The organism is Sporolactobacillus inulinus (assembly GCF_006539285.1).
GTDB classification, from domain to species: Bacteria; Bacillota; Bacilli; order Bacillales; family Sporolactobacillaceae; genus Sporolactobacillus; species Sporolactobacillus inulinus.
In genome coordinates this window covers 1-46,497 of the sequence record NZ_BJMS01000017.1, presented here as the reverse complement: position 1 = coordinate 46,497, position 46,497 = coordinate 1, and the positions used below count along the sequence as shown (strand labels likewise).

Genomic DNA, 46,497 nt, shown 5'->3' with positions numbered 1-46,497 from the left:
CTTTTTGCCCGGAACGGCTCACTGAGCGATGCGGGCAACCGCCTTCGTGATTTTTTCCTTAATTGTTCCATCGAGAATCTTTGGAATATCTTCGAGCTGCAGCTCATGCGTGATTAGTGTTTCTACATCAATTCGATTTGTCATGATCTGTATCGCATCCTGCATGGCATGAGGATTAATAAATGCACCTTTTATCGTTAATTCCTTAAAAAAGACATCATAAGCGTTTATTTGGATCGAAGCTTCGGGATCAGCGACGCCGAACATCAATACCTGTCCACCGCGGCGTGCCAAGGCGATCGCGCGTTCCTGAGTTGCTGTAACACCGACACATTCAATCACCAGATCATAGGTTTCTCCATGTTCCTCCTTCTCTGGATTAAACACGTCATCGGCACCAATTTGCTTGAGCAGCTCAACCTTTTTCGGATTCCGGCCGCTGACGGCAACCTTCTTAAGTCCCATACTTGCCAGGATTGCCGTGAAGATCTGTCCCATAAAGCCATCGCCAACGACGCAAGCGGTATAATGGGGCCTGATCATTAACTCATGAATGCCGTGAACCGCACAGCTGACCGGTTCCACCATTGCAGCAGCTCTTAATGAGAGGCTGTCTGGAATCGGATAGACGTTTGTTTCCGGTACGTTCACGAATTCGGCCATACCGCCGTCTCGTGTGACGCCGACTGCTTGATTGTTTTCGCAAAGCTGAGGACGGCCTTCATGGCAGAAATGGCATAATCCACATGGGATATTGGGGTCGATCGCAACGCGGTCACCGACGTTTAAAGTGCTGTGAACCTCTGATCCAAGTTCGGCAATAACTCCGGAAACTTCATGTCCGAGAACAACCGGCATGTTGGCATCGCCTGAACCGGGAAGCCCCTTGTACAAATGTTTGTCTGTGCCGCAAACACCAACATAGCTGACTTTTACTTTAATTTCATGATTTTTTAATAGAGCTGCAGGACGATCCTGTATTTCCATATGTTCCTTTTTAGTTAAAACAAGTGCTTTCATAGTAAAAAAACTCCTTTCCTATTAGGCACGCACGATGCGAATTTGGGCGTAAAATAGACTATTAATTACCCTTTTAACAGGACTAATCCTGTCTATCCTCCGATTTTTTTCTGCGGTTCTGCTCTTTCTTCAGAAGGAGCAATTGGGCAAATGAAGTTCTAAGCACCCGGCGCGCCTGTGTGGCTGTTTGACGTACCTGTCTGGTCTTCTGTTCGAGCTCTTGATCTGAAAAATGCGAGAGTTTTTTTTGTATTTCAACCGTGTGAATATAACTGCCCTTAACCAAATTGTAAGTTGATTTTCCGGCAACATCGATGCCGTGTCCAATTTTTTTGCCGGATGGCTCTTTGCTGAAATCGACAAGTTGATTGACCATTTTTTCACTGACATGCTGATCCCAAAAGGTAATTAGCGGTCCGGCAAAGAACGAAATAATAATTGTTGCGAGGCCAATCGGTCCGCCCATGATCAATGCGCCGATCATAAAAGCGATATCCTGTACGATACGGCAATAGAGATAGCGGATATTCAGCCGCGTTGATGCAATCGGGGCGAGTGCATCGTAAGGAGCGACACCGAGGTCTGCGGTCATGTAGAGTGATGTACCGAGTGTAAAGACCAGCAAACCAAGTATACCGTTTATGATCGATGTCAGCAGGGTTGGCTGATAGTGGAACATGGTCGAATACAGAGTTGAGAACCAATCGATCAGGAAACCGGCAAGCACCATATTAAAAACGGTTCCGATTCCGATCTTTTTTCGATCAAGGAGAAGGACAAAGATGATGATCACAATATTCGCCAGCAGTTGATAGACGCCCAAGCTTAAATGCAGTTTGTCTGATATGCCAAGATTAATTGCAGTAAATGGATCAAGCCCGACATTGCCGACTTTGCATAGTGTCGCACCCAGTGCGAGGATGGCTACGCCGACGAGAGAAACTAAAGATCTAATGATGCGTTCAAAAAACTGATGCGGATGCGTTTCTTCTTCAATCACAAAATTTCCTCCAATTTTTTTTGCTCTATGCTGTTGTCAAAAGCTAAAACGATTCGATGTCTCATCGATTCCGCAGTTCCTACGGATCAATGAGTGACAATTATGAAATTTATTTCCGAGCGGTAGTTCTCTATTAATTCTTTCAATAACTCATTCTTTTGTCAAGGACATCGTTAGCCGAGCGGCACGGGTAAGGGCGAATAAACACGCGTGAAAAGTTTTTTTCATTGACCTTGGTTCCCGGTTCTATTCGATAGAATGTGCTTTTTGACCACACCTCATCCGAGATAAAAATATGAGAAAAATTTCACAAAAATATTGTGATGAGAATATTATGTAATCGCATACAAAACGATCAGCCAGGAGGAATAAACGATGAGAATAGTGATTGCTGGGGCCGGCGCAATGGGGAGCCGTTTTGGATTAATGCTGTACAATGCGGGGAACGATGTCATTTTGATTGATAAATGGCGCGACCATGTTGAAGCAATTAAAAAAAACGGATTAAGCGCGAACATCAATGGCCAACGGAGTACAACACGAATGCCCATTTTCTATCCTGATGAAATAGCGTCAAACAGCAAGCCGGCCGATCTAATCATCATGTTTACAAAGGCCATTCAGCTGGAAGACATGCTTCAATCCATTAAACCGCTTTTGGGATTGGAAACGATGGTCCTTTGTTTGCTCAATGGCTTGGGGCATGAGGATACGCTCGCGCGTTATGTGCCCCAAAAAAACATCCTGCTCGGTATTACGATGTGGACGGCGGGATTGGAAGGACCGGGAAAGGTAAAGCTATTTGGAACCGGGGAAGTAGAATTACAAAATATTGATGCTGAGGGAGAAAAGAACGCCAAAAAAATTGTTGCCGAATTGAGAAATGCCGGTCTAAACGGGGTTTACAGCAGCAATGTGAAGTATTCTGTTTGGCGAAAAGCGTGTGTGAATGGGACATTGAACAGCACGTGTACGATTTTGAACGCAAACATTAGCGAACTTGGCGCGACAACCGAAGCTATTCCGATTCTTAAAGCCATTATCAGTGAATTTACTGCAGTTGCGGCAAAAGAGCATGTCATTCTCGATCAAAAGGAAATTTTGCAGCATGTGGTTGAGACTTTTGATCCGAACGGGATTGGCCTTCACTATCCATCCATGCATCAGGATCTGATCAAAAATAATCGTTTGACAGAAATTGATTATATTAATGGCGCTGTTGCCAGAAAAGGCGAGGATTACGGCGTACCGACACCTTATTGTGCCTTATTGACAGAATTGATTCATGCGAAGGAACAAATCCTTAAAGCGAAGTAGCTGAAGCCCATGATTCATAAAGGGGGAATTGATGATGACGGAATATGAAGAACGGCTTACCACGAAAGTTTTTATAAATAAAGTATTATCGGGAACAGCGTTAGGGATCATTGTCGGTCTGATCCCTAACGCGGTACTTTGTGCGATTCTTAATTTGTTTGGCGATAATAGCATCGCACTTTTTATTTCCCACGCGGTTGTTGTTTTTCAAGTCGCGACGCCGCTGCTTATCGGTGCGTTAATCGCTGTGCAATTCAAATTCAGTCCGATGAATATGGCGGTTGTTGCTGGTGCGGCTTATGTGGGATCAGGTGTCACGCAGTTCTCACCGGCCATTACCAACAATGCGACTCATGCGGTGGGCGGCTATCTAAGCACCGGGACCGGAGATCTGATTAATACAATGATTACGGCAGCGATCGCAGTGCTTATGGTGCTTTGGATCGGGAATAAATTCGGGTCGGTGAGCATCGTGCTTTCACCGATTGTTATTGGCGGGGGTGCCGGTATTATTGGCTTGATTCTGCTGCCTTACGTTTCCTACATTACGACATCATTGGGCAGAATCATTAATGCCTTTACAACACTTCAACCCATTTTGATGAGCATCTTGATTGCCTGCTCATTTGCGATTCTCATTATTTCGCCAATCTCGACCGTTGCAATTGGAATGGCAATTCAACTGAATGGTGTATCCGCGGGTGCTGCAGCCATGGGTGTTGCTGTAACGACGATCGTTCTGGTTATTCATTCGTGGCGAGTGAATAAATCCGGAGTGACCCTGGCAATTGCGTTAGGGGCAATGAAAATGATGATGCCGAATTTGTTCCGACATCCGATTATCCTGCTTCCTATTCTAACCACTGCCGTTGTCAGCGCCGTCCCAGTTGCAGTGTTCGGAGTATCCGGTGTTCCCTCATCCGCCGGGTTCGGTCTCGTCGGCCTGGTAGGCCCACTTGCCTCGATTACCGCCGGCCTTAATCTCTGGCTTGCCGTCGTCGTTTGGTTCATCATCCCGATCATTGCCGGCCTTCTCGTACAGTTTGTGTTTGAAAAACTATTGCACCTATATAAAAAAGAAAAAGTATTCCATTATCTCGGATGATGTAGCGATAAAAGTGCAGCTGTGCGGCGCCCTAAGATGCGGGCGATACGAATCACCACAACCAAGCATGACTGTTATTAAATAGAATACGTTTATAGGGTGTCTCAAGGGTCGATCACGATGAGACACCCTTCGCTTATCCCTTTTTGGGACAGTCCCTTTTTGATTATGTGCCAATGATGCAACGTGATTTCATCTCTTAATCAGAATACAAAACAAATATGAGACATATATCTATTAATGTGATATACTTGAATGACTGATAGGGGCGGTTGTATGGTGTTTTTTTTAAAACGCTCCGTTGAAAACGCTCTCTTTACTGGCGCGGATCAGCACTATTTTAGGGGTAAAGGAGAAACCAATGGACACAAACTATTTGGATTTGCTCGCTGAAAAGTATGATCGTGAAGAAAAAGTTGTGACCGAGCTGATAAACCTTGAGGCGATATTGAATTTGCCTAAGGGAACAGAGCATTTCGTCAGTGACTTGCACGGAGAATATGACGCGTTTCAACAGGTACTTCGGAACGGTTCCGGCAACGTGAAACAGAAAATCAGTGATTTATTTAAAAATTGGACGCAAGACGAAACGGATGATTTTGCTACCCTCGTTTATTACCCGGAGGAAAAGCTTCAACTTGTACGAAAGACGCTTCATCAAGATTCCTTCAATACCTGGCTTAAGACAACGATTGAACGAATGGTTAAACTGACCGCGTTTGCGTCCACGAAATATACAAGATCCAAGGTGCGCAAAGCGCTGCCAAAGCATTTTGTCTACATTATCGAGGAACTCCTCTACAAAACGGACGAATTCTCTAATAAAAAAGAGTATTACTCCAAAATTATTAATCGGATTATTTCATTAGGTCAGGCAAGTAAATTGATCATCGGACTTGCGTATACCATACAGCGACTGGTTGTCGATCATCTCCATGTTGTCGGCGACATTTATGATCGCGGACCATACCCGGATCGAATTATGGATACGCTGATGCACTACCACTCTGCGGATATTCAGTGGGGCAATCATGACGTGCTTTGGATGGGGGCTTATGCAGGTTCAAAAGTATGTCTTGCCAACTTGATTCGGATTTGTGCCCGTTATAATAACCTTGATATTATTGAGGATGTCTATGGAATCAACCTGATCCCTTTGCTCAATCTTGCGGATAAGTATTACCATGATCGGCAATCATTTCAGCCAAAAGTCATGCGTGAGGACCAACTCTCGGAAGAAGAACGGCTGCAAATCACGAAGATTCATCAAGCGATTGCAATCATTCAATTTAAATTAGAAATGCAAATTATGAAACGTCGTCCGGAGTTTCAGATGGAGCATCGAATGCTTCTCGAACACGTCGATTTTGAAAAGCAAACCATTGACCTGAATGGGAAGCGCTACCCACTCAAGGATACCTGCTTTGCAACAGTCGATCCAATTGATCCGGGCAGGCTGCTTGACGAGGAGACGCAGGTGATCAATAGACTGCTCTATGCGATGCAGCATTCTGAAAAGCTGGCGAGGCATATGAACTTTTTAGTCACTAAAGGGAGCCTCTATCTGAACTATAATGGGAATCTGCTCATTCACGGCTGCATTCCGCTTAATGAAGATGGGAGTATGCGGCAGATGACGGTTCAAGGAAAGCATCTGTCCGGCAAACAGCTGCTTGATGCATTTGAACACTTCGTACGTGAAAGTTTCGCAAAGCCTCAGGAAACGGATGATTTTGCAACGGATATGTTCTGGTACCTATGGACCGGTGAGAACTCATCACTGTTTGGCAAGAAGGAAATGACAACTTTTGAACGTTACTTCATTGAAGATAAATCAACTCATGTGGAGCAAAAAAATCCTTACTATACGTTACGTGAACAGGAACATGTCTGCCGAAACATTTTGCGTGAATTTGGTCTTGATCCTGATGAAGGGCACATCATCAACGGGCATACTCCGGTTGAAGAACGGAACGGAGAAAATCCAATTAAAGCAAACGGCAAAATGATTGTTATTGATGGCGGCTTTTCTAAAGCATATCAGCCAAAAACCGGGATAGCTGGGTACACACTGCTTTACAATTCCTATGGGATGCAACTCGTCGCGCATAAACATTTTCATTCAAAAGAAGACGTTCTGATTAACGGAACCGATGTGCTTTCGGTACGGCGGCTGGTTGATCGAAAATTGAGACGGAAAAAGGTTCGAGAAACCAATGTTGGTCGTGAACTGATGAAGCAAATTGCTGTGCTGGACCAATTACTCTTTTATAAATATCAAAAAAAGGCGCGCATTCAAACGGACCGTTCCAATGAACGTTTCTTGGTTTAAACGAAAAGTCCAAACAAGGCTCGATGGTCTTGTTTGGACTTTTTTTTACACTGAAACGAGTGTACGTGGTTCGGTAGAACGCCGCGTCCTGCGGCTCACCGAACACTAGGCCGTCCATGGCCGTCGCAACCAAGAATCAAAGCGGAGGTGCTCTGGCGCCCGCGGCAAGCGAGCAATCGGAGCTACACAAAAACCAGGATGGTTTAAGTACCAAGCACAGCCTAGTTTTTCTTAATCAGCAGTTTATTGCTGGATTAATGATATTTGATTGATCCGCCATTTACTGGAAGTTCAGCCCCATTGATATAAGACGCTTGATCTGACGCCAGAAAGAGAACCGCATGAGCAATCTCTTCGGGTCGGCCAATTTCGCCGCGCGGGATCTGTCGGACATTTTTGGCAAAATGCTGCACCGCTTTCTCGCCGTCCATAGAGAACTTCTCAGCCAGCATGTCGATCATACCTCCGGGCTGTTCCCACATATGTGTCCGCGTTGGTCCGGGCGAAACGCAATTAACGCGTACACCGTCTCCGCCAAACTCATAGGCGAGTGCACTGGTCAAATTAATCACGCCGGCTTTGCTGACACTGTAGTCAATCGCAAATTCATCGGGAACATGACCACTTTCTGATGCGATTGAAATGATCGATGAGTGCTCTTGGTTTCTTAAGTAGGGCAGAGCGGCACGTGTGGTCCGGATCATGGAATACAAATTTGTCTGCAAGGTTTTATCCCAGTCTTCATCCGTCAATTTTAGAAAACTGTCTTTATAGTTAGCGATACCGACATTATTAACTAAAATATCGATACGTCCGAAATGATCGACCGCTTCTTTGACGAGTGATTCTGCTCCCTCTCTTGTACTGAGATCGGCGGTTACGAGATGAAGTTTATCGGCGGGTGCAAGATCTTTTAAATGATCAGTAGTCAAATCACCGCCCGCTACTTTTACGCCTTCCTTTAAAAAAGACTTGGTGATTGCAAGCCCCATACCATTGCCGGCACCGGTAATCAGGGCAACCTTATTTTGTAAGCCTAAATTCAAAAAAATCCCTCCTTACTCCTTTTGTTCCCTAGTTAAGGTGATGCCAAACATGACTGAGACGGAATCCATGGATTGGGTGAGTCTCAAAGTGAAATGCTGCGCTTTTTAAATTGTTTTGCAATGATCACGATGGCGCATATGGCAACGGCAATGATGAAAAGGATCAGCAGCGCAGCGTGAAGGAAGAAGGCTTCCGGGAGAATCGTAATAATCGGATCGGTCTCTGGATCAAATACCCAGTAATCATTTCTAAAGAAGAGTTTATGGAACAGGATGAATGTCCCGTTAAAATCGATGGCAAACAGCGTAAGCGGGAGGAGTGTAAACACAACGAGCAGCATTGCGGTTGGTTTTAAAAAGCTGAAATCCCGGCGCTTGCTTTTTCGCCGAATTCCGATGACACTGATCATCGCTGAAACAACCAGCAGAAGTTCAATGTCTGTAAAAATACGTTTCACATCCTGAAAATGAATACTGCCCGCACGCGAATAATCGAACGAAGGAAGATGAAACGTCTGCGGTAGCGGGTTGATGAGATACTGGATCGTATAGTTGTAATTTTCCACGATCCGATCATAGCTGAAGCCGGATTGACCTACTAGATTCAGATGCTGCACATCAAAATAATAAAGCGGCGTAAAACCAAGTGCAACAAGTATAGCAAAACAGATGACAAAGACGGCAATACTGACAGCCAGTCCAAACTGGCCGAGGCGATAGGTTGAAAAGAACAATCCATGACACATCCTTAAGCTTATCGTTGACCGCTAATTTCGTATACGCTCATTATCACCTATCGGACAAGGAAATTCAAAAAGAAAGGATTCGTGACGAAACATAGGACCTGAGTGGATTCAACGCTCATGATGGTTTTGAAAATGATGTTTTTTCTTAGCGAGGAAGCTGTGCAGCGGTTATAATGAAGAAGAACGAAATGGCGGGAGATCTATTATGAAAGCGAGTGATCCTTTTATGGACAATTTTATTTTTCACAACCCAACCAAGCTCATCTTCGGCAAAGGGCAGCTTGATCAATTGAAAACCGAGGTCGCGAAATACGGCAAACGCGTTTTGCTGGTCTATGGCGGCGGGAGTATTAAGCGCACCGGGCTGTATGACCAAGTGCTTGAACGGCTTAAGGCAATAAATGCCGAGGTCTATGAACTTTCAGGCGTTGAACCTAATCCGCGATTGACAACGGTAAAAAAAGGTGTTGCGCTTTGCAATGAACATGCGATTGACTTTTTGCTCGCCGTGGGAGGAGGGAGCGTAATCGACTGTACCAAGGCGATTGCCGTCGGCGCGAAGTTTGACGGTGATCCTTGGGCGTTTATTACTCGTCAAGAGACAGCAAAGGACGCACTTCCATTTGGCACGGTGCTCACGCTTGCTGCGACCGGATCGGAGATGAACCCAAACTCTGTAATCACAAATTGGGAAACTCATGAGAAATACGGATGGAGTTGTCCATTTTCATACCCTGCATTCTCTATCCTTGATCCCAGCTTCACGTTCTCCGTACCGAAAAATCAAACCATCTACGGTATGGTAGATATGATGGCTCATGTCTTTGAACATTATTTTCATCCGGCAGAACATACCCCCCTTCAAGACCGTCTGTGTGAGTCGATTTTGCTAACGGTCATTGAGGCTGCTCCGAAGCTTGTTCATGATCTTGAAAACTATGAGCTTCGCGAAACGATTCTCTATTGCGGTACAATGGCTTTGAATGGGATGGTTTCCATGGGCTTTGAAGGTGACTGGGCAAGTCATAATCTAGAGCATGCAGTATCCGCGGTGTATGATATTCCACATGGCGGTGGCTTAGCAATTCTGTTCCCAAATTGGATGAAGCATAATCTAGACGTTAATGTCGCTCGATTTAAGCAACTGGCCGAGCGTGTTTTCCATGTCGATCCTGCGGGCAAATCGGATCGTGAGGTTGCCCTTGAAGGAATCCGTGCGCTTCGTGAATTCTGGACCAGCATTGGCGCACCAAGCAGACTGGCTGACTATTCGATTGACGACAGCAAGCTTGATCTTCTCGCTGACCGTGCGATAGCACGAGGCGCTTTCGGTCAATTTAAGGTACTGGGCAGGCAGGATGCACTTGCCATTTATCAAGCTTCACTTTGATGCTACAGAAAAATCCGCCTGTCTCTGAGGAGCGGCGGATTTTTTTGCCCTTTGATGGGCGATGAAATGAATCAATAAACATAAGCAGCACCAATAATGATAAGCAAAATGAACAAAACGATCAGCAATGCGAAGCCGTTGCCATATCCGCCATATACAGCGCCCATGAGCCGACACCTCCTCATCACGAGATACTTTATTTATATGAAACGATCGGTATCTGCGCTTGAGTGTTTGCCTAAGTCCTACTCGTGATGTGTTTGTTGCTTTTCGATCAGATAAGGGGCGTTGTTGCGCGGTGAGTTGACATCGCGTGATACTTCGTAGCAGTCCATCTGCTCTGAATCATACGGACGAAGAAGATCACGCAGCGTTTTTGAATCGCTGGAGGCATTGAGCCAGCGTGCTTCATCTTCATGATTTAAGATCACCGGCATTCGGTTATGGATCGGCTGCATGATTGTGTTTGCCTTAGTCGTAATAATGGTACAGCTGTGAATCAATTGCTGGTCTTTGGTTCTCCAGGAATCCCATAACCCGGCCATTGCAAAAAGCGATCCGGATTTCATAACAAATCGAAAGGGCACTTTTTCCTTAGGCATGTGATGCGTCCATTCATAAAAAGAATCAGCAACAATAAGGCAGCGCTTTCTGCGGAATGCGTTGCGGAAGCTTGGTTTTTCCGCGATGCTTTCCGCGCGGGCATTGATTAATTTCCAGCCGATTTTCTCGTCCTTGGCCCAAGACGGAATTAAGCCCCAGCGGAGGAAGCCCATTCGATTTCCATCCGAACTTTTCACAACGGCAACAATATTCTGACCCGGTGCAACATTATAATTGGGCTGATAGAGCGCTTCTCCCGATGCATGCTCAATCTGAAAGCGATAAATCAAATGCTCAAAAGGAGCGATTAGCGTAAATCGTCCGCACAACGTATGATCCCTCCTGTCCTTGACGTTCCTCATAAAGTATAGCAGATCTGAACACAGATTCTAACAAGTAGTCAAATGTCCTGACGGCTGCTGAATCGAACATCGACAATATTCTGCGACGGGAGGTTTTGAGCGATACCAGAGGGATTGGAAATGCGTACCTTCTGAACACACGAATCAATGGAGACGGTGCAGTTCTTCAATGTATGGATTTTCCCATCATGATAATAGTCAAGATCGATGGGCAGCTTTCTGCTTGATGCATCATGAATCATGCGTTCAAGTTCCTCAAGTTTTTGCTCATCTAACTGCGGTTTTGCAATTCTATCCGCATGACGTGCCATTTCTCTGAGTACGGCAACGTGTTCAGGGAGCATCATTCGGCTTGACTCCCAGCGCATATTTGATCCCTTTGTCAATTTGTTGTGTTTCAACCGAACCCCTCCTTATTTTCTAAGGAATAGTATACACGAATATACGTTCTTATGTGTGCATTTATCAATAGGCTTTCCGGATCCAAAGTTTTCCATAGGTATAAAGTGGGCTATAATTAAGAAAAAGAAACAGGGAGGCAAGAATATGGAACCATATAAAGCATCATTAAAAAAGTTTGCCAAATTGGCGATAAAAATTGGCGTTAATCTGCAGCCGGGGCAAGGCTTGTTCCTGACGTCTCCAATTGAAGCAGCAGGTTTTGCAAATCTTGTTGCTGAGGAGGCCTACCAAGCGGGTGCAAAAGACGTCACGATGCGATGGGGTGACGATGAAACGGAAAGATTGCGTTTGCAGCGAGCACCTGAGGAAGCGTTAAAGCAAATTCCAAATTGGAAATTTGCGGCGCAAAATGCAGCAGTCAAAGATAACTATGCAGTTTTACATATTTACGGACCAAACCCGGATTTGTTGGATACGATCGACGATGCGCGTGTCGGTGCCTATATGAGGGCGTCCAGTAACGGACTGAAGCCGTATATGGAATCCATTATGAAAGATGAAACGCAATGGTCGATTGTCGCATACCCGACAAAAGCGTGGGCGAAAAAAATCTTCCCGGACAAAAATACAGAAGAAGCGCAAACGCTGCTAATGGAAGAAATTCTGCGGATCAGCAGAGTCAGCGGCAATGAGGATCCGATTGAAGCATGGAACAAACATAATGAAGCAATGCATAAAGCCAGTGAATTTATGAACCGCATGAATTTTAAACAATTAATTTATTCTGCTCCGGGCACGGATCTGACGATTGATTTGCCACAAGGGCATATTTGGAGCGGTGGTTCAGGACCTTCGACAAGCGGTATTATGTTCAACGCCAATATTCCTACAGAAGAGGTATTTACGATGCCGCATAAACGTGGTGTAAACGGCACCGTTTCCAGTACCAAACCATTGAATGCCGACGGCCGCATCATTGACGGTTTCTCGCTCACTTTTAAGGATGGGGAAGTCGTTGATTTCACAGCTGAAAAAGGTGCGGATGCGTTGCGGCATCTGCTTGAGTCTGATCCGAATGCGCGTCGGCTCGGCGAAGTGGCATTGGTTCCGCACCATTCACCGGTGTCCGAATCGGGACTCGTTTTCTATAACACGCTCTTTGATGAGAATGCATCGTGCCATTTGGCATTGGGGAAAGCATATCCAACCTGTATTAAAGGCGGTAATGACCTTGATGAAGCCGGACTAGATCAGGCGGGGGTAAACGATAGTTTAATTCATGAAGATTTTATGGTTGGTTCTGGAGAACTGGATATTGATGGAATCACTCAAGACGGCAGGCGAGTGCCCGTATTCCGCAAGGGTGCTTGGGCATTCTCATTTGATTGAGCCAATTTGAGGGAGCTTTTCGCACCTAAATTGCGAAGCCTGCGAGAAACTGATATTCTTAAAATAAAGTTTTGGAAGCGGGACGAACGATGAAAAAAAGAGGCGGATCGATTGGCGGCAGTGGCAATGTGGTGCCGATTCCTCATTTGGAAGAACGCTTACTGAGCAAAGCCATGCTGCTGGTTGAAGAGAAAAAATATAAGGAAGCTTGTCAGTTGTTTGGCAAGCTGTTGGAATTGAATGCACGGGATGTTCGTGCGCTTTATGGGTGGGCCGTTTGCTCCATTGAATTGGGGGATTACTCTGAAGCGGAAAAAGCCGTGGTGCAGCTGCTTGAAGCAGATACACCTTATTTTTACGAGGTGTTTCGGCTTTATCTCACCATTCTTATTGAGCGCAAGGACTACACGAGCGCGATCCGTGAAATCTTGAGGATTCGTAAGAAGAAAGGATTACCCATCGAATTCAAAGAGTTTTTAGTTCACATGCAGAAATTCTGTCAGATTCGTTTGCATGAACCTTCGTGGAGCGATGTTGGTTTGGATGAAGCCGATAGAACGGATCAAGCGACTGAACCTGATGCGGACACGGAGCACCAAGAACAGTCCATTGATTGGCCGGCATTGGAGAAGGCGGACACAGTTAGCCAAATGCTGCTCCTCAATAACTTAGCCGATCAATTAAGGACAACTCATCTTCCGGAAATCCAGCGTTTTCTGCTCGATGATCAGCAGCCTATGGAGCTCAAGACGATGCTGCTTTGTGCGGTTAAGGAAGGTCATCTCGCTCAGAGAGTGGCTGTGCAGAAATTTGGTGAAATTTACGATGCACAGCTGGATCACACGGATTTTTTGAATAAAAAGTTTGCGGATCGAATCGAAGCGGTGATTCGCCGAACGATGGAATCGGAAAATCCGACATTGACCACGTCAGCAGTTGAAATGGAACGCATGTTTACCATGAATGTTTATCCGAAACCGATTGTACCGGAGCAACCTGAAGTTTGGGCGGCAATCTTCTGCTTACGGGCTATGGGCAGTGAATCGGAACAGGAAAAAAAAGAAGTTCTCGGGTACTTTGATGTAAATGAGGATGATTTTCGCGTGGCGAGGAGCATGCTGCATCGTGTAGAGGCATACGACATTTGGTCTTAGCGTATTGAAACAGGTGGTTATGTCGATAATTTGCAACAAATGTGTTTTTCATAGGAAACGGTTATGTTATAATAACATGGTTTGCAATTGCGTTGCTAAAGGAGTCGTCGAGTCATCAGCCTCGAACTGGCGGAAAAATGGATCAGTTTGCACGCCATTCAGGCAGAAAACCAAGATGCAGAATAGCATGAAGATAGATGTTGGAGGTAAAAGCGAATGACTGTAGATGCAAAATGGGAAAAAAAAGAAGGTAATGTAGGCACGCTGACGTTCTCAGTTGATGCCGAAAGTTTTAATCAAGCCCTTGATAAAGCCTTTAAAAAGGTTGCTAAAAAGGTCAATGTGCCTGGTTTCCGCAAGGGTCGTGTGCCGCGTGTTCTTTTTGAACAGCGTTTCGGTGTAGAAAGTCTGTATGAAGATGCAATTGATTTTGTTCTTCCGAGTGCGTATTCTGATGCAATCGATCAAACCGGTATTGAACCTGTGGACAAGCCACAAGTAGACATCGAAGAAATTGGTAAAGGCAAAAAACTGGTACTCAAGGCAGATGTAACGGTTAAGCCGGAAGTTAAACTCGGTGACTATAAAGGTCTTGAAGTCGAAGAGAAGAGCACGGAAGTTACCGATGAAGATGTCGCTCACGAAATCAAACATCTTCAGGAACGCTATGCTGAACTCGTTGTTAAAGAAGACGGAGAAATCGAAAAAGGTGATACTGCAGTTATCGATTTTGACGGCTATGTCGATGATAAGCCGTTTGAAGGCGGAAAAGCTGAAAATTATTCACTTGAAATTGGATCCGGCTCCTTTATTCCTGGGTTTGAAGATCAGCTCATCGGCGTGAAAGTCGGAGCTGAAAAAGACGTGGTTGTAACCTTCCCGGAAGACTACCATGCTGAAGAATTAAAGGGCAAGGAAGCAACGTTTAAGATAAAGGTTCATGAAATCAAGCAGAAACAGCTTCCTGAACTTGATGATGAATTCGCCAAGGACGTTGATGACGATGTTGAAACGTTCGCTGAATTACAAGAAAAAATCAAGAATCATCAGAAAGAACATCGTGAAGCTGATGCTGAAAACAGCAAGCGCGACAGCGTTGTGCAGCAAGCAGCCGCAAATGCAGAAATTGACGTTCCTGAAGTGATGATCACTAATGAACAGGACAATATGGTGAAAGAATTTGAACAGCGTCTTAAAGGACAAGGCATGACTCTGGAAATGTATTCTTCACTGACAGGCACCGACGAAAATGCATTGCGCGATCAGATGAAGGAAGATGCTGAAAAACGCGTGCGTGCGAATCTGACACTTGAAGCAATTGCTAAAGCTGAATCCATTGAGGCTTCTGATGAAGAAGTTGAAGAAGAACTGAAAAAAATGGCGGATCAGTACAAGATCGGTGCAGATCAGATCAAAGCTGCAATGGGCGGAACCGACTTCATTAAAGGTGATTTGAAACTGCGCAAAGCGGTTGATTTCCTTGTGGAAAACAGCAAGCCAAAAGCTGCCGAAGCTAAATAAAGTGTGACATAAATGAACTTTTTTGGCGGACGGTCTCGTCTGCCAATTATTTATATCTAAAGAAGGCGAAGAAAAATAAATAATTTTTCTTTGCAATACATAGTGTACTCAGTAAGGCATATAGCTTATCGGGAGCATGTATTTATGTTACAATGCCTACATAGTTAGTTGCCGAGTAGAACATCCGCTGCTGATCCAGAAACATCCGTTCCTATTCCTGGCTTCATCAATAACGATCAGTCTATGATGGGACAATGCCGGCAAATCATTTACATTTATGCAGGTATTTTGTGATAAAATGCAGCATGGTTTTCCAGATGCAAAGCTTTCCAATCCTCGTTCGATTTATAGGAAAAAGGGAAAGCTATAATGTAGCGAATGCATGGGATGAATAAGAGTCAATACAAAATTGACCAAGATTTCGCTCTTCTGAAACGTTGATGAGGAAAGCAGAACAGGGGTGAAAAAATGTTTAAATTCAATGAAGAAAAAGGACAGTTAAAATGCTCATTTTGCGGTAAAACCCAAGATCAGGTGCGTAAACTTGTGGCCGGACCGGGCGTTTACATTTGTGATGAGTGTATTGAGTTATGTACGGAAATTGTAGAAGAAGAATTAGGTACCGATGAAGAAATCGAATTTAAAGATATCCCGAAGCCGCAGGAAATTTGCTCGATCCTGGAAGATTATGTTATTGGGCAAAAGGATGCAAAGAAGAGCCTGTCCGTGGCTGTATATAATCACTACAAGCGGATTAACAGCAAACAGAAACCGGATGATGTTGAGCTTTCCAAGAGCAACATTATGATGATTGGGCCGACCGGTAGTGGCAAAACCCTGCTTGCTCAAACGCTGGCGCGAATCCTGAATGTTCCGTTTGCCATTGCTGACGCTACCTCGCTAACCGAAGCTGGTTATGTTGGCGAAGATGTTGAGAACATTTTACTCAAGCTGATTCAGGCGGCCGATTATGATGTTGAAAAAGCCGAAAAAGGGATTATCTATATTGATGAAATTGATAAGATTGCCCGCAAATCGGAAAATCCGTCGATTACACGTGATGTATCCGGGGAAGGCGTGCAGCAGGCATTGCTGAAAATCCTTGAAGGAACGGTAGCAAGTGTGCCGCCACAGGGAGGACGCAAGCACCCGCATCAGGAATTTATTCAAATTGATACGACCAACATTCTGTTCATCTGTGGCGGTGCCTTCGATGGGATTGAACAAATCATTAAGCGTCGATTGGGCAAAAAGGTCATCGGCTTTGGTGCCGGCAGCAAAGCACAGGACATGCATCGTGACGACGCACTGAAAAATGTTCTTCCTGAAGATTTGCTGAAGTTTGGTTTGATTCCCGAATTTATCGGTCGTCTTCCGGTCATCAGTACGCTGAAACAGTTGGATGAACACACACTCGTTGAAATTCTAACCAAACCGAAGAACGCGCTCGTTAAGCAGTACAAGAAACTGCTTGAACTTGACGATGTCGATCTTGAATTCGACGAAGAAGCGCTCGAAGCAATTGCGAAACTTGCGATCGAACGGAAAACCGGTGCCCGCGGGCTGCGTTCTATCATTGAAGGCATGATGCTTGATGTGATGTATGAATTGCCGTCCCGCGAAGATATTGATAAATGTATCATTACAAAGGAAACGGTTGAAGGCAAGGCACGTCCAACCCTGATTCTGGACGACGGAACCGAAGTCAGTGTTGAAAAGCCAAAAGAAAGTGCATAAGCTTTCGCTGTTTAGAAGAAACGTCTTCATCCGGGGACGTTTCTTTTTTGCAGGTAAAGAAACATTCATGACCCGCTTGGGGAGTGCTGGACACCACTTGAATGAAAATGCCATTGAGATAAAGCGTCTAACTTGTATTTACGTACAAAGTATAAGATTTGGTCTTGCTGGTATGATGATTCGCGGCGCACATCCTGTGCCCAACGCGAAAGCCACCGCATCTTGCGGTAGTAAGGACTGGGCGTGGCCCGGTTTTTTTTCTTGCTTTTCAGGTTTGGTGTTTAACTCACTTTTTGATTGGAAATAATAGCCTCTAGAAGCAGTGCCACGAAAACAGGAGCCTGAATGTGGCCGCAATGGGAGGCAGAGCGAATGAGTTGGATGATCTTGCTTATTTTCACACAGATTTTTTTCGGTGTGATCATTGGGCTGTATTTTTTCAGTCTGCTGCGCAATCAGCGGGTTCAGAAAATATCTATAGATAAGGAATCAAAGAAAGAAATGGCCGAATTAAACCGAATGCGGAGCAGATCGTTGTCCGAGCCACTTTCCGAACGAATTCGGCCAAGAAGCTTAGACGATGTGGTGGGGCAGCAGGATGGGATCGTCGCACTTCGCGCAGCGCTTTGCGGAAAAAACCCGCAACATGTGCTCATCTATGGGCCGCCGGGGGTTGGAAAAACAGCAGCAGCACGCCTTATTCTTGAAGAGGCAAAACGCAATTTGGAATCTCCTTTTAGGCCTTCCGCACCATTCGTTGAGCTTGATGGAGCAACGGCACGTTTTGACGAGCGAGGCATTGCCGACCCGCTGATTGGATCGGTTCATGATCCGATTTATCAAGGAGCAGGTGCGATGGGACAGGCAGGAATTCCGCAACCTAAGGAAGGTGCGGTCACCAAAGCGCATGGTGGAGTATTGTTTATTGATGAGATTGGCGAGCTGCATCCCATTCAATTGAATAAATTGTTGAAAGTGTTGGAAGATCGTAAGGTGTTTTTGGAAAGTGCCTATTATAACGAAGAGAATCATCAGATTCCTGCATACATTCATGACATCTTTAAAAACGGGCTACCTGCTGATTTCCGTCTAATCGGCGCGACCACGCGACGCCCTGAAGAAATTCCGCCTGCAATTCGTTCACGATGTCTGGAAATTTTCTTCAATGACTTGACACGCAGCGATCTTAAAAAAATTGCAAAACGAGCTGCACGCAAATTAAATCTCAATATTTCCGATGAGTGTTTGGCAAAAATTGCTGAATATGCGAAAAGTGGACGTGAAGCCGTAAACATCATGCAGATTGCCGCAGGCGCTGCATCAGAGAAAAAGGAAAAAGATGCAGCGATTCATATGGATGAAATCGAATGGGTCGTACGTTCCAGCAGATTAGTACCGAAACCAAATCGTAAGGTCCCGGCTGCTCCTGAAATTGGATTGGTCAATGGTCTCGCCGTTTATGGACCAGGACTTGGCACGTTGATGGAAGTGGAAGCGTCTGCTGTGAAGAGCCGTCATGAAGGTAGCTTGATGATCACGGGTATTGCTGAAGAAGAATCGATGGGCAATTCATCGCGAACAATTACACGAAAGAGTATGGCACGCGCATCCGTGGAAAATGTATTGACTGTACTGAACCGAATGGGTCTAGCCGCATACCGCTACCATATTCATGTAAACTTCCCGGGAGGAGCACTTGTTGACGGACCGTCAGCCGGGATTTCCATGGCTGTAGCGATCAGCTCGGCAATTATGCGTCGAAAAGTGTATCCAGACATTGCAATGACTGGGGAACTGGGGCTTCACGGCCAAGTCAAACCGATTGGCGGTGTGATGGCAAAGGTAGAAGCAGCAGTTGAAGCGGGCGCGAAACGGATCATTATTCCTACAGAGAATATGCAGGAGACGCTTAAGCATTTTGATCAGGCAGAGATCATCCCGGTTGAAGCGCTGCATCAAGTCCTTGAGCTCTGCCTGTGCCCTGCAGAAGCGGATGCAAGTACCAAGCAGCTTAGAGCAGGTTCTGAACTCTCGTTTAACCGTTCGCTATCTGCACGACCGGCAAATGCAACAATTGAAAAACAAGGATAAAAGGTTCATCGGATTCCGGGTGCTGCATCAATCAGCGACCGGAATTGTTTTTTTTTCGATAAGGGGAGTAATCCTTACCAGAACAAGTAAAAGGGTGTAACCAACCATGCAGAGGCGCGCTTCTCGGACCGCATAGGGTTGTGTTCTGTTGATGCGCGTGCTTGGAGCGTTGTAAAAAGAGAGAAGCCGTAAGCCTGACGCTGATTGGACAGTATCGCGTCAGTTAAGATAGAATGTGTATACATGAGCAGATGCCGGACTTGCGCATAGCGAGTCGATCTGAGGAGAGAGATGAACATGAAAATAACACAAGCAGACTATGTGATCAGTGCCGTTGGTCCAGCGCAATATCCATCGGAAGGTTTTCCGGAGATTGCGCTTTCCGGCCGATCAAACGTTGGAAAATCGTCCTTTATCAATACAATGCTAAATCGCCGCAATCTTGTGCGTACCTCTGAGAAACCAGGCAAAACGCAGAAATTGAACTACTTTATAGTTAACCGATCGTTTTATTTTGTGGATGTACCTGGGTACGGGTATGCAAAGGTATCGAAAAAAGACAGAGAAGCCTGGGGACGAATGCTCGAAAAATACTTCGCCGAACGTCAGGAGCTCAGTGCCGTCGTCCACTTAGTCGACCTACGCCATCCGCCGTCCAAACAAGATATTCAGATGCACGAATTTCTTACTTATTATGGACATCCGGTCGTTACGATTGCGACAAAAGCGGACAAGATTCCAAAGAGCAAATTTCAGAAGCACAAACAAATCATTCGGCGCGATTTAGGGCTTAAAACAGACGACCCTCTAATTCTTTTCTCATCATTTAACGGAATGGGGAAGGAAGAGGCATGGCGTGCGATTGAATCCTTTTTGAACTAAAATAGATACAGAATAAGGCAAGCGATACATACACATGTGAAGAACATGTGTGAGGGGGAGTTAGATAGTATGAATTTCAGTAAATCGATTGCGGCTTATGAAGAAGCAAAACCGTTAATGCCTGGCGGTGTCAGTAGCCCTGTCCGCTCTTTTCCATCGGTAGATCTCAGTCCTATTTTTATGGATCATGGGAAAGCTTCGAAGATCTATGATGTTGATGGAAATGAATATATTGATTACGTGTTAAGCTGGGGGCCGCTCATTCTTGGCCATGCTGATGAAAAAGTTGTTGCTTTTATTAAAGAAACTGCTGAAAAAGGGACAAGCTTTGGGGCGCCAACAGTGCTTGAGAGCAAACTGGCAAAGTTGGTTATTGAGCGTGTTCCATCGATTGATAAGGTACGCTTTGTCAACTCAGGAACAGAAGCGACCATGAGTGCGATCCGTCTGGCACGTGGATATACCGGGCGGGATAAAATTTTGAAGTTTGAAGGCAGCTATCATGGCAGTGCGGATTCACTCTTAATTAAAGCGGGCTCGGGAGTGGCGACACTTGGACTTCCGGACAGCCCGGGTGTTCCGGCAGAACTTGCCAAGGATACCCTAACCGTGCCTTATAATGATGCGGAACGGGTCGCTGAAATCTTCAAACAATATGGTCATGACATCGCTTGCGTGATTGTTGAACCGGTCGCCGGCAATATGGGCGTTGTCCCACCAATTGACGGATTCCTGCAGTCTCTGCGGCAGATTACAAAAGAATATGGTGCGCTGTTGATCTTTGATGAAGTCATGACCGGATTCCGTGTTGCATACCATTGCGCCCAAGGTTATTTCGGGGTGACTCCGGACTTGACGACGCTTGGCAAAGTAATCGGTGGCGGGCTTCCGGTCGGCGCCTATGGGGGACGATTGGATATCATGAGCCAAGTAGCCCCTGAAGGCCCTGTATATCAGGCGGGAACGCTATCTGGAAATCCGCTTGCTATGGCCGCCGGTTATATGACGCTGAGCCAACTGACCCCCGAGGATTATCCGCAATTCCGTGAAAAAACAGATCGCTTGGCCAAAGGGTATAGGAAAGCAGCGGAAAAATACGGCATTCCGCTTACTGTTAATCAAGCGGGGGCCATGATGGGGATCTTTTTTACAGATCAGCCGGTGATTAATTATCTAAGATCGAAGTCATCGAATCTGGATCATTTTAAGACCTATTTTGCGCAGATGATCGAGCAAGGCGTGTCCTTGCCGCCGTCGCAGTTTGAAGGGGTTTTCTTATCAACCAAACATTCAATGGAAGATATAGACAAAACGATTCAAGCAGCGGAACATGCGTTTCAATTCATTGCGGAACATGAATAAGGACTGGATCGGAATGCCGAGTTCCGATCTTTTTTTCATAACCAAGAACCAAGTAGTGTGTAGGGAGTCGCTCGCTCGTAAATAATTTTCGTGATGTCGTGAAAGACTAACTTTGAGATTAAGATTGGTTCGAAGGTGGTCGGAAACGATGCATTTTGTACAAGTAGCTGTGGAACTGATTGTCGGTTTTGTCTCTTTGTTCCTAATGACGAAGATATTGGGAAAGGCAACATTGGCACAAGTCACGGCTTTCGATTTTATTTCAGCGATCGTACTTGGTGAATTAGTTGGAAACGCGCTTTACGATAAGAAGATTGGCATTGGATCGATTGTTTTCGCGGTTGCACTTTGGGGACTGATGATCTACGCCGTTGAATGGTCGACCCAGAAGTTCCGCGGAACGAGGAAACTCTTTGAAGGGAAGCCAACAATCGTCATTCGCAATGGACATATGGATCGAGAAGCGATGAGAAAGGAAAAGCTGGACATCAATATGCTGCAAAATCTGCTTCGACATAAAGATGTCTTTTCCATTCGCGAAGTTGCCTTTGCCATTTTGGAAACGGACGGATCCATTAGTGTAAAACAAAAGTCGCAATATGCGACGCCGACGATGGAGGACCTTCAGAAGCAGCAAAAACCGGTGAATTTGCCGATAACAATCATTGAAGACGGAGAAGTGGATTGGGACAATTTAAAAGAAGCTGGATTGAACGAAGAGTGGCTGCTGAAAAATCTTCGCAGGCATCATATTCGCAGTTACAAAGATGTCTATTATTGCGAATGGAAAAAAGATGAGGGCATTTTTATCGAGAAAATGAATGAAAATGAGAGAAGATGAGGTTATCCCAAAGCCCAAGGCTAAAGAGATAGCCTTTTTTCTCTTGCTGTTAAAGGGAGAAGCGGCATTTTACCACGCGTAGGCGCGAGACGCTTGCGGTACCATCGTCGGTGACGAGACCATAGTATAAATTAGTCCACCTCCCGCCCATTTCGCATAATTCATTTTTTGATGCATAGAACAGTATTAAGAATGGATGAGAGGGTGGAAGGAATGTCTCAATCGTCGAATGATCGATTACAGTTTTCAATAAATGAATCGGTATGGCTCAGAGATGATGCACCAGCTGAAGAAATACTATCAATGGCTCTGGAACCGGATATTACGGTTGAAGAGAATTGGAATGACGTGACCATCAAAGGCTTTCTTCGATTGACCGGAGAATATAAGCCTGCAGATGCGGCAAACGCGGCAAACGTTTCGGAACAACATGCAGCCCCGTTCCGCACCATAGATGAAATCATGGATACGGGTAATGGAACTGATAAGTTAGAACATCGTTTTCCAATTGATATCACCATTCCTTCGGATCGCGTCCCGAATCTGGAAGATTTATTCGTGGTTATTGATTCATTTGACTATGAACTGTCCGAGCACCGCCATATCCAGCTGCAGGCCGACATTTCAATCACCGGTCTGGCCAACAAGCAGCCTGTGACGAGTCGAACGGAAAAGCCAAAAGCTGCGGCTCCCGTCCAGAAGCCTAAGGTAAAGCCTGCAGAACCCGTTAAAGCGCCTGAACCAGTGCAAAAGCCGGCAGCAAAAGCAGAGCCGGAACAGAAGTCTGAAAAGAAAGCAGAAAAACCGTTGAAACCGGAAAAGAGTGCAGCGAAAAAAACACCAGCAAAAGCAGCGGATCAAAAATCCGAGTTCAAAAAGGAGCCGGCTAAAAAAGCGGCTGCCAAAAAAGAGGCTGCCAAAAAAGAAACCGCCAACCAAGGACCCGCAAAAAAAGCGGCTGCCAATAAGGATACGCAGCCAGCCAAAGCAGAGAAGAAGCCTGCAAAAAAAACAGAAGCCCCGGCTTCAAAGACAAAGCGCGGATCCGATGATGTATTCCAAAGTGGCAGCGATTTGAGCGCTGATTTTGACGAAATGCCAACCGATCGTTTGAGCGATGAAGCGGCGGAAACCTTTCAGTACGATGCATTTCGAAAACCGGATGATGATCCGAGTGATACCGGCACACCGGCAATTGCCTTTAAACGAATGGATCCGCAAGCTCAAGAAGCCACGGAAGCGGCGCGTTCAGAAGCTCCAGCACCATCTGCGCCATCTGCGCCATCAACGCCATCAACGCCGTCAGCGCCTCCGCTTGGATCGGAACTGGCGGCACCGCCGGAGGATACTCAAGAAAAGCCGGCGATTAAAGAAAGCGCCCAACAAAAAGATGCGCCTGAAGGCAAAGAGAAGGCAGCACCGGATCCAACGAGCCTCTATTTGACGAAAGTGCTTGCTGGTGATGAGGAAGAACAAAAGACGCGTATGAAAATTTGCATTGTGCAAACGGGCGATTCAATTGAAACGATTTCTGAACGCTATCACGTACCGGTAACGTCGCTCTTGCGCAAAAACGCACGAACAACCGGAGACATTGAACCGGGTGAACTTCTTTATATTCCCAAAAGTTCAAAGGCTGTAAAAGATGAATCCTGATCTTGCGGCTGTTCTGTCCGCTCTTCAGGCGAATTATGGCTTTCGACAGTTGAACGTTGCATGTGAGCAGCCATTGCTTATTGATACGGAACGCGGGATTAAGAGAATTCGACTATGGACAGATGAAGCCTTGCTCCACTTACATTTAAAGTGGCGGAACCACGTAAAAAATGAACATTTTTTTGTTGATCGGATGTATGTGACTCGGGCAGGGCTTCCGTCGGTACGGTTCGGTAATTTTTCAATGACGTGCCATGACGCCCCAATGGAGCCGCTTGCGCTGAACAATAACGAACAGCAGTGGGCAGCTTTTTTAACGGATCTTAGCCGAACGAGCCGGGACCAGCCTGTTGACGAATCGAAGACAGAAATGCAGATTCAAGTTCATACACTCTTTGAACAAGCAAAACAGATGCACGAGCTGGATCCGGAAATTTGGGGGATTGTTTCTGCTTGTTATTCGTCCGCATGTACGCGGGCTGCAGAGGCGGACCGTTTGCGTGAGCAGCATCAATACAGACGGTCCGCTTTTTTATTGCCTGCAGATTTTTCACATGATTCGTGCAAAGCGCTCTTTGATACGCTGTTCTTTGAACTTGGGCAATCCGAACCGACGGATGGATGCGGCGTTTTGGCACGCTTTGTCTTAACGGACGCTTTGCAGGCGCAGCGCGGGCAATCGATGGGGAAGCTCCTTCAAGAATTAGCGTTAAAGGGATTCTTTGATCGGGAAAATGCAGATCTGATGCTTGCCGAATGGTTTGCTCCGGACGAGTGGATCCGTCTCTTGCAAGCGAGTTTACAGGGCGATGTACCTGTGGATCGATCCTCAGATGTGTTCAGGCGTGTCTGGGATCAGAAAATTAAGCTGATCCGTTTATTGGAGAACATTGGCGTTCAATCGGGGAGGGCAGGCGGAGGTGCACCAAGTGGATCAGAAGGACAGCAGCTGGATCAATCGAATACTCTTTTACTATGACCTTGTTCCGATCAACCTTGCCGCCGAGGGCAGCCTAACCCGAGTGGATACGTATTCCGGACGCTTTGCTTTGAAACGAAAAGTTTTAAATGACCGGCAAATGCGTGCACTTCAGACGGTTTACGCGCTCGCACGGCGATTGGTGATTGATGCGGTTTGTCCGCTTCCGACGAAATACGGCGATTTGATCATTCGCGACAGAGAGACCAGCTATTATTTAATGCCATGGTTTCAGGAAACCGTTGATGCATCGAACCTGCCGGAACGTTACCGCCATCTTTTTCATAAAGCGGCACAGCTGCATCGTCAGACGATGGAGAGAAAGCAGGAGTGCGCCGCGCTTTACCAAGCTATGGTTCGGGTACTGAGTCAGCGGCAAATGATTTGGGAGCATTTTCTCTACACTGCCGAGCATCATGTTTACCCATCGCCGTTCGAACAGACCGTCCTTCAAAGTGCGTTTATTTATCTTGAAAACATGCAGCGTGCACGTGAATTTTTCAGTCGTGATAAAGACGAAGAAGGAAAAAGTAAAGAAATGCGTCGCGCACTCTGTCACGGACGGCTCACGCCACTCCATTTGTTGATTGAAAATGAACGTAGCTGTCTGACCAACTTTGAAAACAGTGAGGACGGTTTTTTCATTGTGGAAACAGCTGCTTTATTTGAGCAGGCAGCGGTAATGCTTGAGCAGAAGCAAACGGATTGGCGCGCATTATATCAGTCGTATCAATCGGCTTGTCCGCTAGATGAAGAAGAACGGGGCTTTTTGCAGCATTTTCTTTTATTTCCCAGTGCTCACGCCAATTTGCTTATTCGTTACAGTCAATCGGAGACGGTCGATGAGCAATGGTTTGTCAGCCGGTGGACCCGTCTTTGTGAGACGCATCAATTCATGTATACAGCAATTACAAAAATGATGAAAGAAGAGCAAAAGAGGAAAGATGAACTGCGCAAACAAAAAGAAGCGGCAGAAAAGAAAGAGGCTGACGATTAATTCAGATCAGTTACAGCCAATGCTTTAAGAAACCGATATAAATAAAAAAGAGAAGGGCAGTCAGCATGACATCCAAAGTTGTCGGCAGAAAGATCGTACGAATAAGCTGAAACAAGGCAAGCGGAAGTACGATCACGCCTAAGCCTTCCCGGCATTTTTTAAAAAAAGGTTGCAAACGATTTTTCTTGAACACGCAGATCACTCCCATTGTTTCCCTGACCATTCTTTTGGCTATACTATAGTCTATGAGCGGTGTATGCTTCATGTGCGGCAATTTTTTATAAGCAAACGTTGACGAAGCCAGCCGTATGTATATATAATGAGTACAAAACACAACTACGATCTGTGTCAAAGTGAAAATGCTGAGACAGGGAGGAGTACATTTCTTTAAGCTAGAAGAGACGAGCAAGTCTCTGTAAGAGAGAGAAGCCGATGCGCTGAGAGACTTCTTTAGCCTGCGGAAATGGAAGTAGCCCTTGAGCAGTCTTTCTGAACGGTCGAACCGACTTATTAGGAAAGTTCCGGGAGTCCGTTATCGAATGAATGAGGCGCGTTTTTTGCGCGTAAATAAAGGTGGTACCGCGGAGCTTTCTTCGTCCTTGTGACGGAGAAAGCTCTTTTTGCGTTTTTAGCGCCTCATCCAAAACGGTTCAGATTATAGGTGGAAAAAGGGAGGGGTCAAGATGGAAAAAGAGTTGGCGACAAAGTACGATCCGAGCCAGACCGAAGAAAAGTGGTATAAAACCTGGCTGGAGAAGGATTATTTTAAAGCGGAGGGCGATCTGGAAAAGAAACCGTACGCGATCGTTATCCCGCCTCCAAATGTTACCGGAAAGCTTCACTTGGGGCATGCCTGGGATACAACGATGCAGGATCTCTTGATCCGTTTCAAACGGATGCAAGGCTACGACGCCCTTTATTTACCAGGCATGGATCATGCTGGCATTGCCACGCAGGCTAAGGTTGACGCGAAGCTGCGTGCGGAAGGCAAATCGCGTTATGATCTTGGACGCGAAAAATTTCTGGAAGTTGCCTGGGACTGGAAGAAAGAATATGCGTCCTTCATCAGGAAACAATGGGCGAAACTAGGGTTGTCACTGGATTATTCAAGAGAACGGTTTACGCTTGACGAAGGACTTTCCAAAGCTGTACGCAAGGTATTTGTCAGTCTCTATAAGAAAGGATTAATTTACCGAGGCGCATACATTATCAACTGGGATCCGGCTGCCCGTACCGCACTTTCCGATATTGAAGTTATTTATAAAGAAATCCCCGGCCATCTGTGGCATGTCAATTATCCGCTCGCAGACGGCTCCGGTTCCATCCAAATTGCGACGACGCGTCCGGAAACGATGCTTGGTGATACGGCGATTGCCGTACATCCCGATGATGAACGCTATAAAGCGATTGTCGGTAAAAAAGCGGTTGTTCCGCTGATTGGACGAGAAATTCCGATTGTTGCCGACAGCTATGTCGATCAGTCGTTCGGAACAGGAGCAGTAAAAATTACTCCAGCGCATGACCCGAATGACTTTGAGGTCGGCAACCGCCACCATTTGCCGCGTATCCTTGTCATTGATGAGACAGGGAAAATGAATGAAAATGCCGGCAAGTATCGAGGATTGGATCGCGAAGAATGCCGCAAGCAGATCGTTAAGGATTTGGAAACCTCCGGTGAACTTGCCTACGTTGAAGAACACGCGCATGCGGTCGGCCATTCGGAACGTACCGGCGTTGTTGTTGAGCCCATTTTGTCGACCCAATGGTTCGTCAAAATGAAGCCTCTCGCGGAAGCATCGCTGAACATGCAGGAAACGGATGATCGCGTGAACTTTGTCCCTGAACGCTTTGAAGGAACCTATCGCCGCTGGATGGAAAATATCCGTGACTGGTGCATCTCTCGTCAACTATGGTGGGGTCACCGCGTCCCGGCTTGGTACCACAAACAGACCGGCGAAGTTTATGTTGGCATGGAAGCGCCAAAGGACAGTGAAAACTGGAAACAGGATGAAGATGTTTTGGATACCTGGTTCAGTTCAGCACTGTGGCCGTTCTCAACGATGGGCTGGCCGGATGAAGACGCTTCGGATTTCAAACGCTACTTCCCGACCAATGCGCTCGTTACCGGATATGACATTATCTTTTTCTGGGTCGCACGGATGATGTTCCAATCCACAGAGTTTACCGGAAAAAGCCCATTCAAAGACGTGCTGATCCACGGACTCGTCCGAGATGAACAAGGACGCAAGATGAGCAAATCGCTTGGAAACGGAATCGATCCAATGGATGTCATTGCTAAATACGGCGCCGATGCGCTCCGTTATACGCTTGCTACCGGAACAACGCCGGGGCAGGATCTGACCTTCCAATGGTCAAAGGTGGAAGCAAACTGGAACTTTGCCAATAAGATCTGGAATGCGTCACGGTTTGTGATCATGAACCTTGAAGGTTTTACGTTCAGCGATATCGATCTGTCCGGTAAGAAATCTGTTGCCGACCGCTGGATTCTGCAGCGACTGAATGCGACGATCGAAAAAGTGACGACACTTTATGAAAGCTATGACTTCGGCGAAGCCGGCCACTATCTGTATCAATTCATCTGGGATGATTTCTGTGATTGGTACATCGAGATGGCGAAACTGCCGCTATATGGTGAAGATGAAGCGGCAAAAACGACAACCAAATCGGTACTCACTTATGTGCTTGATAAAATTTTGAAATTGCTGCACCCGATTATGCCGTTCATCACTGAAGAAATCTGGCAACACATTCCGCATGAAGGCGAAACGATCATGCACAGCGACTGGCCGACCGTTAATGCACAATGGAATGATGCTACTGCAGAACAAGAGATGACCGCGCTACAAAATGTTATTCGTTCTGTGCGCAACATTCGTTCGGAAATGAATGTCGCACCGAAAAAACCGGTTGAACTGCTCATTAAAACAAAATCGGAACAAGAAACAACCATCTTTGATGCAAATAAAGACTTTATTGAACGTTTCTGTAATCCGGAAACACTGGCGATTGGCACAGACATTCAGGCTCCGGAAAAAGCCGTATCTGCAGTCATTTCCGGTGCAGACATTTACCTTCCTTTGTCCGGTTTGATTAATATTGATGATGAAATCAGCCGATTGAAGAAGGAACTTGAAAAAATGAATGCCGAGGTCGAGCGAACCAAGAAAAAATTAAGCAATCCAAGATTCGTTGACAAAGCGCCGGAGCAAGTAGTGAACAAAGAACGTGAAAAACAAGCGGATTATATCGAAAAAAGGGATAAATTAGACGCACGAATTGCTGAATTGCAAGCGTAATTCGACTAAAATAGAAAATACAGTCATGGTTGATGACGGTGGCGGGATTTATCCCCCACCGTTTTCACATGGGGAACAAAAGTGATGCGGAGGACCGGCAATGTTTGAAACAATTGATGAAACACTGAACTGGATTCACGGGCTGATCCCACATGGAATCAAACCCGGTACGAAGCGGATGGAATGGATGTTGGCCGAATTAGGCAATCCGGAGCAAAAGATTCGTGCTGTTCACGTTGGCGGAACGAATGGAAAAGGATCGACGGTATGCTATTTATGGCATATTTATCAAGCTTCAGGAATGACGGTCGGCACGTTTATTTCACCATACATTACCTCCTTTAATGAACGGATCATGGTGAATGGCAAGCCGATCAGTGATCAAGATCTGATTAAGGCGGCGAATCTTGTCTATCCGCTGACGCTTGCGGTAGATCGAGAGACCAATCTCGGCCTTCCAACTGAATTCGAAGTTGTGACGATGCTTAGCTTTGTTTATTTTGGTATGATTCATCCTTGTGATCTGGTGATCTATGAAGTCGGCCTTGGCGGACGGCTCGATTCAACCAATGTCATTCAGCCGCTCGTCAGCGTGATTACCAATGTTGCAATGGATCATATGAAGCAGCTCGGCACTACCATTAAACAGATTGCTTTTGAAAAAGCCGGAATCATCAAGCAAGGTACAGCTATTGTTACGACTGCCGAACATCCGGATGCCCAGGCTGTAATTCGTGATAAAGCGAGAGAAAAAAATGCTGAATTGTATCTCCTCAATACTGCGTTTTCCTATGATTCGCTCGGACATGATGAAGACGGCGAGCATTTTAATTTTACTGCCGGCATGTTCCATCTACATGATCTTGTTCTCCACATGAGAGGGGAACATCAGCTGAAGAATGCTTCGGCAGCGCTGATGGCCGTCCGTTATTTGGCGGAATGCCGCGGGCTTCCCATCACCGAGGCAGCCATTCGTGAGGGGCTTCTGAAGGCTGCTTGGCCAGGGCGTTTTGAACGTATGAAGAATGATCCGCTCGTTATTATTGACGGTGCGCATAATGTTCAGGGAACCGAAGCGCTTGTCTGCACTTTGAACAGCTATTATGAAGGGCGAACGATTCATCTGCTCTATGCGGCACTGAAAGATAAACAATATGAACAGATGATTCATTTAATTGAATCGGCGGTGCATGATGTGACGTTTACTTCCTTTAATTACCCGCGCGCGGCAAGCAGTGATCTGCTCTTTGACGCATCCCAGCATCACATCAAGAAAAAAGATCCGGACTGGATGCATGCTCTGAATGACTTGATTGCTAGAACGGAGCCGGGCGAAATGGTGCTGGTGTGCGGTTCGCTCTATTTTATTTCCGCGGTTCGCCATGCCCTCGGCGATGAGAAGTCAAAGGACATGTGACCGTGAATTTATTGGCAAAAACATATGGGCAAAAGAAGATGAAGAGGCAAAAAAGCCTTTTCATCTTCTTTTTATTTTGCTACAATTACAATTAGTCAAATTGTACTAGGAAAATAGATAATTGTAAAAATTGGATCGTAATCGCACAGGATAAAAAGGGGGAAGTGCGATTGACATTACTGAAGCAAAGGGTAGTGATCATTTTTTGGCTCATGTCGATGGCAGGGCTTCTTCCGCTAATCTACGTACTTGATCCACCAAGAAACATCACTCTTTCTTCCTTATTCACTGTAAGCATTGTCTTTATTCTCACCGCAATTTTCAGTTTTAAAGTTAAAGGGACCGATATTATTGTCATTCAGGGAATCGGACTAGCTGCCTTTCTAATATTCGGACTGTTTATTGAAGCATTATTGACACAACTGTGCATTATCACCTATTTGCTTTTTCAGCGGGTCGGGAAGTCGGATTCTTATCGGATACCGGTAAACCTGACCATGTTTCTGCTTGTTTCCATTTCTTCCGGATGTGCTTACTACGCACTAGGCGGCCAAGCAGTGACGGGAACCCGTAATGTTTTGGCGTTGCATTTATTGCCGATCTTAGCCTTCTATATTGCTGCTTATTTAACCAACAGCCTTCTCTTAACTGTCATTCGACGTTGGCTGCTTAATCAGCAAGTTGTTTTGAAACTATTCGACCGTGATTCTGCTTGGGAACTGGTGATTACGGCCTTAATGTTGCCGCTTGGTATCGCCTTCTATTTCATGTATACGACCAGGGGCTGGGAAGGGATGATGATGATTGCGATTCCAATGGTCACATTGTCGGTCATCATGAGACAAATCAACAACAGCCAGGAATTAGTCTATTTTCTTCAAAACGTGAACCATCTTGGTCAGCAGCTTACGGAAGAATTGTCCGTGAACCGTGTATTTGACCACTTGTTTGCTCAAATGCCTGCAATGATGACAACAGCGGATTATCTTTATGTTGTCCTGTATACGGAACCGGAGCACCCAAAGCTTGTCCGTCTCTATCGCAAAAATCAGGAAAGTGACTTTGTACCCTTTCAGCAAGAAGCCGATATCAGTCTGAGCGTATATCGGGAAGCGAAAACGGTCACTGAAAGCGGAGAGGTATGTGCAAGGTATCCGTTTCTCGATGCAGTGTCAAAAGGACAAGTGCGATCCTATTTGTCTGTTCCGATGATGCATCGCGGACAAGTCATCGGTGTCTTGACAATCGCCTCGCATATCAACAGAGCCTTTACAAAAGCAAATAAAATCGGAATTGAAATCGTCGCCGATTTTCTTGCAATAGGGCTTGAGAATGCGAAGAATTATGAAATTCGAAAAAAGGAAAGCGAACATTGCCCGCTGACTGATTTGTATAATTATCGTTACATGATGAAAATGATCCATCAAATGGATCTTGATCCTTCGCTAGCGGTTTTTTCAATTATTATGATTGATATTGATAACTTTAAAAGAATTAACGACCGGTTTGGACATCAAAACGGCAACGCGATTTTAATTGGTGTTGCGAATCGATTGCGGAAAACGATTGGAGAACGTGGTATTGCTGCACGGTACGGTGGCGAAGAGTTTACCGTACTGCTTCCTGAAATCGATTCAGGCCAATGTTTTTCGATTGCTGAAGCGATTCGCCGCACGGTTGCAACGGAACCCTTCATGATTTTCAATGAAGAAGACAAGCGCTATGACCAAATTCACGTGACGATCAGCCTTGGCACGGCAACAGCGCCTGTAGATGGTACGGATCCGTCTGAATTGATCTATAACGCGGATCACGCAATGTATAAAGGTGCAAAGCAGCAGGGGAAAAATCGAGTAGCTCGCTATCTTTGACCAATCGATGATGTGCGAAAATCGTTGAGAAAAAGAGAGAAATTTTTTGCGGACGAGACGACAAATGTCTCGTTCTTTTTTATGTCCGCTGTGCTAAGCTAGTCGGAAGCAGAGTTTTGTTTGGACAAAGGGGGATACCTGTGACCGCTAGGAATAATAAAACGCCCCAAGTGACGGTATCGTTTAATGGAGAAAAACATGTCTTGGAAGAGTGGACAAGAAAAGAAACAGCCGCAGATCAGGATAAGTCACTGGACTGGATCGGCGCTTTCTCCGATGAGAACGATGAACTTCAGCAACCAAAAAAAATAAGTACCGATTCAAATGCTTTTACGGAAAAAAAACAGCCACTGTTAAAAAACAAAGGGCACTCGGCGCGTAAGAAGCCAATGACGAAACTGCGTATGATCCGTTTTGTCGGCTTACCGGCGGCGGCAGCGCTTGTCGTCGGATTGGTGATTGGCATGTCTCTTTTAATGATACTAAACGAACAAGCGCCGAAAGAAAAGAACACATGGGCGAGCGGCGCGCAATCCAATCAGCAGGCCGGAACCTCGACGATCGCCAGTAACGATTTAAATTTATCGCTCTATTTCATTCAGGCAGGGTTGTTTGGCTCGTCGGCTAAGGCAAAGCAGATTGCATCTCGGCTGAACGCCCCGGCAGTTGTGATGCCTGTAACTGGGGGCAACGCCATTTTTGTTGGCGCCGCACAAAGTGAAAAAGAAGCGGACCAAATGATTAAAGCGTTTGAAGGAAATGGCATGGACGTGTTTAAAAAGAAAATGACGCTGCAAGCGGCTGCAGCAGCAGCAAAGGATCAAAACAAAGCGAAGGCGGCACATGCGGCAAAGAAAATGATTCAGGAATACCTCGCATTATCGGTACAGCCAAACAGAAGCACAGCTTCTAGCCAGAATGCATTGCGAACCGTGGACAAGCTCTATAAATCCATATCAGGCTTAAAAGTAGATCGTGAAGCCAAGCAAGTAATGGATGATCTTAAACAAACGCGCGCAGCGGCAGCCCAATTAGCTACAGATTCGCGCGCACAACAGGCGGCTGCATTTCATAAGTGTCTGCTTGAGACGATCACCCACTATAACGCGTTGATTCACTCTTAAAGAAACCGCATTTTTTTGAAGAATGGCGCCTGCAGCGCACAACGGATTAAAGTACCATAGGTAGATGCGTCCTATGCCGATCTTGCGATGAGCGGTTTGTCTTTGATCAATCCGTTCCAGCTGCATCATCGCGCGACTTCTACGGGATATTGATGTTGCCCGCGTAACAGAACGATTACAAAAAGATTATTATTGCTTATTTTTCTGTTTTTGTGACATAAACAGAGGAATCGCATCGAAAATAATGGGCGACTGTCCTAGAAAATAGACCATTTTTGACATTTTTCATTCTGCAGAAAATCCTGAAACACGCTATGCTTGGCTAAAGGATCTTCAACGTGCAGAATGGGGGAATGGTTTATGGTGAAGAATATAATGATGAAAGATGTACCGAATGGTGATCGTCCTCGAGAACGCTTGATTCGCGAAGGAGCTTCCGTTTTGTCAAATCAAGAGCTGCTTGCCATCCTTCTGCAGTCAGGGACAAGAAATCAGTCTGTCATGCAGCTTGCCGGTCGATTGGTCAGTCAATTTAACGGCCTTGAACAATTGCGGGAAGCGAGCATCGAAGAAATGAAGCAAGTCAAAGGGGTTGGCGCAGCAAAAGCGGTTCTTTTATTAGCCGTTTTTGAAATTGGGCGGCGTATGAATCAAAAGGCCCATGATTCAAGGTACGCGATTCGTTCTCCCGAAGACGGCGCCGACTATGTGATGGAGGAAATGCGCACATTAAAACAGGAGCACTTTGTGGCATTATTCTTGAATACCAAGAATCAAGTGCTGCATAAGTGCACCATTTTTGTCGGCAGTCTCAATGCTTCCATTGTTCATCCACGGGAAGTATTCAAAGAAGCAGTACGACAATCTGCTGCTTCGATCATCTGCTTTCACAATCATCCAAGCGGCGACCCCACGCCCAGCAAGGAGGATATTGATGTAACCAGGCGCTTGGCTTCTTGCGGGAAAATGCTTGGTGTGGACGTCCTGGATCATATCGTTATTGGGGATCGGCGATTTGTCAGTTTGAAACAGAAGGGGCTCATGTAATGTAAAATGAAAAGCGCGCGATTCCAAACATTTCATTTCCAGCCCCCCCTATAAATTCAAGATCAATTAAGATATAATTAAATGCATGAGTTTTTGCAACCGAAGGGAGATTACATAGATGTTTGGCGGATTTTCTAGAGATATGGGTATTGACCTTGGGACGGCGAACACGGTAGTGTACGTTAAGGGGAAAGGTGTCGTCGTCAGAGAACCATCGGTCGTCGCCTTACACACAGACAATGGTCTGATTGAAGCAGTCGGAACACCGGCAAAGAACATGATCGGCCGAACACCGGGAAATATTGTTGCTGTTCGTCCGATGAAAAATGGCGTGATTGCGGATTTTGAGACTACAGCAACAATGATGAAATATTTTATTAATCAAGCACAGAAACAACGCTCCGTGTTTTCACGCAAACCAAATGTGATGGTTTGTGTCCCATCGGGAATTACAGCCGTTGAAAAACGTGCCGTAGAGGATGCGACAAAACAAGCGGGTGCGCGTGAAGCATATACGATTGAAGAGCCCTTTGCAGCAGCAGTTGGTGCCGATTTGCCGGTTTGGGAACCGACCGGGAGCATGGTGGTGGATATTGGCGGAGGTACGACGGAAGTTGCCATCATCTCACTTGGCGGGATCGTGACCAGCCAATCCATTCGTATCGCCGGCGATGATATGGATGAAGCGATCATTCAATATGTGAAGAAAACCTATAACCTCATGATCGGGGAACGATCCGCCGAAGCATTGAAGGTTGAAATCGGATCTGCAGGCGATTCCGAAGAAATAGCAAAAAGTAAAATGGAAGTACGCGGACGAGACTTGCTAACTGGCCTTCCAAAGACCATTGAAGTATCTGGAAAAGAGATCGCCGAAGCATTGCGTGATTCGGTCAATCAAATTATCGAAGCAGTCAAAGTAACGCTTGAGAAGACGCCGCCTGAACTTGCTGCCGATATTATGGATCGCGGAATTGTCCTTACCGGAGGCGGAGCATTGCTGAATAACTTGGATCATGTTCTAAGCGATGAGACAAAGATGCCGGTAATCGTTGCAGAAAATCCGCTTGATTGCGTTGCAATCGGTACGGGACGCTCGCTTGAAAACTTACCGTTAATTCGCTCCAAGGCGAACTCAATCTCATTAGCAAAAAAATAATTATTCAGCGCTAAAACGTGTGAACAGCTAAGCAGGTGTCTGTATGCCTTCATTTTTTTCAAATAAAAAATTAATCATCTTATTAACTAGCCTCATTATCCTGATCGCATTGATCAGCTACTCTCTTAAGCAGGGGACACGTGCGAATTGGGCGGAACAATTTGTGCAGGATGTTGTCGGCGGTTTTCAATATGTAATCAATGTACCCGCTCGCTATGCAGCGGGTTTCTTTCAGAATGTGAACGCTATTGAAAATGCTTATAAAGAAAATAAACGCTTAAAAGAAAATCTGGCGAACTATGCCAGTGTTGAACAGGAAAACCGAACCCTGACTGCGCAGAACAAGACATTAAGAGCGCAGCTTGGTTTGAAAAATGACCCAAAACTTTCCGATTTTCGAAAGTACTCGGCAATGATGATTGGCCGAACGGTAGATCAATTTAATCAACTGCTAACAATTGATAAAGGCCGAGTCAACGGGATTGAGGACGGAATGCCGGTCATTACTTCCGGAAAACGGCTGATCGGCAGCATTACGAAGGCGAGCAGTTTCACGAGCAAGGTATCGCTGATCTCGGACGATCAGAATGCAAATCAAATTTCAGCCGTTATTCAACCGAAAAAAGGTGACCCGATTCCGGGCATGATTGAAGGCTATGATCAGAACAAGGATTTATTGTATTTTCGCAAAATCCCGATCAAAGCTAAGGTACAAAAGGGCCAAGTGGTTATAACATCAGGCTTAAGCGGCAAATACCCTGAAGGACTGGTCATTGGTACGGTTACCAAAGTAACAACCGATCAATATGGGTTGACGAAGGCAGCTCAAGTGAAGCCGGCTGCAAACCTTAACGATTTAAGCTATGTTCTGATCCTGGAGCGCAAAACATCGGTTGCAAGTGATGAGGGGGATTGAGAATGAAGCAAAGTAAGGTTTTCATTCTTCTCTTCTTTCTATTCATCATTCAAGGGACCGTTATACCGCTTATCCCTCTGTTCCATGCATGGGACATACAATGGGTTCCGGAGTTTGTTTTTGTCGCAATCCTGATGATTGCGTTTTTCGGATCACTCAGTTGGGGGATGAGGTATGCACTCATCTTTGGTTTTATGACCGACATCGTCTATTCATCGGTGCTCGGTGTCTATGCGTTCAGCCTAACCCTTACCGTATATCTGATGTCTATGATTTCCCGATGGGTGAATTTAAACCTAGTGATAACGATACTTCTTGTTGCTGCCGGCATCGTCGCTATGGAATTTCAGGTGTATGTCATTTACTTGATGATCGGTTTAACGGATCAGAGCCTCGGCGTTTTCTTTCAAGCACGTGTGCCTTCAACACTTGTGCTCAACGCACTCTTTACTCTGTTGATCTATTATCCATTTCGCCGATATTTAGTGAAAATGTCTGACTGGATTCAAAAATGATTCATCCGGTTGCCGTTATCCGAATTTTTGTAGAGAACTGTATGTTTTAAGAAGGAATTTATTCTATTAATATTGAATATCAACATATCGAGGTGAAAATCCCGATGCCAGCCACTCAGTCGCTTGTGACAATAAAAGGGCGCAAAGATGGTCTCGTTCTTGTCATGAATGAAGCTTGCGCTTATCGCGATTTGTTAATCGAACTTAAAGAAAAATTGGCAGCGAGTACGAATCTAAATAAAAATGGTCCGGTCATTTCTGTGAAAATTGAAATGGGAAATCGTTATATCGACGCAGATCAGCGGGATCAGCTTAAACAGATCATTCACTCTTATGATCATTTAAAAGTGGAAGAAATCCATTCGAATGTGCTGACTTATGCAGAACTTGATAAGATCAAAGAGCAGGAGAAAATGGTCACGATGGTTCGGATTGTCCGTTCAGGCCAAGTACTCTCTGTTCAAGGAAATCTTCTCTTAATCGGTGATGTCAATCCTGGAGGCGTTATATCTGCCTCGGGAAACATATACGTTCTTGGATCTCTGCGCGGGGTCGCTTCAGCAGGACAAGGCGAAGACAGAAAGGACGCGGTAATTGTCGCATCGATTATGGCTCCGACACAGCTCAAGATCGGGGTAACCATGAGCCGTAATGAGCGCAATACAGCCGAAGTGCTGACAGAACGCCACATGTTCGAATGTGCCTATTTGGACGAGCATATTGGAAAAATCGTGATTGACCGCATACAAACCACAATGAAAAAAGGAAATCTACCATTTACGTTGAATAAGATGTAAGATTGATAGAAAAGGGGTGTGTAGCGATGGGAGAAGCAATCGTTGTGACATCTGGAAAAGGCGGGGTTGGAAAAACAACAACCTCCGCAAATGTCGGTACCGTTCTTGCCCTGCAAGGGAAAAAAGTCTGTCTTGTGGATACGGACATCGGCCTGCGCAATCTGGATGTTGTTATGGGACTTGAAAACCGAATCATCTATGATTTGGTTGACGTAGCACAAGGGCGGTGCAAGCTTAATCAGGCATTAGTGAAGGACAAGCGTTTTGAATGCCTCAGCTTGTTGCCGGCAGCCCAAACAACTGATAAGGACTCGATCCAACCCGATCAGATGAAGAAAATCATTGATACATTAAAAGCCGATTTCGATTACATTATTATTGATTGTCCGGCTGGTATCGAACGCGGCTTTAAGAATGCGGTTGCAGGGGCGGATCATGCGATTGTCGTGACAACCCCTGAAATTTCTTCCGTTCGCGATGCTGATCGAATTATCGGTTTGTTGGAACAAGAAAAACAAGTTTCGCCGCCACGGTTAATTATCAATCGCATACGGCAACATCTGCTTAAAAGCGGTGAAATGCTTGAGATCGATGAAATCATGAATATATTGGCGATTGACCTGATTGGCATTGTCATCGATGATGATGGCGTGATCTCTTCTTCGAATAAGGGGGAACCAATCGCGCTCAATCCTTCATCAAAGGCCGCAATGGCTTATCGGAATATTGGGAGACGGATTCTAGGAGAAACCGTTCCGCTTATGGATCTTGATGAAAAGCAAGGCTTTTTCCATCGGGTTAAGGCATTGCTTGGAATGAGATAATCGAGAGAATCAGCTTTTAAAGCGTCCGTGCGTAAAGAAGTTCTTTACGCACGGACGCTTTTTTTCTTTCCCTCATATTTTATACAGGACGGGCATACAGTCTTTGTAGAGCTTGTTCACAATGGACAAGATTATGCGATAAGCGAAATGTTGTAAGAAATGTGAATGAACGAATAAAACGGATCGATGCGGAAAGGAAGCAGACCCATGAGCGATTTTATGGATTATAAGCGAAGACATCAGTTGCGCAAACAAAGAAAACTAACGATGCTGCGAGAGTCTCCAAAAGATTATAGCCCTTATCCCAAAAAATCAGGGAGCAGCATGATGAATGCGCCTTATTGGGCAGATGTGGAGGAGCCCCAAAAACCGCCGGTTAATCATACCCGCCGCTTCATGCTGCAATGTGTGGTCTCAGCTTTGCTTGTCGGGGCAGTCTATTGGGTGAATACAAAGGACAGTCAACTCCCGGCGATAAAACATTCCATAAAAACAGCGATGACTCAGGAATTCCAGTTTGCTGCCGTGTCGCAGTGGTATGAGAACTATTTAGGTGATCCAATCAGTTTCCTTCCTAATATCCCCAAGGACACAAAAAGCGCCAATGAGGGATCGAGTGAACATCAAACACAAACAGACAAATCATCTTTTGCTAACCCGGTGACCGGCGAGGTGAAAGCGCCTTATAAAACAGCAACGAAGGGGGTTACCGTTGAAACCCATGCACATACAACCGTTAAAGCAGTAAAAGATGGTCTGGTTGTGTTTGTCGGAAAGAAAAAGACAATTGGCGAAACGGTCGTCATTCAACATAAAGATAATGATGAGTCATGGTACGGAAAACTAGATGCGGCAAACGTAAAAGTATATCAGGAGGTGAAGAAAGGTCAAAATATCGGCGTTACTTCCGGTAACAACAAAAAAGGAAGCTTTTATTTCGCCCTGAAAAAGGGGGAAAAGTTTATCGATCCGATACAGGTGATGTCCTTTGACTAAGCTGCTTCCTAAGATAAAGATTCACCCCGTTTTCTGGCTGGTCATTGCTGCCGGAACATTGACCGGGCATCTTTGGGGAACCGTAATGGCCTTTGTCATTGTGCTGATTCACGAACTCGGACATGCATTGACTGCTCGATTGTTCGGTTGGAATGTTCTCGAAATCGAATTACTGCCCTTTGGGGGCGTCGCAAAAATAGATGAGCGCGAGACGCATCCTTTTTATCAGGAATGCTTGGTGCTGATCGCCGGACCACTACAAAATGTTTGGCTGCCGCTGCTCTCCTATGCGCTGCTGAATTTTTCGTTTTGGGGAATGAATGAACACAATCTCTTTCTTATGCAAAATAACGCACTGTTGCTCTTCAATCTGCTACCGATCTGGCCGCTCGATGGAGGACGTCTGACCCATGTTTTGATGGAAATGGTTTATCCCTACAAACTGGCTTATCGCCGCGCGCTTTGCTTCTCCGCAGTTGCCTTAGGCGTGTTCGGCGTAATCAGCTTGCTGCTCTATCCCTTTGCAATCAACAGCTGGATCATTTTTTCATTTATTCTCGTCGCGATCTATAAAGAGTGGCGCGTGATCCCGTTACGCTTTATTCGTTTTCTGCTTGCCTTATCAAGCAGCAAGCAAAGATTTGTACGGTTAAAGAAGCTGTCGGTTCCAGGTGAAATGCTGCTCACCGAGGTTTTTGCTATGTACTATAAAAATGCCGATCACCATTTACGAATTATTGGTGAACCGAAGTCTGAACTTGATGGCATCGGGCTGGTTCGCGATTATTTTAAAGGTAATTGTGAAGCAGCGACGATTCGTGAATGCCTATGAATGCGAAGTTGCACCGCCCGACTCAATTTGGGATAATGAACCTAGGTGAAGGATGGGTGGGGGTTGCGATGGTCCAACTCGATTTAAGCATTGCGCTTGAGAAGAATTCGGAAGGTATTCGAGCGGCAGTCTTCGAAAATGGACGCGTGGTGTCCTTTTATTTTCAAAACGATGCGGCGGATCTGCGGATTGGGGATATCTTTCTTGGCCGTATTTCTGAAAATCGGCTCAGTCAAGTCGGCTGGTTTGTTGATCTCGGAGAGGGAAGGAGCGGCTTTCTTCCCCACAACCGCTGCACTAAGAAGCATCCCCCTGAGGACAAAGACGCGTTTATCCTCGTTCAGGTTGATAAAGAACCATGGAATCAAAAGGAAGCCGAACTTACAGAACATGTGCAGATGAAGGGGAAAAATATTATTTATTTGCCTTACAGTGCCTATGTTGCCGGATCGCGGCGCCTTTCCGAACAAGTGCGCGATTCATTGAAGCGAGCGGTTGCCGCTTGGTGTGCTGATGACGAGGGCATGATCGTACGAACGTCAGCGGCTAAGCAGCCGCTTCAAACACTTCGGCAAGAGTTTCTCGAATTGAAGGATCAGTGGCGCAGCGTTGAGAAAACAGCTTTCTCGTCAACGCAGCCGAGACGCCTCTTCCGCCAATTATCCTTTCTTGGCGAACTGCTTAATGCGCATCATTTTCCAGATCATTGTACGGTGCTTACTAATTTTAAGATTGCTCAGGATGAGATTCCGGAAGGCGTGTCGGTACGGCATCTTTCGGAAAAGAACCTCTTCCGTTCACTAAATATTGAATCCATCTATACACATGCATTCGCATCTAAAATAGCACTGGAGTCGGGGGCATCACTTGTCATTGATTATACGGAAGCGTTGACGACAATTGATGTGAATTCAGGCTCAATGAAGATTCAGAAGAATCGTGATGAAGCGATTCGACGAATTAATTTCAATGCAGCGAGTGAGATTGCAAGGCAATTGAGACTGCGCCAGATCGGCGGGATCGTAGTCATTGATTTTTTACGGATGAATCATGAGTCGGATCGGCAAGCACTTCTGCAGCAGCTGATTCATGAAACCAAGCCGGATCCAAACCATGTTCAAGTTTATGGATTTACCCGAGTCGGCTTAGTGGAAGTGACAAGAAAGCGTCAGAGCTGGGGAATTCAGAATCAGGTCATGAGCATGATGAAAAATGCTGCTCAGCGTTGACAGAAAGCGATTGACTATGTTATGATTCGATATGTTATTATGTTGTTAAAGGGCTTAGGAGCATCTCGCTCCAACCGCTCAGAATAGGTGATAATGTCCGGTATGTCGGGCAGCCTTTCTCTGGCGAGTCTGAGATGACAGATATGTTTGGACAAACCGATTTGTCGCAAACATAATCTTAAAGGAGGTGCATCGGAATGTACGCAATTATTGAAACCGGAGGCAAGCAGCTGAAGGTAGAAGAAGGAAAAACGATTGTCATTGAAAAGCTTGCCGGTGAAGCAGGCGATGCTGTTACGTTTGATAAGGTGCTTTTTGTTGGCGGCGAATCTGTAAAGGTTGGCGCACCGACTGTTGAAGGTGCAACGGTAACGGGTAAGGTTGTTGAACAAGGTCGCGACAAGAAAATTGTTGTGTTCAAGTTCAAAAAAAGAAAGAACTACCGTCGCAAACAAGGACACAGACAGCCGTTCACAAAAGTTGTCATTGAAAAAATCAATGCGTGACGGTGGCTTGCGGTGGTTAATCTAACCATTCATCGTGATCCTCAGGGTCAGATTGTTGCCTTTAATTTAACCGGTCATGCCGATAGCGGTCCCTACGGAAGTGATCTTGTGTGTGCGGCAGTTTCTGCTGTTGCCTTCGGATCGGTTAACGCCGTTGAATCGCTGGCGAATCTGCAGTTGGACGTGCTGCAGAAGGATAGTGGTTATCTTGAATGCACGATCCCAGATCACGCTACTGGAAGTGATTTGGAGAAAGCCCGGTTGATCTTGGAAGCAATGCTTATCTCAATGCGTACGATTGAACAGTCGTATGGACAATATATTCGTATTAGTGATTAAAGGAGGTGCCTTAAAGATGTTGAAATTAGATCTTCAGTTTTTCTCATCGAAAAAAGGTGTTGGTAGTACAAAAAACGGTCGTGACTCCATCGCAAAGCGTCTAGGCGCAAAACGTGCGGACGGTCAAACGGTGACAAGCGGCTCAATTCTGTATCGTCAGCGCGGTACTAAGATCTATCCGGGAACGAACGTTGGACGCGGCGGCGACGACACATTGTTTGCAACGGCAAACGGCGTCGTTAAGTTCGAAAAGTTCGGTAAGAACAAGAAAAGAGTCTGTGTCTACCCGGTAGAAGTAGCTAAAGAAGCTTAATGTTTTTTGTGCATGAATAAGTATTGAAGCGGCAGATAACTTTTTGCGCAGGCAAAAGGTATCTGCCGTTTCTTTTACAGATAAAGAAACATTCATGACCCGCTTGAGAAGCGCGGGATACCGCTTGAATGAACATACCCTTTAGATAAAGCGTCTAACTTGTATTTACGTACGCGACGCAGGCAAGTTCTTTTTTTCATGATTTGAGTGACGCTTTTGCTTGTCGTTCCCTGAAAGGGATCTGTTATACTGGTCTTGTACATTTGGAGGTGCGGCAATGTTCAATGAACAAAAAGCGATTGAATTGTTGAGTTTCGCGCGGCATGGCCTATTGAATGATTTGCAGTTGATTAAGGGGTATCTTTTTCTAAAACAGCCGGACAAAGCGGAAGAAGTTGTTGAACGGGTCACAGAGAAACTTCATGATCAAACGGGTCTGACTCGTTTACAGATCCCGCAATCTGCAATTTTTCTCATGCATTACAGGTGGACTGCCCAGGATTTTCATGTTACTTTTCATATTGACGGCAAGCAGAAGAACTTATCTGCGTATGATCATTCCCTGGCGCTCTTGTTCAAAGAACTTTTCTTGATCATCGAACACCATGCGTCGCCCTTGTCGGAAAATAAGGTCGAGGTAATTTTTGATACCACTGAACCTGAAACACGCATATCTGTCTCTTTTATAGGTATACTTACGGATCCTCATGCTGCGCAGCAGAAAGTAAAAAAACTGATCGTGCATCAATCGTTTCAGTGGGTTAAACACTACATAATAAACGATGGAAGTAATGAAAATGAAGTGAGGTGGACAATGTGTTTGTCGATCAAGTAAACGTGTTTGTGAAAGGCGGCGATGGCGGGAACGGCATGGTTGCCTTTCGACGCGAAAAGTATGTGCCTGACGGAGGTCCCGCCGGCGGTGACGGTGGCAAAGGGGCCGACGTGATCTTTGAAGTTAATGAAGGGTTGCGCACCCTGATGGACTTTCGCTACAAACGCCATTTTAAAGGAAAAAAGGGAGAAAACGGCCGAACGAAGAATCAACATGGCAAAAGTGCGGCTCCGCTCGTTGTACAAATTCCACCGGGAACCGTTGTTAAGGATAGGCAAACTGGGCAAGTGCTTGCCGATTTAACGGAAAACGGTCAGCGTCAAGTGATCGCGGCAGGTGGGCGCGGCGGGCGCGGCAATACCCGCTTTTCGACACCGGCCAACCCGGCTCCGTATATATCTGAAAACGGCGAGCCGGGTGAAGAACGCGAAGTACAGCTTGAGTTAAAGCTGTTAGCCGATGCGGGTCTTGTTGGCTTCCCAAGTGTCGGCAAATCAACGCTTCTTTCTGTCGTGACCTCAGCAAAACCAAAAATTGCTGAGTATCATTTTACGACCCTGGCGCCGAACCTTGGCGTTGTAGCCGTTGATGAAGGGCGAAGCTTTGTGCTTGCGGATCTTCCGGGACTGATTGAAGGTGCAAGCAGTGGTGCGGGTTTGGGGTATCAATTCTTGCGCCATATCGAACGTACACGTGTCATTATTCATGTGGTTGACATGTCGGGAAGCGAAGGCCGAGATCCTTATGAAGATTATCAGAAAATCAATGAAGAGCTGAAAAGTTATCAGCTGCGTCTCTTAGAACGTCCGCAAGTTATCGCTGCTTCGAAAATGGATATGCCGGAAGCTGAGGGAAATTTGAAAGCATTCAGGGAAAAAGTTGATCCTGATGTTCCGATATTCGCGATTTCTTCGCTGACGAAAGCAGGCTTAAAAGAATTAACACAAGCAGTGTATCAATTGATCTTGACCACACCGGAATTTCCAATGGAAAAACCGGTGCAAGAGGACGGCAAGGGGTTATACACTTTCGAAAAAGAAGAAGCACCGTTTGTGATTACACGGGATTCGGACGGTGTTTTCAATGTTTCCGGTCCAAAGGTCGAATTGTTGTTTAAAATGACGAATTTCAATCACGATGAAGCTATTCGCCGTTTTGCGCGGCAGCTGCGCGGTATGGGTGTGGATGATGCGTTGCGTGAAAAAGGGGTCTCTGAAGGAGATACCGTTCGGATTATGGATTTTGAATTTGAATACTCTGATTGAAAAAGGCAGGTTACAAGAGGTAACCTGCCTTTTTCAACGCACGTATGGCATGATTGATCTTTTCTAGATCGCTTGCTTCAAGTTCATGAATGTGCACGCCGTCGGTGAGGGAAGACAGCAGCGACGCACCGGTTTTTTGTAAGTTTTCGACAAAGTGTCGCACATCGGAACGATTACGCACCATCAATGAGCGCGTGATTTCTCCATATAATGGATGCTCAACGGTTACGTTCAGAACCGTCACACCGCAGTCAACAATTCGATTCAGCTCATCCTCGGTTTCGCTGATTGAATGTTTGCATGCGACGATTTTTGTTATTTGGTCTTGTTTGCTTTTTTGAAGCAGCAGATAGCCTTGCGAAGTGGCTATAATTGGCTGCCCTTCAGCCTTGAGAAGCGAGATATCTTGAACAATGACTTGTCTGCTTACGTTCATTTTTTCGGCGAGTTCATTGCCTTTAAGCGGATCTGGTGTTTGCTCCAAAAGAGTCAGAATCGACTTTCTGCGCTCATCCCCGGATATTCTTTTTCCTCTTATCGTTTTCATGGTTTTGCACCCCATCAATTTTTTACCCATTCAATCGCTTGATTTGAATGATTCAGTGTGACTGCTCTTTTAAGTATAAGGCAAATTAATGCTTCTGTGTACGGGTGACGGCAGGGCTCCAATATATTTAAGTGATCAGTCGATAAATTTCGATTGGAAAGAGTGGCAAAATGCCCAGAAACACCATATATATAAAATGACTTTCACAGGAGGGATGGAGAACCGTGAAATTATATGTTGTCCAAAAAGGCGATACCATGGAAGAAATCGCAAGAAAACATGGCATGACAATTGACGAATTCAGGAAAATGAATACAGATTTAAGCGAAGATTCATTGCAACAAGGGGTGAAGGTAAAGGTGGCAATTGGAAAACAGCCGATCAAGCGAAAGATTTCCGCCCGATCCGAGTCGATGCAAGCGTCTGCTCCTCAACCTCAGCCGCAAGCGCCTGAGCCGGCACCGCAGCAAACGCCCGAACCAGCGCCGCAGGCTGTGCAAGAGATTAAGGAACAGCCCAATGCGGTTCCTAATGCTCAGGTTTCTGGAACAGAGGATACAGAATATCCGCAAATTCTCTATCCAAAAAGCCCGGAAGATAACGAATGGAGTCAGGCAGATTCAGGGATGTATCCCGATTATTCTGCACCACAACCGTCGTCGGTCAGTCCAACAAGTTATGGACCTTCTGATCCGAATATGGGAAGTGCGGTCAGT

Annotated in this window: 44 protein-coding genes and 2 other annotated features; of the genes, 35 read left to right on the top strand and 9 right to left on the bottom strand. The window is 45.7% G+C overall.

The annotated features are described in order from the left end of the window. Positions 1 to 18: 18 nt before the first annotated feature. A complete protein-coding gene (locus SIN01_RS03690) occupies positions 19 to 1,020 on the bottom strand; it encodes a zinc-dependent alcohol dehydrogenase family protein (protein ID WP_010026662.1) in 1,002 nt (333 codons plus the stop codon). Positions 1,021 to 1,102: 82 nt separating this feature from the next. Then, a complete protein-coding gene (locus SIN01_RS03685; protein ID WP_010026663.1) occupies positions 1,103 to 2,020 on the bottom strand; it encodes a YczE/YyaS/YitT family protein in 918 nt (305 codons plus the stop codon). A 375-nt stretch (positions 2,021 to 2,395) separates the two neighbouring features. On the opposite strand from SIN01_RS03685, the gene SIN01_RS03680 reads away from it, so the two are divergent. The 3 genes from SIN01_RS03680 to SIN01_RS03670 all read left to right on the top strand — a co-directional run bounded on the left by SIN01_RS03680 (position 2,396) and on the right by SIN01_RS03670 (position 6,774). After that, positions 2,396 to 3,337, top strand: coding sequence for a 2-dehydropantoate 2-reductase (locus SIN01_RS03680; RefSeq protein WP_047034786.1), 942 nt, complete (start codon positions 2,396 to 2,398; stop codon positions 3,335 to 3,337). A gap of 31 nt (positions 3,338 to 3,368) precedes the next feature. Further along, positions 3,369 to 4,442: a PTS sugar transporter subunit IIC gene (locus SIN01_RS03675; RefSeq protein ID WP_373864393.1), complete on the top strand. Its 1,074-nt coding sequence runs from the start codon at positions 3,369 to 3,371 to the stop codon at positions 4,440 to 4,442. 361 nt (positions 4,443 to 4,803) lie between these two features. Beyond that, the gene (locus SIN01_RS03670) at positions 4,804 to 6,774 is read left to right on the top strand and encodes a fructose-1,6-bisphosphatase (RefSeq protein ID WP_010023187.1); all 1,971 of its coding nucleotides are present in this window, start codon (positions 4,804 to 4,806) and stop codon (positions 6,772 to 6,774) included. Between the two features lie 254 nt (positions 6,775 to 7,028). On the opposite strand, the gene SIN01_RS03665 is transcribed toward SIN01_RS03670, so the two are convergent. Then, positions 7,029 to 7,820: an SDR family NAD(P)-dependent oxidoreductase gene (locus tag SIN01_RS03665; RefSeq protein WP_010024081.1), complete on the bottom strand. Its 792-nt coding sequence runs from the start codon at positions 7,818 to 7,820 to the stop codon at positions 7,029 to 7,031. A gap of 83 nt (positions 7,821 to 7,903) precedes the next feature. Further along, positions 7,904 to 8,554 (bottom strand): TIGR01906 family membrane protein, encoded by a 651-nt coding sequence (locus SIN01_RS03660; RefSeq protein WP_010024083.1) that lies wholly within the window; start codon positions 8,552 to 8,554, stop codon positions 7,904 to 7,906. Positions 8,555 to 8,792: 238 nt separating this feature from the next. On the opposite strand from SIN01_RS03660, the gene SIN01_RS03655 reads away from it, so the two are divergent. Beyond that, positions 8,793 to 9,956: an iron-containing alcohol dehydrogenase gene (locus SIN01_RS03655; RefSeq protein WP_010024084.1), complete on the top strand. Its 1,164-nt coding sequence runs from the start codon at positions 8,793 to 8,795 to the stop codon at positions 9,954 to 9,956. Positions 9,957 to 10,027: 71 nt separating this feature from the next. Here the strand turns inward: SIN01_RS03655 and SIN01_RS03650 are convergent, their stop codons facing one another. From SIN01_RS03650 to SIN01_RS03640, 3 genes are all read right to left on the bottom strand, one after another. Continuing rightward, positions 10,028 to 10,123, bottom strand: coding sequence for a YjcZ family sporulation protein (locus SIN01_RS03650; RefSeq protein ID WP_039744900.1), 96 nt, complete (start codon positions 10,121 to 10,123; stop codon positions 10,028 to 10,030). A gap of 78 nt (positions 10,124 to 10,201) precedes the next feature. Further along, positions 10,202 to 10,888 carry an SOS response-associated peptidase gene (locus tag SIN01_RS03645; protein ID WP_010024085.1) on the bottom strand — a complete coding sequence of 229 codons (687 nt, stop codon included), beginning with the start codon at positions 10,886 to 10,888 and terminating at the stop codon, positions 10,202 to 10,204. Between the two features lie 71 nt (positions 10,889 to 10,959). Further along, positions 10,960 to 11,322, bottom strand: a complete 363-nt coding sequence (locus SIN01_RS03640) for a YolD-like family protein (RefSeq protein ID WP_010024087.1) — start codon at positions 11,320 to 11,322, stop codon at positions 10,960 to 10,962. A 145-nt stretch (positions 11,323 to 11,467) separates the two neighbouring features. Here SIN01_RS03640 and SIN01_RS03635 point away from each other — a divergent pair, with 145 nt between their 5' ends. The 12 genes from SIN01_RS03635 (at position 11,468) to SIN01_RS03580 (ending at position 25,932) form a co-directional block, all read left to right on the top strand. Then, entirely contained in the window at positions 11,468 to 12,712 is a 1,245-nt protein-coding gene (locus SIN01_RS03635) for an aminopeptidase (protein WP_010024089.1), read from the top strand. An 89-nt stretch (positions 12,713 to 12,801) separates the two neighbouring features. Next, complete coding sequence (locus SIN01_RS03630; RefSeq protein ID WP_010024090.1) at positions 12,802 to 13,866, top strand: tetratricopeptide repeat protein; 1,065 nt, start codon at positions 12,802 to 12,804, stop codon at positions 13,864 to 13,866. A 216-nt stretch (positions 13,867 to 14,082) separates the two neighbouring features. Then, positions 14,083 to 15,387 carry a trigger factor gene (tig, locus tag SIN01_RS03625; RefSeq protein WP_010024092.1) on the top strand — a complete coding sequence of 435 codons (1,305 nt, stop codon included), beginning with the start codon at positions 14,083 to 14,085 and terminating at the stop codon, positions 15,385 to 15,387. 468 nt (positions 15,388 to 15,855) lie between these two features. After that, positions 15,856 to 17,124, top strand: coding sequence for an ATP-dependent protease ATP-binding subunit ClpX (gene clpX, locus SIN01_RS03620; protein ID WP_010024093.1), 1,269 nt, complete (start codon positions 15,856 to 15,858; stop codon positions 17,122 to 17,124). Beyond that, positions 17,096 to 17,431, top strand: coding sequence for a hypothetical protein (locus SIN01_RS03615; protein ID WP_141305999.1), 336 nt, complete (start codon positions 17,096 to 17,098; stop codon positions 17,429 to 17,431). Before clpX ends, SIN01_RS03615 begins: the two co-directional genes overlap by 29 nt. A 65-nt stretch (positions 17,432 to 17,496) precedes the next feature. After that, positions 17,497 to 19,215 (top strand): ATP-dependent protease LonB, encoded by a 1,719-nt coding sequence (lonB, locus tag SIN01_RS03610; RefSeq protein WP_010027548.1) that lies wholly within the window; start codon positions 17,497 to 17,499, stop codon positions 19,213 to 19,215. Positions 19,216 to 19,512: 297 nt separating this feature from the next. Further along, a complete protein-coding gene (gene yihA, locus SIN01_RS03605) occupies positions 19,513 to 20,097 on the top strand; it encodes a ribosome biogenesis GTP-binding protein YihA/YsxC (protein WP_047034826.1) in 585 nt (194 codons plus the stop codon). 69 nt (positions 20,098 to 20,166) lie between these two features. Next, complete coding sequence (gene hemL / locus SIN01_RS03600; protein ID WP_047034827.1) at positions 20,167 to 21,459, top strand: glutamate-1-semialdehyde 2,1-aminomutase; 1,293 nt, start codon at positions 20,167 to 20,169, stop codon at positions 21,457 to 21,459. Between the two features lie 148 nt (positions 21,460 to 21,607). After that, positions 21,608 to 22,300 (top strand): YetF domain-containing protein, encoded by a 693-nt coding sequence (locus tag SIN01_RS03595; protein WP_010026924.1) that lies wholly within the window; start codon positions 21,608 to 21,610, stop codon positions 22,298 to 22,300. A 213-nt stretch (positions 22,301 to 22,513) separates the two neighbouring features. Next, positions 22,514 to 23,956 carry a LysM peptidoglycan-binding domain-containing protein gene (locus SIN01_RS03590; protein WP_010026922.1) on the top strand — a complete coding sequence of 481 codons (1,443 nt, stop codon included), beginning with the start codon at positions 22,514 to 22,516 and terminating at the stop codon, positions 23,954 to 23,956. Then, entirely contained in the window at positions 23,946 to 24,935 is a 990-nt protein-coding gene (locus SIN01_RS03585; protein ID WP_010026921.1) for a hypothetical protein, read from the top strand. Before SIN01_RS03590 ends, SIN01_RS03585 begins: the two co-directional genes overlap by 11 nt. Continuing rightward, complete coding sequence (locus SIN01_RS03580) at positions 24,886 to 25,932, top strand: protein kinase family protein (RefSeq protein WP_010026920.1); 1,047 nt, start codon at positions 24,886 to 24,888, stop codon at positions 25,930 to 25,932. The genes SIN01_RS03585 and SIN01_RS03580 overlap by 50 nt, the downstream gene beginning before the upstream one ends. Before the next feature lie 10 nt (positions 25,933 to 25,942). Here SIN01_RS03580 and SIN01_RS03575 read toward each other — a convergent pair whose 3' ends face one another. Next, complete coding sequence (locus tag SIN01_RS03575; protein ID WP_010026919.1) at positions 25,943 to 26,125, bottom strand: YszA family small membrane protein; 183 nt, start codon at positions 26,123 to 26,125, stop codon at positions 25,943 to 25,945. Between the two features lie 162 nt (positions 26,126 to 26,287). Further along, positions 26,288 to 26,536, top strand: a binding site (T-box leader). A 79-nt stretch (positions 26,537 to 26,615) separates the two neighbouring features. On the opposite strand from SIN01_RS03575, the gene SIN01_RS03570 reads away from it, so the two are divergent. From SIN01_RS03570 to obgE, 18 genes are all read left to right on the top strand, one after another. Next, a complete protein-coding gene (locus SIN01_RS03570) occupies positions 26,616 to 29,249 on the top strand; it encodes a valine--tRNA ligase (protein ID WP_010026918.1) in 2,634 nt (877 codons plus the stop codon). Positions 29,250 to 29,349: 100 nt separating this feature from the next. Further along, the gene (locus SIN01_RS03565) at positions 29,350 to 30,666 is read left to right on the top strand and encodes a bifunctional folylpolyglutamate synthase/dihydrofolate synthase (protein ID WP_047034828.1); all 1,317 of its coding nucleotides are present in this window, start codon (positions 29,350 to 29,352) and stop codon (positions 30,664 to 30,666) included. Positions 30,667 to 30,836: 170 nt separating this feature from the next. Beyond that, positions 30,837 to 32,537 (top strand): sensor domain-containing diguanylate cyclase, encoded by a 1,701-nt coding sequence (locus SIN01_RS03560; RefSeq protein ID WP_010026348.1) that lies wholly within the window; start codon positions 30,837 to 30,839, stop codon positions 32,535 to 32,537. 140 nt (positions 32,538 to 32,677) lie between these two features. Then, positions 32,678 to 33,661, top strand: a complete 984-nt coding sequence (locus SIN01_RS03555) for an SPOR domain-containing protein (protein WP_029548270.1) — start codon at positions 32,678 to 32,680, stop codon at positions 33,659 to 33,661. 360 nt (positions 33,662 to 34,021) lie between these two features. Further along, positions 34,022 to 34,708, top strand: coding sequence for a RadC family protein (gene radC / locus SIN01_RS03550; RefSeq protein WP_010026352.1), 687 nt, complete (start codon positions 34,022 to 34,024; stop codon positions 34,706 to 34,708). A 118-nt stretch (positions 34,709 to 34,826) separates the two neighbouring features. After that, positions 34,827 to 35,867 carry a rod shape-determining protein gene (locus SIN01_RS03545; RefSeq protein WP_141305998.1) on the top strand — a complete coding sequence of 347 codons (1,041 nt, stop codon included), beginning with the start codon at positions 34,827 to 34,829 and terminating at the stop codon, positions 35,865 to 35,867. A gap of 43 nt (positions 35,868 to 35,910) precedes the next feature. Then, positions 35,911 to 36,783 (top strand): rod shape-determining protein MreC, encoded by an 873-nt coding sequence (gene mreC, locus SIN01_RS03540; protein ID WP_010026354.1) that lies wholly within the window; start codon positions 35,911 to 35,913, stop codon positions 36,781 to 36,783. A gap of 2 nt (positions 36,784 to 36,785) precedes the next feature. Continuing rightward, entirely contained in the window at positions 36,786 to 37,298 is a 513-nt protein-coding gene (gene mreD / locus SIN01_RS03535; RefSeq protein ID WP_010026355.1) for a rod shape-determining protein MreD, read from the top strand. 104 nt (positions 37,299 to 37,402) lie between these two features. Then, positions 37,403 to 38,095, top strand: a complete 693-nt coding sequence (locus SIN01_RS03530) for a septum site-determining protein MinC (protein WP_010026356.1) — start codon at positions 37,403 to 37,405, stop codon at positions 38,093 to 38,095. A gap of 26 nt (positions 38,096 to 38,121) precedes the next feature. Beyond that, a complete protein-coding gene (minD, locus tag SIN01_RS03525) occupies positions 38,122 to 38,919 on the top strand; it encodes a septum site-determining protein MinD (RefSeq protein WP_010026357.1) in 798 nt (265 codons plus the stop codon). Positions 38,920 to 39,126: 207 nt separating this feature from the next. Beyond that, a complete protein-coding gene (locus SIN01_RS03520) occupies positions 39,127 to 39,915 on the top strand; it encodes a M23 family metallopeptidase (protein ID WP_010026619.1) in 789 nt (262 codons plus the stop codon). Next, on the top strand, positions 39,908 to 40,747 hold the full coding sequence (locus SIN01_RS03515; protein WP_010026620.1) for a site-2 protease family protein: 840 nt from the start codon (positions 39,908 to 39,910) through the stop codon (positions 40,745 to 40,747). Before SIN01_RS03520 ends, SIN01_RS03515 begins: the two co-directional genes overlap by 8 nt. Positions 40,748 to 40,815: 68 nt before the next feature. Beyond that, positions 40,816 to 41,976, top strand: coding sequence for a ribonuclease E/G (locus tag SIN01_RS03510; RefSeq protein WP_010026621.1), 1,161 nt, complete (start codon positions 40,816 to 40,818; stop codon positions 41,974 to 41,976). Between the two features lie 62 nt (positions 41,977 to 42,038). Beyond that, positions 42,039 to 42,117, top strand: a sequence feature (ribosomal protein L21 leader region). A 56-nt stretch (positions 42,118 to 42,173) separates the two neighbouring features. Beyond that, the gene (gene rplU / locus SIN01_RS03505; protein WP_010026622.1) at positions 42,174 to 42,482 is read left to right on the top strand and encodes a 50S ribosomal protein L21; all 309 of its coding nucleotides are present in this window, start codon (positions 42,174 to 42,176) and stop codon (positions 42,480 to 42,482) included. A gap of 12 nt (positions 42,483 to 42,494) precedes the next feature. Then, entirely contained in the window at positions 42,495 to 42,821 is a 327-nt protein-coding gene (locus SIN01_RS03500) for a ribosomal-processing cysteine protease Prp (protein ID WP_010026623.1), read from the top strand. Positions 42,822 to 42,837: 16 nt separating this feature from the next. Next, positions 42,838 to 43,134: a 50S ribosomal protein L27 gene (rpmA, locus tag SIN01_RS03495; RefSeq protein WP_010026624.1), complete on the top strand. Its 297-nt coding sequence runs from the start codon at positions 42,838 to 42,840 to the stop codon at positions 43,132 to 43,134. 277 nt (positions 43,135 to 43,411) lie between these two features. Further along, on the top strand, positions 43,412 to 43,969 hold the full coding sequence (locus SIN01_RS03490; protein ID WP_010025851.1) for a Spo0B C-terminal domain-containing protein: 558 nt from the start codon (positions 43,412 to 43,414) through the stop codon (positions 43,967 to 43,969). Next, a complete protein-coding gene (gene obgE / locus SIN01_RS03485; RefSeq protein ID WP_010025850.1) occupies positions 43,951 to 45,234 on the top strand; it encodes a GTPase ObgE in 1,284 nt (427 codons plus the stop codon). The genes SIN01_RS03490 and obgE overlap by 19 nt, the downstream gene beginning before the upstream one ends. A 10-nt stretch (positions 45,235 to 45,244) precedes the next feature. Here the strand turns inward: obgE and SIN01_RS03480 are convergent, their stop codons facing one another. Beyond that, entirely contained in the window at positions 45,245 to 45,781 is a 537-nt protein-coding gene (locus tag SIN01_RS03480; protein WP_010025848.1) for a transcription repressor NadR, read from the bottom strand. A gap of 224 nt (positions 45,782 to 46,005) precedes the next feature. On the opposite strand from SIN01_RS03480, the gene SIN01_RS03475 reads away from it, so the two are divergent. Beyond that, positions 46,006 to 46,497: LysM peptidoglycan-binding domain-containing protein (locus SIN01_RS03475; protein WP_141305997.1), on the top strand; the 492-nt coding region annotated here is incomplete at its 3' end.

Coding starts and splice junctions, on each gene's coding strand:
- mreC (WP_010026354.1), top strand. CDS start 35,911: ATGCCTTCATTTTTTTCAAATAAAAAATTAATCATCTTATTAACTAGC.
- rpmA (WP_010026624.1), top strand. CDS start 42,838: ATGTTGAAATTAGATCTTCAGTTTTTCTCATCGAAAAAAGGTGTTGGT.
- SIN01_RS03520 (WP_010026619.1), top strand. CDS start 39,127: ATGAGCGATTTTATGGATTATAAGCGAAGACATCAGTTGCGCAAACAA.
- SIN01_RS03585 (WP_010026921.1), top strand. CDS start 23,946: ATGAATCCTGATCTTGCGGCTGTTCTGTCCGCTCTTCAGGCGAATTAT.
- SIN01_RS03545 (WP_141305998.1), top strand. CDS start 34,827: ATGTTTGGCGGATTTTCTAGAGATATGGGTATTGACCTTGGGACGGCG.
- SIN01_RS03650 (WP_039744900.1), bottom strand. CDS start 10,123: ATGGGCGCTGTATATGGCGGATATGGCAACGGCTTCGCATTGCTGATC.
- rplU (WP_010026622.1), top strand. CDS start 42,174: ATGTACGCAATTATTGAAACCGGAGGCAAGCAGCTGAAGGTAGAAGAA.
- SIN01_RS03480 (WP_010025848.1), bottom strand. CDS start 45,781: ATGAAAACGATAAGAGGAAAAAGAATATCCGGGGATGAGCGCAGAAAG.
- tig (WP_010024092.1), top strand. CDS start 14,083: ATGACTGTAGATGCAAAATGGGAAAAAAAAGAAGGTAATGTAGGCACG.
- radC (WP_010026352.1), top strand. CDS start 34,022: ATGGTGAAGAATATAATGATGAAAGATGTACCGAATGGTGATCGTCCT.
- SIN01_RS03680 (WP_047034786.1), top strand. CDS start 2,396: ATGAGAATAGTGATTGCTGGGGCCGGCGCAATGGGGAGCCGTTTTGGA.
- SIN01_RS03570 (WP_010026918.1), top strand. CDS start 26,616: ATGGAAAAAGAGTTGGCGACAAAGTACGATCCGAGCCAGACCGAAGAA.
- SIN01_RS03530 (WP_010026356.1), top strand. CDS start 37,403: ATGCCAGCCACTCAGTCGCTTGTGACAATAAAAGGGCGCAAAGATGGT.
- SIN01_RS03595 (WP_010026924.1), top strand. CDS start 21,608: ATGCATTTTGTACAAGTAGCTGTGGAACTGATTGTCGGTTTTGTCTCT.
- yihA (WP_047034826.1), top strand. CDS start 19,513: ATGAAAATAACACAAGCAGACTATGTGATCAGTGCCGTTGGTCCAGCG.
- SIN01_RS03675 (WP_373864393.1), top strand. CDS start 3,369: ATGATGACGGAATATGAAGAACGGCTTACCACGAAAGTTTTTATAAAT.
- clpX (WP_010024093.1), top strand. CDS start 15,856: ATGTTTAAATTCAATGAAGAAAAAGGACAGTTAAAATGCTCATTTTGC.
- SIN01_RS03490 (WP_010025851.1), top strand. CDS start 43,412: ATGTTCAATGAACAAAAAGCGATTGAATTGTTGAGTTTCGCGCGGCAT.
- hemL (WP_047034827.1), top strand. CDS start 20,167: ATGAATTTCAGTAAATCGATTGCGGCTTATGAAGAAGCAAAACCGTTA.
- SIN01_RS03655 (WP_010024084.1), top strand. CDS start 8,793: ATGGACAATTTTATTTTTCACAACCCAACCAAGCTCATCTTCGGCAAA.
- SIN01_RS03670 (WP_010023187.1), top strand. CDS start 4,804: ATGGACACAAACTATTTGGATTTGCTCGCTGAAAAGTATGATCGTGAA.
- mreD (WP_010026355.1), top strand. CDS start 36,786: ATGAAGCAAAGTAAGGTTTTCATTCTTCTCTTCTTTCTATTCATCATT.
- SIN01_RS03635 (WP_010024089.1), top strand. CDS start 11,468: ATGGAACCATATAAAGCATCATTAAAAAAGTTTGCCAAATTGGCGATA.
- SIN01_RS03510 (WP_010026621.1), top strand. CDS start 40,816: ATGGTCCAACTCGATTTAAGCATTGCGCTTGAGAAGAATTCGGAAGGT.
- minD (WP_010026357.1), top strand. CDS start 38,122: ATGGGAGAAGCAATCGTTGTGACATCTGGAAAAGGCGGGGTTGGAAAA.
- lonB (WP_010027548.1), top strand. CDS start 17,497: ATGAGTTGGATGATCTTGCTTATTTTCACACAGATTTTTTTCGGTGTG.
- SIN01_RS03630 (WP_010024090.1), top strand. CDS start 12,802: ATGAAAAAAAGAGGCGGATCGATTGGCGGCAGTGGCAATGTGGTGCCG.
- SIN01_RS03565 (WP_047034828.1), top strand. CDS start 29,350: ATGTTTGAAACAATTGATGAAACACTGAACTGGATTCACGGGCTGATC.
- SIN01_RS03690 (WP_010026662.1), bottom strand. CDS start 1,020: ATGAAAGCACTTGTTTTAACTAAAAAGGAACATATGGAAATACAGGAT.
- SIN01_RS03590 (WP_010026922.1), top strand. CDS start 22,514: ATGTCTCAATCGTCGAATGATCGATTACAGTTTTCAATAAATGAATCG.